This window comes from Pontibacter pamirensis, assembly GCF_010015475.1.
Taxonomy (GTDB): Bacteria; Bacteroidota; Bacteroidia; order Cytophagales; family Hymenobacteraceae; genus Pontibacter; species Pontibacter pamirensis.
Map to the genome: position 1 here is coordinate 115343 of NZ_SSNI01000005.1, position 57671 is coordinate 173013.

The 57671-nt window shown below is 47.4% G+C and carries 47 protein-coding genes (2 of these 47 running past the window's edge); 23 read left to right on the plus strand and 24 right to left on the minus strand.

Annotated features, from left to right (window positions below):
* From E1919_RS06715 to E1919_RS06765, 11 genes are all read left to right on the plus strand, one after another.
* Window positions 1-277: the 3' portion of a SixA phosphatase family protein gene (locus E1919_RS06715; protein WP_162052585.1), read on the plus strand. It extends 218 nt beyond the left edge of the window; the window shows 277 of its 495 coding nt (coding positions 219-495); its start codon lies beyond the left edge, outside the window; the stop codon is at window positions 275-277.
* Window positions 278-390: 113 nt separating this feature from the next.
* Window positions 391-1140: a ParA family protein gene (locus tag E1919_RS06720; protein ID WP_162052586.1), complete on the plus strand. Its 750-nt coding sequence runs from the start codon at window positions 391-393 to the stop codon at window positions 1138-1140.
* Between the two features lie 177 nt (window positions 1141-1317).
* Entirely contained in the window at window positions 1318-5595 is a 4278-nt protein-coding gene (locus E1919_RS06725) for a HAMP domain-containing protein (protein WP_237144065.1), read from the plus strand.
* A complete protein-coding gene (locus tag E1919_RS06730) occupies window positions 5595-6185 on the plus strand; it encodes a chemotaxis protein CheW (RefSeq protein WP_162052588.1) in 591 nt (196 codons plus the stop codon). The genes E1919_RS06725 and E1919_RS06730 overlap by 1 nt, the downstream gene beginning before the upstream one ends.
* 38 nt (window positions 6186-6223) lie before the next feature.
* Complete coding sequence (locus tag E1919_RS06735; protein ID WP_115566462.1) at window positions 6224-6589, plus strand: response regulator; 366 nt, start codon at window positions 6224-6226, stop codon at window positions 6587-6589.
* Window positions 6590-6774: 185 nt separating this feature from the next.
* Window positions 6775-8427, plus strand: coding sequence for a chemotaxis protein CheA (locus tag E1919_RS06740; protein WP_162052589.1), 1653 nt, complete (start codon window positions 6775-6777; stop codon window positions 8425-8427).
* Between the two features lie 78 nt (window positions 8428-8505).
* Entirely contained in the window at window positions 8506-9153 is a 648-nt protein-coding gene (locus tag E1919_RS06745) for a chemotaxis protein CheC (protein WP_237144066.1), read from the plus strand.
* Window positions 9154-9204: 51 nt separating this feature from the next.
* The gene (locus E1919_RS06750; protein ID WP_162052590.1) at window positions 9205-10020 is read left to right on the plus strand and encodes a putative phage abortive infection protein; all 816 of its coding nucleotides are present in this window, start codon (window positions 9205-9207) and stop codon (window positions 10018-10020) included.
* Window positions 10021-10391: 371 nt separating this feature from the next.
* On the plus strand, window positions 10392-11723 hold the full coding sequence (gene speE, locus E1919_RS06755) for a polyamine aminopropyltransferase (RefSeq protein WP_162052591.1): 1332 nt from the start codon (window positions 10392-10394) through the stop codon (window positions 11721-11723).
* Window positions 11716-12786 (plus strand): agmatinase family protein, encoded by a 1071-nt coding sequence (locus tag E1919_RS06760; RefSeq protein ID WP_162052592.1) that lies wholly within the window; start codon window positions 11716-11718, stop codon window positions 12784-12786. Before speE ends, E1919_RS06760 begins: the two co-directional genes overlap by 8 nt.
* Window positions 12787-13002: 216 nt before the next feature.
* Window positions 13003-13344 carry a phage holin family protein gene (locus E1919_RS06765; protein ID WP_162052593.1) on the plus strand — a complete coding sequence of 114 codons (342 nt, stop codon included), beginning with the start codon at window positions 13003-13005 and terminating at the stop codon, window positions 13342-13344.
* 78 nt (window positions 13345-13422) lie between these two features.
* Here the strand turns inward: E1919_RS06765 and E1919_RS06770 are convergent, their stop codons facing one another.
* The gene (locus tag E1919_RS06770; RefSeq protein WP_162052594.1) at window positions 13423-13758 is read right to left on the minus strand and encodes a four-helix bundle copper-binding protein; all 336 of its coding nucleotides are present in this window, start codon (window positions 13756-13758) and stop codon (window positions 13423-13425) included.
* A gap of 166 nt (window positions 13759-13924) precedes the next feature.
* Between E1919_RS06770 and recQ the strand changes: the two genes are divergently transcribed.
* Window positions 13925-16069: a DNA helicase RecQ gene (gene recQ / locus E1919_RS06775; RefSeq protein ID WP_162052595.1), complete on the plus strand. Its 2145-nt coding sequence runs from the start codon at window positions 13925-13927 to the stop codon at window positions 16067-16069.
* Between the two features lie 81 nt (window positions 16070-16150).
* Here the strand turns inward: recQ and E1919_RS06780 are convergent, their stop codons facing one another.
* The gene (locus E1919_RS06780; RefSeq protein ID WP_162052596.1) at window positions 16151-17560 is read right to left on the minus strand and encodes a S8 family serine peptidase; all 1410 of its coding nucleotides are present in this window, start codon (window positions 17558-17560) and stop codon (window positions 16151-16153) included.
* A gap of 537 nt (window positions 17561-18097) precedes the next feature.
* On the opposite strand from E1919_RS06780, the gene E1919_RS06785 reads away from it, so the two are divergent.
* The 3 genes from E1919_RS06785 to E1919_RS06795 all read left to right on the plus strand — a co-directional run bounded on the left by E1919_RS06785 (window position 18098) and on the right by E1919_RS06795 (window position 20700).
* Window positions 18098-18886 (plus strand): XRE family transcriptional regulator, encoded by a 789-nt coding sequence (locus E1919_RS06785; RefSeq protein ID WP_162052597.1) that lies wholly within the window; start codon window positions 18098-18100, stop codon window positions 18884-18886.
* 194 nt (window positions 18887-19080) lie between these two features.
* Window positions 19081-19800 carry a pirin family protein gene (locus E1919_RS06790; protein ID WP_162052598.1) on the plus strand — a complete coding sequence of 240 codons (720 nt, stop codon included), beginning with the start codon at window positions 19081-19083 and terminating at the stop codon, window positions 19798-19800.
* A gap of 123 nt (window positions 19801-19923) precedes the next feature.
* The gene (locus E1919_RS06795; protein ID WP_162052662.1) at window positions 19924-20700 is read left to right on the plus strand and encodes a TIGR02757 family protein; all 777 of its coding nucleotides are present in this window, start codon (window positions 19924-19926) and stop codon (window positions 20698-20700) included.
* A 209-nt stretch (window positions 20701-20909) separates the two neighbouring features.
* Here the strand turns inward: E1919_RS06795 and E1919_RS06800 are convergent, their stop codons facing one another.
* A complete protein-coding gene (locus E1919_RS06800; RefSeq protein WP_162052599.1) occupies window positions 20910-21389 on the minus strand; it encodes a VOC family protein in 480 nt (159 codons plus the stop codon).
* 244 nt (window positions 21390-21633) lie between these two features.
* Between E1919_RS06800 and E1919_RS06805 the strand changes: the two genes are divergently transcribed.
* Genes E1919_RS06805 through E1919_RS06815 form a run of 3 tightly spaced genes read left to right on the plus strand, consistent with a single transcriptional unit; the run spans window position 21634 to window position 24810 of the window.
* Window positions 21634-22098, plus strand: coding sequence for a DUF1569 domain-containing protein (locus tag E1919_RS06805; protein WP_162052600.1), 465 nt, complete (start codon window positions 21634-21636; stop codon window positions 22096-22098).
* Window positions 22095-24026: a tetratricopeptide repeat-containing sensor histidine kinase gene (locus E1919_RS06810; protein ID WP_162052601.1), complete on the plus strand. Its 1932-nt coding sequence runs from the start codon at window positions 22095-22097 to the stop codon at window positions 24024-24026. Before E1919_RS06805 ends, E1919_RS06810 begins: the two co-directional genes overlap by 4 nt.
* A 22-nt stretch (window positions 24027-24048) precedes the next feature.
* The gene (locus E1919_RS06815) at window positions 24049-24810 is read left to right on the plus strand and encodes a DUF4184 family protein (protein WP_162052602.1); all 762 of its coding nucleotides are present in this window, start codon (window positions 24049-24051) and stop codon (window positions 24808-24810) included.
* A gap of 42 nt (window positions 24811-24852) precedes the next feature.
* Here E1919_RS06815 and E1919_RS06820 read toward each other — a convergent pair whose 3' ends face one another.
* The 3 genes from E1919_RS06820 to E1919_RS27310 all read right to left on the minus strand — a co-directional run bounded on the left by E1919_RS06820 (window position 24853) and on the right by E1919_RS27310 (window position 30706).
* Window positions 24853-26304 (minus strand): amidohydrolase family protein, encoded by a 1452-nt coding sequence (locus E1919_RS06820; RefSeq protein ID WP_162052603.1) that lies wholly within the window; start codon window positions 26302-26304, stop codon window positions 24853-24855.
* A gap of 149 nt (window positions 26305-26453) precedes the next feature.
* Window positions 26454-27392 carry a ribokinase gene (locus tag E1919_RS06825; protein WP_162052604.1) on the minus strand — a complete coding sequence of 313 codons (939 nt, stop codon included), beginning with the start codon at window positions 27390-27392 and terminating at the stop codon, window positions 26454-26456.
* A 230-nt stretch (window positions 27393-27622) separates the two neighbouring features.
* Window positions 27623-30706, minus strand: coding sequence for an adenylate/guanylate cyclase domain-containing protein (locus E1919_RS27310; RefSeq protein WP_202915865.1), 3084 nt, complete (start codon window positions 30704-30706; stop codon window positions 27623-27625).
* Between the two features lie 136 nt (window positions 30707-30842).
* Here E1919_RS27310 and E1919_RS06835 point away from each other — a divergent pair, with 136 nt between their 5' ends.
* On the plus strand, window positions 30843-31253 hold the full coding sequence (locus E1919_RS06835; protein ID WP_162052605.1) for a hypothetical protein: 411 nt from the start codon (window positions 30843-30845) through the stop codon (window positions 31251-31253).
* A gap of 54 nt (window positions 31254-31307) precedes the next feature.
* On the opposite strand, the gene E1919_RS06840 is transcribed toward E1919_RS06835, so the two are convergent.
* On the minus strand, window positions 31308-32441 hold the full coding sequence (locus E1919_RS06840) for a hypothetical protein (RefSeq protein WP_162052606.1): 1134 nt from the start codon (window positions 32439-32441) through the stop codon (window positions 31308-31310).
* 774 nt (window positions 32442-33215) lie between these two features.
* Between E1919_RS06840 and hemA the strand changes: the two genes are divergently transcribed.
* Window positions 33216-34484 (plus strand): glutamyl-tRNA reductase, encoded by a 1269-nt coding sequence (gene hemA, locus E1919_RS06845; protein WP_162052607.1) that lies wholly within the window; start codon window positions 33216-33218, stop codon window positions 34482-34484.
* A 105-nt stretch (window positions 34485-34589) separates the two neighbouring features.
* Here hemA and E1919_RS06850 read toward each other — a convergent pair whose 3' ends face one another.
* Together E1919_RS06850 and E1919_RS06855 are read right to left on the minus strand one after the other, a co-directional pair.
* A complete protein-coding gene (locus tag E1919_RS06850; RefSeq protein ID WP_162052608.1) occupies window positions 34590-35591 on the minus strand; it encodes a nucleoside hydrolase in 1002 nt (333 codons plus the stop codon).
* A gap of 65 nt (window positions 35592-35656) precedes the next feature.
* Window positions 35657-36106 carry a NanQ anomerase/TabA/YiaL family protein gene (locus tag E1919_RS06855; protein ID WP_162052609.1) on the minus strand — a complete coding sequence of 150 codons (450 nt, stop codon included), beginning with the start codon at window positions 36104-36106 and terminating at the stop codon, window positions 35657-35659.
* Between the two features lie 191 nt (window positions 36107-36297).
* On the opposite strand from E1919_RS06855, the gene E1919_RS06860 reads away from it, so the two are divergent.
* Entirely contained in the window at window positions 36298-38694 is a 2397-nt protein-coding gene (locus tag E1919_RS06860) for an endonuclease MutS2 (RefSeq protein WP_162052610.1), read from the plus strand.
* A 355-nt stretch (window positions 38695-39049) separates the two neighbouring features.
* Here the strand turns inward: E1919_RS06860 and E1919_RS06865 are convergent, their stop codons facing one another.
* The 13 genes from E1919_RS06865 to E1919_RS06925 form a co-directional block, all read right to left on the minus strand.
* On the minus strand, window positions 39050-40324 hold the full coding sequence (locus tag E1919_RS06865) for a DUF4302 domain-containing protein (protein WP_162052611.1): 1275 nt from the start codon (window positions 40322-40324) through the stop codon (window positions 39050-39052).
* A gap of 34 nt (window positions 40325-40358) precedes the next feature.
* A complete protein-coding gene (locus tag E1919_RS06870) occupies window positions 40359-41198 on the minus strand; it encodes a zinc-binding metallopeptidase (RefSeq protein WP_237144068.1) in 840 nt (279 codons plus the stop codon).
* 16 nt (window positions 41199-41214) lie between these two features.
* Entirely contained in the window at window positions 41215-42669 is a 1455-nt protein-coding gene (locus E1919_RS06875; RefSeq protein ID WP_162052613.1) for a RagB/SusD family nutrient uptake outer membrane protein, read from the minus strand.
* Between the two features lie 4 nt (window positions 42670-42673).
* Window positions 42674-46069, minus strand: a complete 3396-nt coding sequence (locus tag E1919_RS06880) for a SusC/RagA family TonB-linked outer membrane protein (protein ID WP_162052614.1) — start codon at window positions 46067-46069, stop codon at window positions 42674-42676.
* Window positions 46070-46313: 244 nt separating this feature from the next.
* Window positions 46314-46937, minus strand: a complete 624-nt coding sequence (locus E1919_RS06885; protein ID WP_162052615.1) for a hypothetical protein — start codon at window positions 46935-46937, stop codon at window positions 46314-46316.
* Between the two features lie 428 nt (window positions 46938-47365).
* The gene (locus E1919_RS06890; RefSeq protein WP_162052616.1) at window positions 47366-47614 is read right to left on the minus strand and encodes a hypothetical protein; all 249 of its coding nucleotides are present in this window, start codon (window positions 47612-47614) and stop codon (window positions 47366-47368) included.
* Window positions 47615-48052: 438 nt separating this feature from the next.
* On the minus strand, window positions 48053-48544 hold the full coding sequence (locus E1919_RS06895; RefSeq protein WP_162052617.1) for a hypothetical protein: 492 nt from the start codon (window positions 48542-48544) through the stop codon (window positions 48053-48055).
* Between the two features lie 98 nt (window positions 48545-48642).
* Window positions 48643-49035, minus strand: coding sequence for a lipocalin-like domain-containing protein (locus E1919_RS06900; protein ID WP_162052618.1), 393 nt, complete (start codon window positions 49033-49035; stop codon window positions 48643-48645).
* 373 nt (window positions 49036-49408) lie between these two features.
* Window positions 49409-50425: a UDP-N-acetylmuramate dehydrogenase gene (gene murB / locus E1919_RS06905; RefSeq protein WP_162052619.1), complete on the minus strand. Its 1017-nt coding sequence runs from the start codon at window positions 50423-50425 to the stop codon at window positions 49409-49411.
* 265 nt (window positions 50426-50690) lie between these two features.
* Window positions 50691-51752 (minus strand): CNNM domain-containing protein, encoded by a 1062-nt coding sequence (locus tag E1919_RS06910; RefSeq protein WP_162052620.1) that lies wholly within the window; start codon window positions 51750-51752, stop codon window positions 50691-50693.
* A 77-nt stretch (window positions 51753-51829) separates the two neighbouring features.
* Window positions 51830-52225 carry a hypothetical protein gene (locus E1919_RS06915; RefSeq protein WP_162052621.1) on the minus strand — a complete coding sequence of 132 codons (396 nt, stop codon included), beginning with the start codon at window positions 52223-52225 and terminating at the stop codon, window positions 51830-51832.
* Window positions 52226-52370: 145 nt separating this feature from the next.
* A complete protein-coding gene (locus tag E1919_RS06920; protein WP_162052622.1) occupies window positions 52371-53798 on the minus strand; it encodes an aldehyde dehydrogenase in 1428 nt (475 codons plus the stop codon).
* A gap of 4 nt (window positions 53799-53802) precedes the next feature.
* Window positions 53803-54657, minus strand: coding sequence for an SDR family oxidoreductase (locus E1919_RS06925; protein ID WP_162052623.1), 855 nt, complete (start codon window positions 54655-54657; stop codon window positions 53803-53805).
* A 160-nt stretch (window positions 54658-54817) separates the two neighbouring features.
* On the opposite strand from E1919_RS06925, the gene E1919_RS06930 reads away from it, so the two are divergent.
* On the plus strand, window positions 54818-55663 hold the full coding sequence (locus E1919_RS06930; RefSeq protein ID WP_162052624.1) for a hydroxymethylglutaryl-CoA lyase: 846 nt from the start codon (window positions 54818-54820) through the stop codon (window positions 55661-55663).
* A gap of 2 nt (window positions 55664-55665) precedes the next feature.
* The gene (locus E1919_RS06935; protein WP_202915866.1) at window positions 55666-56409 is read left to right on the plus strand and encodes a (Fe-S)-binding protein; all 744 of its coding nucleotides are present in this window, start codon (window positions 55666-55668) and stop codon (window positions 56407-56409) included.
* Window positions 56410-56469: 60 nt separating this feature from the next.
* Here E1919_RS06935 and E1919_RS06940 read toward each other — a convergent pair whose 3' ends face one another.
* Together E1919_RS06940 and E1919_RS06945 are read right to left on the minus strand one after the other, a co-directional pair.
* Window positions 56470-57012 carry an SAM-dependent methyltransferase gene (locus tag E1919_RS06940; protein WP_162052625.1) on the minus strand — a complete coding sequence of 181 codons (543 nt, stop codon included), beginning with the start codon at window positions 57010-57012 and terminating at the stop codon, window positions 56470-56472.
* A gap of 292 nt (window positions 57013-57304) precedes the next feature.
* Window positions 57305-57671: the end of an APC family permease gene (locus tag E1919_RS06945; protein WP_162052626.1), read on the minus strand. It continues 1061 nt past the right edge of the window; 367 of the gene's 1428 nt are visible here — the last part of the coding sequence; its start codon lies beyond the right edge, outside the window — the gene reads right to left on this strand; it ends in the stop codon at window positions 57305-57307.

Sequence of the window (57671 nt, forward strand, 5' to 3'; positions counted from 1 at the left end):
CGACGAGGAAGATATCACTTATAATCCGGATTTGTACAATGCGCGGGAGTCACAGCTGCTGAAAAGTATAGGTGAGCTGCCCGAGCATGTGAAGCAGGTGCTGCTGGTAGGCCATAACCCCGGCCTCACAAAACTGATTCGCGACCTGGCCGGGCAGCAGGTTAATTACCTGGAACCTGCTAATGTAGTGGCTGTTGCCCTGCCGCTTGAGAAGTGGGAAGGCATCCATCTGCAGACTGGGGTACTGCTGAAGCACAACATGGAGCAGATGCTGTAGCTATGCTTCAGGTACACCGATCATTTACCTATTTCGGAGTTATAGAGAAAATTGATAGCTTAGAGGCATGGCATATGCTACATTTGCGGTATGTGCCCTACTAAACAAACTTCATGGCAAAAACAAAGGTAGTGGCCGTTATCAACCAGAAAGGCGGCACTGGTAAAACAACTACAACCATAAACCTGGGCAGCGCGCTGAGCAAATCAGGCAAGAAAGTGCTGTTGCTTGACCTCGACCCACAGAGTAACCTGTCGTATTCGCTGGCGGTGGCCAGCCCCGACGCCACACTCGCGGAGGTTTTCCTTGGTAACAAAAGCGTGAATGATGTTATTGTAGAGAAGGACGGCCTTTGGATAGTGCCTGGCTCTAACGAGCTTGTGGATATTGAGATATCCCTTGTGACGCAGCCGGAGCGGGAGAAGTTTCTGAAGAACATACTGGCAGAAGTGAAGGACTTTGATTATGTGCTGATAGACTGCCCGCCGTCACTTTCCGTTCTGACTCTGAACGCCCTCACAGCAGCACAGGAGGTGCTCATTCCTTTGCAAATGGAGGTGCTCACGCTGCAGGGCCTCGACCAGATAATGAATACGGTGGAGAAAGTGAGAAAAACGCTGAACCCGAAACTAAAAATAAGAGGCATTGTTGTGGTGATGTATGATATACGCCGTAAGCTAAGCCAGGAGGTGCTGGAGTACCTGCAGGAGAACGTAAAGGAGAAGATCTTTAAAAACCATATCCGCATGAACGTGAAGCTGGCAGAGGCGCCATCTTTTGGAAAGAGTGTTCTCAACTACGACGCATCCTCCAACGGGGCAAAAGACTACCATGCGCTGGCAGCAGAATTCATGGAAGAATAACGCGTAAATCAACAAAAGTACCTGATTTTATTCATCATCTTTTTTCGTTAAATTGCACTTCAATTTGGAGCTCCTCTGCATTAGAAGAACACAAGCTTTAGGCCTGAGGCCGGCTTGATGCAGAACGAGTGAAACGATACCCATTCCAATCAAACGAATATGGCCTTAGGTAAAAACTTGAAGTTGAGCAAAGAAAAGCTCATCAGTGATGTGGAAGCCAGAGAAGAGAAGAACCCTGCTCCAAAATCAAGTGTAGAAAATGGCAAACTCACCAAACCAGCGCCAGATGCACCGGCTAAACCTGCCGCTGCCCCTGCCAAAGCACAGGCAGCTGGCAAGCCTGCTACGGCTACAGTGCCGGGCAGTGTGAATCCTAATGGCATCAAAGGAGATAAAAACGGCGGAAAAGCAAAAGGAGATAGTTCGCAGCAGGCTAAGTTGGCAAAGCTGGCGAATAACCCCGAGTACATCAGCGAGCAACTGAACAATGTGCTCTATGCCCTCGATGCATTTAAGAAAGGAGATATTTCTGTTCGCCTGACCAAGCAGAACGACGACCTGTTCGCCGAAATCGCCGAAGCCTACAACTCCATGGTGGAGATGATTGGCGGGGTAGGTGGTGAAGTATCCCGTATCTCCAAAGTGGCCGGTGTGGAAGGAAACCTGAAGGCCCGTGCCTCTGCCGAGAACGCCTCCGGTTTCTGGAAAGACATGATAAACAACATCAACGGTCTGGTAGATTCCATCGCGGTGCCGGTACTGGAGGTAGGCAAGGTGTTGAAAAACATCTCCAGAGGTAATCTCGATGAGACATTCCAGATTCCTGTTTCCGGTGACTTCAAGGTGATGGCCGAAACCATCAACCGCACCATCGATAACCTGAACCTGTTTGCAGGGGAGGTGACCCGTGTAGCGCTCGAAGTGGGTACCGAGGGTAAACTGGGTGGACAGGCTTCTGTGCCAAACGTGGCCGGTATCTGGAAGGATTTAACGGACAATGTAAACGTAATGGCCTCGAACCTGACAGCACAGGTGCGGGATATTGCCAACGTGGCTACTGCCGTAGCGAAAGGAAACCTGACGCAAAAAGTGTCGGTGGATGTACGCGGAGAGTTTGCGCAGCTGAAGGACAATGTGAACCAGATGGTGGACTCGCTCAACGTGTTTGCTGACGAGGTAACCCGTGTGGCGCGCGAGGTAGGTACGGAAGGTAAGCTGGGCGGTCAGGCGAAAGTGCCGAACGTAGGCGGAACCTGGAAAGACCTGACGGACAACGTAAACACCATGGCCAGCAACCTGACCTCTCAGGTGCGGGATATTGCCAATGTGGCGACTGCGGTGGCCAAAGGCGACCTGACCCAGAAGGTAACGGTGAACGTGAAGGGCGAGATTGCCGATCTGAAGGATATTATCAATCAGATGGTGGAATCGCTGAACGTGTTTGCCGGGGAAGTAACCCGCGTGACCCGCGAAGTAGGTACCGAAGGTAAACTGGGCGGACAGGCCAACGTGCCGCGTGTGGGTGGGGTATGGAAGGAGTTGACGGACAACGTGAACACCATGACCAGCAACCTGACCTTCCAGATGCGCGATATTGCCAACGTAGCAACTGCGGTGGCAAAAGGCGATTTGAGCCAAAAGATTACGGTGGATGTGAAAGGCGAGATTGCGCAGCTGAAAGACATCTTAAATGAAATGGTAGACCAGCTGAACGTGTTTGGCGCGGAAGTAACCCGTGTGGCACGTGAAGTGGGTACTGAAGGTATATTAGGAGGCCAAGCCAATGTGCCGCGCGTAGCGGGTATCTGGAAAGACCTGGCTGACAACGTAAACACGATGGCCAGCAACCTAACCTCACAGGTGCGGGACATTGCCAATGTGGCGACTGCCGTAGCCAAAGGAGATTTGAGCCAGAAGATCACGGTAAACGTGAAAGGCGAGATGGCTGAGCTGAAGGTAAACGTGAACCAGATGGTAGACTCCCTGAACGTGTTTGCCGATGAGGTAACGCGTGTGGCCCGTGAGGTGGGTACCGAAGGTAAGCTAGGCGGCCAGGCCAATGTGCCAAGAGTAGGCGGCACCTGGAAAGACCTGACGGAGAATGTAAACACCATGGCCTCGAACCTTACTTCGCAGGTACGCGACATTGCGAATGTAGCGACTGCGGTGGCCAAAGGCGACCTGACCCAGAAGGTGTCAGTGGACGTAAAAGGGGAGCTTGGAGAGCTGAAAGAGAACATCAACCAAATGGTGGACTCCCTCAATATATTCGGTGACGAGGTAACGCGTGTGGCCCGAGAAGTGGGTACAGAGGGTAAACTCGGCGGCCAGGCCAACGTGCCGAACGTTGGTGGAACCTGGAAAGACCTGACAGACAACGTGAACTCTATGGCTTCAAACCTGACTTCTCAGGTGCGCGACATTGCCAAAGTAGCGACTGCGGTGGCGAAAGGTGACCTGACCCAGAAGGTATCCGTGGAAGCCCGTGGTGAGATCCTGGACCTGAAGGAGAACCTGAACCAGATGGTGGACTCGCTCAACGTGTTTGCTGACGAGGTAACGCGTGTGGCCCGTGAGGTGGGTACCGAAGGTAAACTGGGTGGCCAGGCCAATGTGCCGAAGGTACGAGGAACCTGGAAAGAACTAACAGACAATGTAAACACCATGGCCAGCAATCTGACTTCTCAGGTGCGCGACATCGCCAAAGTATCTACTGCTGTGGCGAAAGGTGACCTGACGCAGAAAGTGTCGGTGGATGTGAAGGGAGAGATGGCTGAGCTGAAGGAGAACATCAACCGAATGGTGGATTCCCTGAACATTTTTGCCGGGGAGGTAACGCGTGTGGCCCTGGAAGTGGGTACGGAGGGTAAACTAGGTGGCCAGGCCAACGTGCCAAACGTAGCCGGTGTCTGGAAAGACCTGACCGATAATGTAAACACCATGGCCAGCAACCTGACAACTCAAGTGCGCGGTATTGTGCAGGTAGTAACGGCCGTATCAAAAGGAGACCTGACCAGAAAGCTGACACTGGAAGCCAAAGGAGAGGTAGCCGATCTGGCAGAAACGATTAATACCATGGTGGTGGACCTGAACCGACTGGCCGGTGAGGTAAGCCGCGTGGCCAGGGTAGCCGGTGTGGAAGGAAAACTGACAGAACGCGCCACCCTACAAGGTGTGGGCGGTAGCTGGAAAGAACTCGTAGACACCGTAAACGACTTGCTGGAGTCCATTGTAACGCCTATGTTGGATGTATCTCGTGTGGTACGCGCTATCTCCGAAGGAGACCTGACGCAGAAAGTGGAGGCACACACAGCCGGTGACATTCTGGATACAGCCAATGCCCTGAACTTAGCAGTAGAAAACCTAAATACCCTGCTCGGCGAAATCAATGATTCGTCGCTGATAGTAGGAAGTTCTTCTGAGGAAATGGCTGGCAAAGGACTGGAAATGAACAAAGTAACGCTGGATGTGGCCCTTGCCATGCAACAAATGGCGGAAGGTGCCCAGAACCAAGCCCTCAAAACTGACCAGGCCTTCAAATTGATCGAAGAGATCATGAAAACGACCAAAGACACTGCCAATAGGGCAGAGGTTGTAAACAAGTCGGCCTTACTTGGTGAGGAAAATTCTCAAATTGGTTTGAAGACGGTGGCTGAAGTGGTGAAGAACATGGAAGAAATCTCCAGCTCTGCCGCCCTGACGGCCAAAACAATTGAAGTATTGAGCACCCGCTCCCAAGAAATATCAAAGTCACTTGGAGTCATCACAGACATTGCGGCGCAGACAAACCTACTCGCCCTGAATGCTGCCATTGAGGCGGCTCGGGCCGGCGATGCAGGCCGTGGGTTTGCCGTGGTAGCCGAAGAAATAAGGAAGCTGGCCGAAGGATCACGCAAATCTGCGAGTGAAATTGCCACGCTCGTAGAGGATGTGAAAAAAGACACGGCCTCGGCTGCTACCGCCATCTCTACTATGGAGGGTAGGGTGTCGAAAGGAAAGAACGCCACCTTCGAGGCGTCCGGCGCTTTCAAAAACATTGCTGCCTCTAGTGGCGAAACGCTGCGCACAGCCCAGGACATCTTAACGGCAACGGAAATACAGAAATCTTCTATCGGGGACGTGGTGAAGTATGTGGAGGAAGTGGTGGCCATCGCAGAACAAACAGCATCCGGCACACAGCAGGTAGCCAGCACAGCCAAACAACTGTCAGGCTCCATGCAGGAACTTACCTCATCTTCCCAGAACCTAAACGACATTGCCGCAGACCTTCAGATTAGTATCTCTGCCTTTAAGTTGATTGATGGTAACCTGGTATTTAACAGTGGCAAGGTCCGCCGCCTGACTTCTATACCTGTGCCGCAAAAAATTGAGAAGGCTACTACCGGCAATAACAGGCTGGCAATAGGTTCCAGAAGAAGCGGAGCTGGTAACTCGGGAGAAAAAAGAACGAAGTAATGGCGAAGCAAACCCAAACTGCTGATAAAACAGCGGAAAAGCCGGCAGAAAACGACAAAGCCGCTGCAATGGATGCGCCTGCTGCAGAAGGAAAGAAAGCAGCTGAGCCACAGCCCGTGAAGGAGGAAATGGTACACCTCATCGTGTTTAAACTTGGGGCGGAATATTACGCTATCAAGATTGAGCAGGTAAAAGAGGTGAACATTACACCAGCGACCACCCGAATGCCACGGACACCACACTTTGTGAAAGGAGTGGCGAACATTCGCGGGGATATTATCGCTATTATTGACCTGGAGGATCGCTTCAACATTAGGCCTGCTCCTTTGCTGGACGGTCTGAACCCTGACCTCACCTATACCCTCGTGATAGAGGCGAAAGGTTATAGTATAGGAGTAACAGTAAAAGAGATGCCACAGTCGTTGAACCTTCCGATATCGAAAATTGATAAGGCGCCTTCTTTTCTGCAGGATGTGAATATCAGCGAAAACTTTATAGAAGGGCTAGCCAGAACAGGTGATCGCCTGATCATAGTGCTGGACATGCATAAAATACTGACACAGGATGAAGTCAGGGAACTCCCCGGGTAAGGGAAGCATAAATTTTAAAACCTATACTTGAATTAAGTATGAAAAGAATATTAATAGTAGATGACTCCTTCTATATGCGCACCTTGTTAAAAAACATGCTGTCGGATGCGGGTTACGAGGTAGTGGGGGAGGCGCCGAATGGACAAACGGCGCTGGAACTGGCGAAGGAAACAAAACCTGACCTGATTACGCTGGATGTTATTCTGCCAGACAACACTGGCCTGGATGTGCTGAAAGGCATAAAAGCAGAGCAACCTGATATGAAAGTAATCATTGTGAGTGCTGTAGGACAGGAGGTAATCGTGAATGAGGCGATGGAGTATGGGGCAAAATCTTATATTGTGAAGCCGTTTTCAGAAGAAAAAGTGCTGGAAGTGGTGAGCAAGGTTTTGGCGGAAGACTAACAGCTTTATGTTAACCTCAGATTTGAAAAGAAAAGCCTTGAACGGAGATACCATATAAGGGCAAAGTTATTCTATACATCGCCTTTTGCCAGTAAGTGGCAAAAACACAGTGCCACCTGTTTTGGGTATAAGCCCGGGCAGGGATGTGGCAGACAGTATCAGGTCAGCGCAACTGACAGCGTAGCATGAAATCGAGAGAACAAGAGTATAAAGAAATATTTATTGCCGAGGCGCTGGAGTATTTCGATGCTCTGAACAGGCATATCAGTACCCTTGAAAAACAGCCGGACGACGAACAAACGCTGGCTGAAATATTCCGTCTGCTGCATAATATGAAAGCCAATTCCAAGGCGATCGGCTATCTTCAGATCTCTGATGTGTCGCATAAACTGGAGACAGCTTTCAGCCTGATCCGAAACAAAGAACTGGCATTTAGTGATGAAGTGGTCACGGTGCTTTTCGATGGGATCGACCTGTTGGGCGAACTCATCACAAACATCGACAGTAATCAGGAGGCAGAACCGGACCCTGTGCTGCTGCGCAACCTCGACATTATTGTCGAAAATCTGTCTGACAGTGCCATTGAACTGGCAAAAGTACAGAAGTACAACACGTCCAAGAATCTGTCGCTGTCGGACCTGGTGTACATCCAGATAAAGAAACTGGACCACCTGATGAACTTGGTGGGAGAGCTGATGATTGACCGTGACCGTATCCTCTCCATCAGCAAGGACATGGGCAATGAGGAGCTGAAAACAGTCAGTTCGCACCTGTACCGCATCACGGAAGACCTGCAGTACAGCGTGATGGATGCGCGGCTGGTAAACATCGGCTCGCTTTTTAACAAGTTTCCGCGCATTGTGCGCGACATTGCAGCAGCAGAGAAAAAAGAGGTGGATCTGGAATTGATTGGCCAGGATATACAGATTGATCGTAATATCCTGCAGATAATGACGGACTCGTTGCTGCACCTGGTCCGGAATGCGGTAACGCACGGGCTGGAGACACCGGCGGAACGCGAGAAGAAAGAGAAACCACGTATGGGGCACCTGACCCTGAGCGCAAAGAGCGATCGGGAAAACGTGCTGATTGAACTCGCTGACGACGGCAAAGGCATGGACTTTAAGCTGATTAAGCGCACTGCTGTGGAGCGGCACCTTATTACGGCCGATGCAGCCGAAGGACTAACGGAAGCAGAAGTACTGTCGTTCCTCTTTGAGCCGGGTTTTTCTACAGCCAAAGAAGTAACGGAGTTTTCAGGCCGCGGTGTGGGGCTGGATGTGGTAAAAAATGCGATAGACTCCATTGGTGGGCGGCTGATGGTAAAATCAGAAAAAGGAAAAGGCACTACCTTCTCCATGCAACTGCCAACATCCATTGCGGTGAAGGGAGCGCTGCTGTTCGAGGTAGATGAGATATTCTATGCCATTCCGCTCATACACACAGAGCAGGTAATTGCCCTGGACAAAGATGAGTTGCATGAGGTAGGCGATGTAATGATTGCTGACCTGAAAGGAGAGGCTATCACGGTGGTATACCTGCACGAGTTGCTGAATACTGATGAACACCAGATGCGTCTGGGTGATAAAAGCAGGTTGAAAGGGCAGGTGCAGAACATTGTGGTTGTTTCTTACAATAATAGGAAAATTGGTTTAATTGTAGATAAATTATACAGGCAGCAGGATATTGTGGTAAAGCCCATGAGCAAGCCACTCGACCGGATTGACTTGTATGGTGGAGTTACCCTGCTGGGAACAGGTAAAGTGTGCCTGGTGCTGGATGTGCCCGCCACCACACGCTATTTTATGAACAGGCGGCAGGCACAGGAGCATGTTTGAAATTATTTTCCGGGCTGCGAAGATTAAACTCTGAGCATGCTCAAAAGGCAGGGAAGCTAAAAATACTAAGGCGATAACATGATGACGGAACCTCATATAACAGAGTTAGAGAGAGACATAATCAAGGAGATCCTGAATATCGGGCTGGCCCGTGCCGCAGATTCTTTTGCAGCCATCGCTAAAGACAGGGTGCTGCTGAAGGTTCCTGATATCACGCTGATAGAGGTAAAGGAACTCCTGAACCTGGTGGCAAAGTATGAGGACACCCACATTATCATTCAGTCGGATGTAAAGGGGGAGTTCAACGGAGCCACCCTGATGCTCTTTTCAGATGACCACATTGTCCGGCTTTCCGAGATTTGCCTCAGTATGCTGGAGGTGCAGAAAGGGGAACTGACAGTGATGCAGGAGTCGCTGCTACTGGAGATAAGCAACATCATCACGGGCGCCCTTGTCACGCAGCTGGCCAACATCCTCAAAGCCAATATCTACGGGTCGCCGCCTAAAGCCCCTAAAAGCCACATCGCCGACTCACTCAAAGGCATACTGGTGCAGCACCCGCTGTTTCAGCCACTTGTTTTCACGGTGATTACACAATTTACCCATAACTCTAAAAGCGTGGAGTTGCCGCTGCTTTTGTTCTTTGATACCAACACACTGCTTAAAATGCTGGATACTATTCGCGCCTTCGAGCTTGGTAAAAACAATTTAACGGAAACCGATTAAGGGGATTAGCAGTAAGTGTAGCTAAAAATTAAGCTATACCTTACCCTTTGCATGCCAGAAAAAAAGCAGAATCTGAGCCGCTATGAGATTATCGGTTACATACTTATTACAGCTGGTGCCATCGTACTGATATGGGGAACCATCAAATTCAACCTTGTACATGAACTGTATGCCGAAACCGGCGAAAGGGAAGGGGGCACGTTTGGGGAGTATGGCGAGTTTATAGGTGGTATTGTCGGTTCACTATGGGCGCTGGCCGGGGTATTCCTTTTCTTTGCCACCCTCACCTATCAAAAGCGGGAGTTTGAACTGCAGCGCTTCGAGTTGCACAAGACTCAGAAGATATTCCAGCAGCAGAACTTCTCTACGCTCTACATTAGCTTCATTAACAAGCACAACGATATCATCGACTCCCTTACCGCTTATGACATCAACAAGAGCGAGCGGAGAGGCACCAACTTTTTCGTCTTCTTTCAGGAGAAGGTGCAGTCCTCATTCATACAGAAAGTACGGGACCTGCAGCCTCAGGATAGAACGGAGGAAGCGCTGTTAAGCATTTTCCGCGATTATTTCACCTACCACTTCTCCTTTTACCAGAACAGCCTGGACCCTTACCTCAAAAACCTAAGTGTGCTGTTTAAGCTCATTCAACGCTACCGTTCTGAAACGCATGACAAGGGTGAATACTATAGTTTTATCACCAAAGCGAGCTTTACGCAGTCGGAGCTGTTCCTGATTTACCACGTGGCGCAGTTTAACCTGCTGAAGGAGTTTAATGCCTTTGATGATGCCTTTGATGTTTTTGAGGACTTGGTGGAGGAGTATAAAGTTGACACCATCATTAAGAAAGAGCAGCACACGGCATAGTCGGGTCTGTAGTAGCACAGCAAGAGTGAGGTGCTAAAGCTATTACCTGACTTGTTTGGTACGTTTTCAGTCCCAGCGGGACGTTCTGTTGCTAGAAATCAATCCGGGTAATACTCAAGCTCCAGTAGAGCGATCTGTTTGGGATATTTTTATAGGTCGCTCTTTTGGAGCTAAAAGCATCCGGTACTATCAGCCTATCAGCAGGTCGCCCCGCCGGGGCTGTTGGAGGATAGCGGCTAATAAACAAGGTAAATAATTAACACATTGGCCCCCAATGCAGTATATGTTTGTACTGATGTTTCACTTTTGATACTAGCGGCAGATTTCGTTTTTTTGCCTTGATTTCAATATTCAACCTTTCATACCCATTGATGAACGCTTTAGGCAGACATATTTTAGTTGAGTTTTACGATTGCTCTCCTGAGCTGATGAACGATGTTATTCATATTGAGAACAGCATGGTAGCCGCTGCCGAAACAGCCGGAGCCACCGTCATCAACAGTACATTTCACCATTTCTCGCCCTATGGCGTTTCCGGGGTGGTGGTGATACAGGAAAGCCATCTGGCCATTCATACCTGGCCAGAGTATGGGTATGCCGCCGTAGACCTGTTCACCTGTGGCGACTCCGTTGACCCCTGGGTATCCTATAATTTTCTGAAAGATGCCTTCGAAGCAGGCCATGGCTCTTCAATGGAGCTGCGCCGCGGCCAACTAAGCCTGCTGAAGCGCAACGATTTTAACCTGGATAGCCTGCGCGATGTGGAGCCGAAGTCCATTGAGGCAGATGGCACCATTACCCGAGATGTATGGTTCACGGAGCGCGACGAGAACATTGCGCTGTCGCTGAAGCACTCTGGTAAGCAGCTCTACAAGAAAGACTCGCCTTACCAGCGCGTGGAAATATATGAAACATTGGCATACGGCAACATGCTCACGCTGGACGGCATGGTGATGTGCACGCAGAAAGACGAGTACGTGTACCATGAGATGATCACACACGTGCCGATGTTCAGCCATACCAAAGCAAAGCGTGCACTAGTAATAGGCGGTGGTGACGGTGGTACGGTGCGTGAACTGCTGCGCCACAAACAACTGGAAGAAGTGACGCTAGTGGAAATTGACGAACTGGTGATAGAAGCCTGCAAACTGCACCTGCCGGAAACAGCCATTGCATTTGATAACCCGCGCCTGAACCTGCTGGTGGAAGATGGCATAAAGTATATCAACGAGTGCGAAGACGGCCGTTACGACCTCATCATTGTGGACTCTGCAGACCCGGTTGGGCCGGGAGAGGGCTTGTTTACCGCTGAGTTCTACAGCCAGGTACACCGCTGCCTTACTTCGGATGGCGTGATGGTGACGCAGTCGGAGTCGCCGCGCTTTAACAGTGGCGTGTTCGTAGAAATTTACGATACTTACAAGCAGATTTTCGGGCAGGACAAGGTGCATTGTTACCTAGCAGCCATTCCTACCTATCCAACGGGCACTTGGAGCTTCTCCTATTCATCGAAAGGAGAGTCGCACCCGTTACGTTTCAATATGGAGGCAGCTGGCAGGTTTTCTCAGGAGCAAGGTCTGCAATACTATAATGAGGCCATTCATACCGCAGCCTTTGCGCTTCCAAATTTTGTAAAGGAGCTGCTGGTAAATAAATCAGACAATACAATTCAAGAATACTCTGCAGAACCAACAAATGAATAGCAAAGAGCAAAAAATAGCCAACTTCGATCCAAACGGTGTCGGTGATAGCAGCGGAGGTCTTTTTGGCCTGCCCTTCACAATAGAAGAATCTGAAGTAGTGATTATCCCCACACCCTGGGAAGTAACTGTTTCCTACAGTGCCGGTACCGCGCAGGGGCCGCAGGCTGTAAAAGATGCCTCGCCGCAGCTGGATTTGTATGAGCCGCACATCAAAGATGCCTGGAAACTGGGTATTGCCATGGAGGAAGTCTCTGAAGAATGGGCCGCCACCAGTGAGGTGCTGCGTGGTAAGGCAGAGGCTTACATCAACTGGCTGGAGGCCGGAAGTCCAGAGGTTGGCAGAGCGCAGTTCGAAAACCTGCCAGCTGAAGTAACACAGAAGGGAGAAGAGTTTTTGCAGTGGCTGAAACAAAAATCCCTGGACTACCTGGAGCAGGGCAAGCTGGTAGGCGTTTTGGGCGGTGACCATAGTACTCCGCTGGGCCTGATGCATGCGCTGGCAGAAAAACACGAAGATTATGGCATCCTGCAAATAGACGCGCACGCCGACTTGCGGGATGCTTACGAAGGATTTGAGTATTCTCATGCTTCCATCATGTTCAACGCCCTGAAGCTTCCGCAGGTAAAGAAACTGGTGCAAGTAGGCATACGGGACTTGGCGCAGTCTGAGGCGGAGATGGCCGAGCAGTCAAACGGACGCATCACCATCTTCTACGATGCTAAACTGAAGGAGAAACTATTTGAAGGCGACAGCTGGAAGAAAGAGTGCAAGAAAATCATCGCGCAGCTGCCGCAGAAAGTATACATCAGTTTTGATATTGATGGGCTTGATCCCAAACTGTGCCCCGGAACCGGTACGCCGGTGCCAGGTGGTTTGGAGTTTGAGCAGGCGATGTTCCTTGTAAAGCAGCTGGTGAAGTCAGGTCGTGAGATCATCGGGTTTGACCTTTGTGAAGTAGCACCCGGCGACAGCGAGTGGAACGGCAACGTGGGTGCCCGCGTGCTGCTGAAGCTATGCAACCTGATGGCCGCATCGCAGAAGCGCCTAGAAGCGCAGTTCTAGCAAGCAGAATAGCAGGACTGGTAACGGCTAAGATTGTGGTTATTGCATAGTAAGCCCAATCAAGAAGTAATAGCTATAAACCCTCTCAAAGCACTGTGCCTTGAGAGGGTTTTCTTTTTGTACATCACCGAAAGAATAAAACAGAAGCTATCTTTATGTGAATTGCACCGTAAGCAAAACACAGAATTAACAAAAAAACATATTTAATAAAGATCTATGGGATTGATAATAAAACTTTTAATTGTTGTGGCTGCAGCCTTGTTTTCATCTTACCTGTTGCCTGGCGTTCATATAACAGGCTTCTTATCGGCAGTACTGTTAGCCATTGTGCTTGCGGTGCTGAACACGATTGTGAAGCCAATACTGATATTCCTGACCATTCCGGTTACTATTTTAACCCTTGGCTTGTTTCTGCTGGTCATCAATGCACTGATTATTTTACTTGCTGGTGTTATTGTGCCGGGTTTCACCGTAGACGGGTTTTGGTGGGCGCTATTATTTAGCCTGGTGATGTCTATCACAGCCGCCGTAATGGATATGATATTTGCCCGCTCATAAGATTCGAAACACATTATAAAAGAAGCGGGGCCAGCATTTATGCTGGCCCCGCTTCTTTTATTTTATTATAAAATGAGTTTACTTCTTTTGCATCCACTCCTCACAAGCGTCAGCACATTCCTTGCAGGCGTCAGCGCACTTCTGGCAGTGGTCATGGTCATGCTTGCGGCACTCTGCTTCACATTGGCGGCAAATCTCAACGCACTCCCGCATCACATGTTTGGCATGTTCGGAGTTACGGGCCACAAAGCGGGCAGTTAAAAGACAGATGTCAGCACAGTCGCGGTCCAGCATAATACAACGGGCCATCATTTTCACGTTGTCTTCCTGCAGGCACAAAGTGGCGCAGGTTTCACAGGCTGTCATGCATTTTACAAGTACGTGCTCCAGGTTGTTTGTTATCTCTGATTTCATAGTTATAGGTTTATTTTTGTGTGTATTGTTGCTTTAAGATACGGGTGCAGGAGAGCATGGTTGTTTTATGGTATCCTGTTGAGCCGCTGAACCTGCAGATGCAGGAAATTATAATTATCTTTGTAATTTAGAGAGAAGCTGATGTAAGGCTTTAGGAGATAAACACATGGTAACGATAAGAGAGGCGAGGGAAGCCCTGAAACTATATTTTGGCTACGAGCAATTCCGGCCGATGCAGGAAAAGATCATCTCCGACTTGCTGCAGAAAAAGGACGTGGTGGTGCTAATGCCTACAGGTGGAGGAAAGTCAGTGTGTTACCAGGTGCCCGCCGTGGTGCAGCCGGGCATATGCGTGGTTATATCACCTTTAATAGCCCTGATGAAAGACCAGGTGGAGGCGCTGCTGGCAAACGGCATTCCTGCTGCTTACATCAACAGTTCCCAAAACGCTGATCAGCAGTATCAGATTGAAAACCAATGCTTAGAAGGCAAGCTGAAGCTGTTGTATGTGTCGCCTGAGAAACTCCTTTCTTCTGGTTTCCTGTCGTTTTTGAGCCGGGTAAAAGTATCGCTGTTTGCCGTAGACGAGGCGCACTGTATCTCCTCCTGGGGCCATGATTTCCGGCCAGAGTATACCCAGCTTAAAGCCCTGAAGCAGCAGTTCCCGGACATACCTGTAGTGGCACTGACAGCCACAGCCGACAGACTTACCCAAAAAGATATTCAGGAGCAGCTGTACCTGCAGGACCCGGAGGTATTTGTCGCCTCCTTCGACAGGCCGAACATTAACCTGATGGTGAAGCCCGGGCGGGACCGCTTTAATAAGATAACGGAGTTTATCAGTAACAGACCCAAGCAACCGGGCATTATCTACTGCCTTAGCCGGAAGGGGACAGAGTCGATGGCAAAAAAGCTGAAGCAGAATGGCTTTAACGCCACATTTTACCATGCCGGTTTGTCGGCACCACTGCGGGCGAAGGCACAGGAGGCTTTCCTGAAGGACGACGTGCAGATTGTATGCGCCACCGTAGCGTTTGGTATGGGTATCGACAAGTCGAATGTGCGGTGGGTGATTCATTATAACCTGCCAAAGAACATAGAAGGATATTACCAGGAGATTGGCCGTGCCGGGCGTGATGGCGCCAAAGCGGATGCCCTGCTGTTTTACTCTTTCGCGGATGTGATGAACATGCGCAACATGCTGCAGGAAAACGAAACGGACAAGAAGCAAACTGAGCTGCAGCTGGTGAAGCTGGAGCGTATGCAGCAGTTTGCTGAAGCCGCCGCCTGTCGCCGCCGCATCCTGCTGCAGTATTTCGGGGAGACGATGCAGAAAGACTGCGGCAACTGCGACATCTGCCGGAATCCGCCCACCACATTTGATGGAACGCAACTGGTGCAGAAAGCGCTCTCGGCCATTGCCCGCACCCAGGAGCGCGCCAATATGGGCCTGCTGGTAGATGTACTGCGCGGTGCACGCAACAGCCAGGTAATACAATCCGGCTTTGACAAAATTAAGACCTATGGTGCCGGCCGCGATGTAAACACGCTGGACTGGCACCGCTACCTGCACCAGATGCTGAATAGCGGGCTGGTGGAAATGGCCTATGACCAGGGTTATACCCTGAAGCTGACAGAGCAAAGCCGTGAAGTGCTCTTCGACGGAAAGCAGGTAAAGCTGGTGAAGTTTGAAGAGGTGAAGCAGGCAGAGGAAGCAGCAGCCGCCAAACCGCGTCCGAAGCGGGAGCTGATTAAAGATGCTCTTTTCGAGCGACTGCGTGCGCTAAGAAAGCGACTGGCAGATGAAATGGGTGTTCCGCCCTATGTTGTCTTTACCGATAATACCCTGCAGGAGATGGCAGCTGAAAGGCCAACCAATAGAATCTCGATGCTAGCCATTTCTGGGGTAGGAGCGCAAAAGTACGATCGGTTCGGAGACACTTTCATCACCGCAATCATCGACTTCATAAACGAGGAGCAGGCAAAGGGCACAAAGATGAAAGGTGCCACGCACCTCGCCACCTTTGAACTGTTGCAGCAGGGGAAAACAATAGAGCAGATTTCGAAGGAGCGCAGCCTGAACCCAGTAACCATTTATTCTCACCTGGCCACACTCTACGAGCAAGGGTATCATGTAAACGTGTCGAAGTATGTCACGAAGCCAGAATACCAGGCCATCGCTATCGCCATTGCCAAGCACGGCACAGAGGCGAAGCTAAAGGATTTGTATGAGGCGCTTGGCGAACAGTACGAGTACTATAAAATTAGGCTTGCCGTCTCTATTTACAAAAAACAGAATAGTTGGGCATAAAAGCAATTCTAAATATACCCACAAAAAACAGGAAAGGCTGCTCAACACTGGCAGCCTTTCCTGTTTAAGATAACACCTTACTTAGTTCACTGAGGCAATTGGATCGGGTGTGTTGTCTTTGTCTCCGGTGATAGTACCCTGTGCATAAACAGTGCCTCTTAGCAGGAGCACGCCCGCCACATGAGGAGCAGCCATGGAAGTGCCGAAGGCACCGCCGCCAATCCCTCCACCTTTTGTAGTGACAGTCACATTCACACCAGGGGCCGCGAAATCAACAGCGGCACCGTAGTTCGAACGGTCCCACAGACGTCTGTAGCTGTCCATGGCAGAAACTGTATAGACCCCTGGCGCATCTACACGGGCAGGAGAGCTTTCATAACAATCTACGGCACTGTTACCTGCTGCTATGGCAAACAAGATGCCTTTGGCTGCCGCTGTTTTCACCGCATTATCAAGTGTTGTAGACATGCCGCTTCCCAGGCTTAAGTTTACCACATCACCCGGCTTCCCATTGTTGCCCACATGGTTTACGGCGTTAATTGCCCGCGACAGTGTGCCTGCACCTGCATCATCAAAAACACGAAGTGCCACAATAGTAGCGTTGGCTGCTACCCCGATTATTCCGGACCCATTGTTTCTAGCCGCGATGATACCGGCAACAGAGGTGCCGTGGCCATAACCGTCCTCCACCGATGGATTCTTATAGATAAGGGACAAGCTTCTGTTCAGGTCCACGTTCAGGTCCGGGTGGTCCGTATCGATGCCTGAGTCAATCACCCAAACAGTTTTACCGGTGCCGTCGCCGTAGCCAACGAGTTCAATATTCCAGGGAACCTCCTCACCAACTAAAGGCGTGATAGTAGTATAGGCTGGCGCTGCCGGAGCTGATTCTTTTGGAGTCGTTGGTGCAGCAGGAGTTGGTTCTGATGGTGCAGGCACGGTAGGCTCTGGTTCTACCGGAGCAGGCTCGGCTGGCGTAGGAGTTGGCTCCTCGGGTGCAGTAGGCCTGTTCTTGCCATTGCCACTATTTTTTGGGTTGCCAAACTTCGTGAAGATAGCTTTAGAAGCTTTGCTAAGGAGTACATAACGGTCCTGTTCCACATAAGCTATTTCCGGGCGTTTGCGGATTGCTGCCAGTTGATCTTCGGTAAGGCGGGCTGCAAAACCTTTTATTACCCCCTCATACACCTGGCTTACATCGGCCGGTTCAATTCCGGAGGCATCATATAGCTTCTGACGTATCTTAAGTGCTGAGGTACGCACAGCAGAAAGCTCTCCTGCCTTGCTTTTAGAAGCAACAGTATCATTGTTTTTAAAAACGATGATATATTGGCCTTCAATAGGCTGACCTTGGGTGAGGTTGTCAGTAGCGACAGGTGAGGCGAACTGGTTTACCATGAGTTCCTCTTTCTGGCAACCAGTAGTAATGCCCAGAATAGCTGCCAGAGCAAAACAGGACAGAGATTTTCTAAGGGTGCATGTTAACAACATAGCATTTAGTAGTATAAGGGGTGTGTTTTCAGGGTGTGTGCTAAACTCGAAATAGCTATTCTTGACAAGGCAGGCCATCACGTTTTAGAAGTTTTTCTCCTGCTTTTGCGAAGAATTTGATTTTCATTTTTCAAAAACCTATAGACATACCACTCCCGTTATAGAAGTGAAGTTTCTTTGAATAGAAGAAAAACACCGCTAACAATAGGATTTAAGCGTGATATATTAGGAAAAGTTTATTTTGTATACTTATTGCATATCTCAAATAGTAGCGTTCTTTAATATTGTAAATGTAGTTGATTTACAAGCTTAAAACCAAGTAATTAGCTAGTGAGGTTACAATATAAAATAGCACTTTTAAAACTATTTTCATGAGGTATGGAGATTGAGTTGATTTGAAATCGGCAAAGGGAAGTGCAAATATAGAATTTTTAGCAAAAACTGCTAAAATGATTAGTATTTATGAGATGCGTTTAGTATTTTTACGGACGTGTGGTGAAGTAGCCACAAAGTTTATGAACTAAAGCTTAGGCTATTATGCAACTGGTAACTTCAAACATCAGGCATTTGCGCAAAGGCGCTGGATATACCCAGGCGCAGTTGGCAGAGAAATTAGATATAAAGCGCTCGTTGGTGGGTGCTTACGAGGAGGGAAGAGCGGAACCAAAACTGAGCACATTGGTCAATGTTGCTCAGCTTTTCGATGTTTCACTTGACGAACTGATAAGAGCAGACTTGACGAAAGAAGGAACCAGAGCAGGAACTGCTGATGGTGTAGGCAAAACTTCTGGCGGCAACATGCGTGTATTGGCCATAACAGTAAACAACGAAGAAAAGGAAAATATAGAGTTGGTGCCTTACAAAGCCAGTGCAGGTTACCTGAATGGGTATGCTGATGCTGAGTTTATAGAAGATCTGCCTCGCTTCCGTTTACCGATGCTCGGCAACACAGGCACCTTCCGGGCTTTTGAAATAAGCGGTGATTCTATGCTTCCTATTGCCTCAGGCACTGTTATTGTCGGGCGCTATGTAGAAGACTGGAACCAAATAAAAGATGGTACGCCATGTATTATTGTGAGTCAGAAAGAAGGAGTTGTCTTCAAAAGGGTATTTAATAAAATTAAAGACACGGCTGTGCTTCACCTGCACTCCGATAATCCTGTATACTCACCTTACGAGGTGCATGTAGAGGATGTGGTAGAGATATGGGAAGCGAAGTCCTATATCAGTTCTACCTTCCCTATAGCAGATCTCTCATTGGATAAGCTTTCGTCTATCGTGCTGGACCTTCAGAAAGAAGTGCAAAAGCTTAAGAAAGTAGACTAAAGCCTCTGAAAATAATTAAACAAGCTCTTTCGCCTGATACTGTATTTATGTGCAGTATCAGGCTTTTTTTATGCCTGTTACTGCTCTAATAGCCTATTTGCTAACAAGAAATAACAATATGCGTAAAGCCATAGCAGAGTCTAAAGCCAAAAGCACTTATTTTTAATTACAACGTATTACTCAGATACAAAACTATGATCACACTGATAACCGCCGACAAGCGCCACAATGCAGAAGTAGGAGACTGGTTAAAGTCACACTACCATCTCTCATTTGCCGATTATTACGATCCAGGCAATGTCGAATTTGGGCCTCTGCGCGTGTTTAATGAAGATGTTATACAGCCCCATTCCGGGTTTCCTTCACACCCGCATGCTGAAATGGAAATAGTGCATATTGTGCTGGACGGCGAGCTGACGCATAAAGATGACCTGGGGCATGAAGTAACTGTGAAAGCAGGGAACGTGCAACGCATAACGGCCGGTAAAGGTATCAACGTGACGGAGACAAATGAAACAGACAACCCGCTTCATGTTTTCCAATTGTGGTTCCTGCCAAATAAGCGTGGCTTGGCTCCTTCTTATGAGAACATGACCCTTGATTTTCTAGATACCAAAAACACGCTTAAGCCTTTGGTAACAGGTCAGAAAGTGTTAGAGAACGTAACTTACATGAATTCTAATTCAACTGTATACTACGGTAATCTGGGGCAGGGTGAGAACTATGACTTCAAAACTTTCAAAATACGAAAAACACTCGTTTATGTTATAGAAGGAAGTTTGCTCATCAACAATATGGAGGTAGGTAAGTATGACCAGGTGCGGTTGGAGTTTTTAGATGTGGTAAGCTTGCACGGTACAGGGGATGCCACCTTTCTACTGATTGATGTGCCCGCTGCCGAGGCTAATTATTAATAGTAACCTTATCTGTAAAAGCGACACCGGTATAGCTGACATCTTTTTCAGTTATGTACCTGATTTAGTAAAACAACTTTATTCCATAGCAGCCTGTGCAAACATGCTGCTATTTTTTTTATGATGTACAAAGACTTGCCATCCATCAAAGCCCTGCTTGATGATCGGGTTGAGAAGTATAACCAGCCTGCTTTTATTCCAAACGATCCTGTGTCCATTCCGCACCGCTTCTCTAAGAAACAGGACATCGAAATCAGCGGTTTTTTCGCGGCCATACTGGCCTGGGGGCAGCGCAAAACCATTATCAACAACTGCGTGAAGCTAATGGACTTTATGGACAATGCCCCGCATGATTTTATTTTGCACCACCAGGAGCAGGACCTGCAGCGTTTGCTAGGCTTCAAGCACCGTACCTTTAACGATACAGACCTGCTGTACCTGGTCTATTTCTTTCAGCAGTACTACCAGCAGCATGATACCCTGGAGACAGCCTTTACAGGTGAACAGAATGGATATGGAACCCAGAAAGAGAGGCTGGAGCATTTTCATAACCTGGTGTTCAATCTAGAGGATGCGCCACAGCGAACGAAAAAGCATATCGCTACACCAGCCCGTAAGTCTGCCTGCAAGCGCCTGAACATGTACCTGCGATGGATGGTGCGGAGAGACAATGCTGGCGTGGACTTTGGCTTGTGGGACACCATGAAAATGAGTGAACTGATCTGTCCCTGTGATGTGCATGTGGAGCGGGTGGCCCGCCGCCTCGGCCTTATCACGCGCAAAGGCATGGACTGGGAAACTGCCGCTGAGTTAACTGAACATCTGAAGGCCTTTGATCCGACTGATCCGGTAAAATATGATTATGCGCTCTTTGGGCTTGGGATAGAGGAGAAGTTTTAATTTGCCGCAAAGAGTCCCGGCGAGACGAACTGTTGACAGTATGAAGGGCAGTTAGCTTCCGTAATTTCAGAGTAGCGGCCTGTTGGTAGTCGCCAAACAGGCCGCTACTCTGGAGCTAAAAGAGTATTAGAGTCTTTTACTATTGACATGCCATCCCGCTTGGACTTAAGAAAGAACAAATATAGATTTGGGTAAAGGCGAAACTAAAACTATCGCAAAGAAGCATCGTCGTTTACTTCTATCCAATGGCCGTCCGGATCCTGGAAATAAACCTGCTTAACACCATCCACGCGAACCGTTGGTGCTTTGGCTGTACCAGGCCAGTTCGTATACTCAACCTTATGTTTGTTCAGGTTAGAGATGAAGTCTTCAATAGAGAGTACGCTAAAGCACATGTGGTCATTTTTGTTCCGCTTAATATGTTGCTCTGCCCCCTGAATCAGGTGTAACTGCCCAGCAGGTCCAAGCGTGAACCAAGTATGCAAGCCATCCTTGAATGGCTCCGGAATCTGCTTTAGCTGTAATACATTTTCATAGAAAGCAGTGCTCTTCTCCAGGTCGTGCACATACATGGCAATGTGGTTCAGCGCTACAGTAGGAACTCCACCCGTATCCTTGGATTGGGCTTTTAATGTATGCAACGAAAGGCTAAATATGGCTAGCAGTAATAGGCGAAAGGCGTTTTTCATAAAAGCTTTGGATTTCTACAGCATTCAAGATACGGATAATTTATGGGAATTTGAATACAGCTCTAAACAAAGGAGCATATACTATAACAGCAGTTTTTGTGCTGCAGGTACATGAATCGCTACTCTATAAATTTATATCATAATATGAAAAATAAATTTTATTTTAGGATTGTAAATGGCAGGAGATATGGCGTGATGTAGTTTCTGGTTAAAACGATTTTTAATCTATGAATATCTTTTTCAGATGAAGCACAGTATTTTCGAACCTGAGGTAAAGCCGCTGCTTTTTAAACGGGTAGATAAACTTAAAGCTGATACCAAGGGAAAGTGGGGCAAACTAAACGCAACACAAATGATCCGGCATCTTTCAGAGGCGAATCGCATGGCTTTTTCAGAAATACCAATGCCTGACAGGAGCAATCTGTTAACCCGCACCCTTATTAAATGGATGTTCCTGAACAACATCAAACCTCCGGGACGTGAGAAAGGGAAAATACATACTTTTCCGGAGGTGGATGTAGTTGGCTCAGGTATAGCTGTGGAGGATATTGAATCTGAAAAGAAAAGGTATAAGGCCACCGTAGACCGGCTGATCAACACTCCTGTGCTAAGTGAATCTCATACCGCCTTTGGAAAGATGAGCAGAGAGGACTGGGGCCATCTAGCTTACGCGCATGCTGATTATCACCTGACTCAGTTTGGTGTGTGAGTGCGACAAACGAAAAAATCCAACTCCTCGAAGAACAACTGCGAGGCTCCGGTGATACGGTTTCAAGAGTTGACCTGTTGAACCGCCTTGCCTATGAGCTAAGGCATATTGATACTTCTTTGTCTTTGCATAGAAGCAAAGAGGCTATTGTACTCGCAGAAGAAGCCTCTTATAAGAAAGGTTTGGCTGAAGCCTACCTGAACCAGGGTTTTGTTGAAATGGTGCTGGCTAACTATAGTGTGGCGTTACAGATAATCAGCAAAGCTTCTAGTATTTTTGATGATTTAAAGGACAAACAGGGGCTGGGGCGTTCGCTGTACAACTTAGGAACTATATTCAGAAGTATCGGCGATTATAACCAGGCACTGGAGTCGTTCCAGCAAAGCCTTAGATTGCGGCAGTCAGTAGGTGATAAGGAAGGCGAAGCGAGGTGTTTCATGCAACTGGGCTATATCAGTATTCAGTTTGGGAATTATAATGAAGCCACTACTTACTATTACAGGAGCTTAGTTATCAGTAGGCAACTGAATGACCTGGAGGGAATTGCTGCTGTTTTAGGAGGCATTGCCATTATAGAACATAAACTGCAGCAGTACGAGCAGGCAGAAGCTCATTTTCTTGAAAGCCTGGCCATACGGAAAGAGATAGGAGAAGTACACGGTTGGCTTGTGTCGATGAATTATCTCGGCGATTTGTATTTCGCAATGAACAGGTTCAGCGAGGCAGAAATAATCTTGTCAGAGGCATTAGTACAGGCAAAGCAGCATTCTAATCCCTTTCCGGCTAACTACTGCCGTTTATGCACCAGCATGGCAAAGGTTTATATGGCTAGCGAAAGGTTTGCAGAGGCAATTGATTACCTGGAGCAATCTCTCTCCACCGCTAAAGATGCAAATCTGAAGTATCTGATTCATGACATTTATTTTGCCTTATCAGAAGTCTACAAGCGAACAGGAGACTATGTGCAAGCGCTAAGCTGTTATGAGCAGTTCCACCGCTACAAGGAAGAAGTTATCAACCTGTCAGCGAGTGCCAAACTCAAAAACCTGGAGCTTTCCAGCCAGATAGAAGCTGAAAAGAAAGCGGCAGAAATACACCGGCTACGCCATATAGAGCTGAAGAAAACCTACGATCGGCTACGGGAAACACAGCAGCAGTTAATTCAATCTGAAAAAATGGCTTCGCTGGGGGAATTGACTGCCGGTGTGGCGCATGAGATACAGAACCCATTGAACTTCGTGAATAACTTTTCGGAGGTAAGTATAGAGTTAATAGAAGAGCTCAGGGAAGAGAGGCGAAAAGAAGTCCGGGATGCTGGTCTCGAAGCTGAAATTATAATGATTCTGGAGCAGAACCTAGCTAAGATCCACTATCATGGAAAAAGAGCTGATAGCATTGTAAAAGACATGCTGGAACATTCAAGGGCTTCAGGAGGCGAAAAGCAACTGGTTGATTTGAATGCTTTGGCGGATGAATACCTGCGTTTGTCGTACCACGGGTTCCGGGCCAAAGACAAGAACTTTGCAGCTAAACTCATTACACAGTTCGACACGCATTTAGGTAATGTGAAAGTGGTGCCCCAGGACATAGGGCGTGTGCTGCTCAACCTCTACAACAATGCTTTTTACGCTACTCAAAAAAAGCTCAGAAAAGTTGATAACGATTATCAGCCGGAACTGAAAGTGAGTACGCATCACCAGGAGGACAAATTCGAAATTAAAATAAGGGATAATGGTATAGGTATTCCCAATAAAATAAAGCATAAAATATTTCAGCCCTTTTTTACCACCAAGCCAACAGGGCAGGGCACCGGCCTGGGCCTCTCCATCAGTTACGACATCATCACCAAAGGCCATGGAGGAGAATTGACTGTAGCGTCTGAGGAAGGGGAGTTTACTGAATTCACGCTGCTGCTACCCTTGATGTAATACATCTCGTATAGTGTCCTACATGCCATTTACTTTTTCTCATCCTGCTATTGTTCTTCCTTTTAAGGCCATAAAGCCAGCGTGGTTCTCCACTACTGGGCTAGTGGTGGGTAGTATAGCGCCAGACTTGGTGTATTTTCTAAAAATGGGAGGCAGCGCTGACTTTGGCCATACACTAGCCGGCGTCATCATACTTGATCTTCCTCTTTCTTTTTTGCTTGCCATCGCTTTTCATCTTTGGGTTAGGAATATCCTAATTCTGCACCTTCCGGCTCCTCTGGATAAGAAGCACAGTGATTATTTAAATTTTGATTTTCTGCTGTATTTAAAAAAGCATTGGCTTCTGTTTTTTTTGTCTGTTGCTATAGGAGTTTTCTCACACTTGTTCTGGGATGACTTTTCAAAGCCAGATGGGTTTGTTTACTATTTTGCGCCCGCTTTCTTCTCACAAAAAATTCATGTAGGCCCCCTGGATATGCAGCTTTACACCCTGATTGAAAGAACTGGATCTGCCGTGGGGTTGGCTTTTCTTGTTTGGGTTGTATGCAGGAAAAGACTGGCTTCTTCAACGATCAACCCGCATTCGTTTAAGCGCAAGTTCGTTTACTGGCTATGTATTTTCATGGTTATGGCTATTGCTGCGGCTGTAAAACTGCTCTTTGACAAAGAAGGTGATTCTGTTAGTTATTATGTGGTTGTGCTAACAAGTGCAGGCGTACTCTCTTTTGTCTTTGTCACTGTACTTGCTCTTTTGCTCGACAAGAAAGTAAAGCAAACTGAATAAGCCTCAGAGGTGTAAGCAGTGTAGCGGTGGGTGAGCAGCTCGTTACCAGCCACTCTTTTTCATCAAATGCTGGAATTCTGCTTTAGCATCTTTTATAATTTCTTCCTTGTCCAGGTGTGTGAGCTCGTAGTTTCTCTTTAATATTCTTCCGTCTATCAGCACGGTGTGCACATTGGCTGGTTGTGCGGCTTCCACTACAATGGAAGAGGGATCTGTCACATATCCCAAGTTTAGGGCGTTGGTAGATAGCATAACCAAGTCGGCACGTTTACCCGGGGTGAGTGAACCGGTGCGGTTGGCGATTCCTAAAGAGCGAGCGCCTTCGATGGTTCCTTTTTCCAGTGCTCTCTTCGCGGTCAGGTAAAACTCACTTCTGTCCAGGGCGTTCGCCAGGTTAAGGAAAACCTTCATAACAGCGAAAAGATCGGCGTTGCCTGATAGGGTAGTTGTGTCTGCAGACAAACCAATTGTGGCGCCTGCATCTAATAGCTCTTTTATAGGTGGAATGCCATACCCGATGCGCAATTCTGAGAACGGAGAAAGGCTCACGACAGCACCGGCCTGCACAATACTTTTAATTTCAGCCGGTGTAGCGTCTTTGCAATGAATGATCTGCATCCCTTCCGCTAACAAGCCTGCTTTTGCCAGCCCGCTGATAACGCCTGCGGAACTGGCATGAACGGAAACGGGAATACCCAACTGCCGGGCAATGTTTACTTCTTTTGTCCCTGTTTCGAGCCTGTCAGTAATGCCTTCCCAAGCCAGGCCCAGGTGCAGCAAATCGTTTGCGTAAGCAGGCCATCTGCTATGCAGCTTCTCAAGTAGTTGCAGGTCTACTGGTTTCGCATCTTGTCCTGCAGGCATACCGAGAGAGTACCGCCCTCTTATGCCTGCCTCTCTGAGCGCGCGCAGGCTCGCTTCGGCAAACTCCCTATTTCGCACATTGTGGCTCCAGTCATGCACCGTCGTAATACCAGAGTTTATAGCTTCTGCAAGGGCGAGTTTAGTGGCAACATACATACTTTCTGCTGTATAATGCTGCCCTACGTCTCTGGTAACGGCAAAATACCCACGTCCTTTTACATTGCCTGCCATGCTGCGTAGCAGCGACGTCCACATATGCCAGTGCGTTTCTACCAAACCTGGCATGACAATTTTGCCTTCACCATCCAACACCTCTGCACCGGTTGAACTAAGATTCTGGCCAACCTGCTTTATTTCACCGTCGCGTATAAGTACATCCGCAGATTTAAATTCACCCTGAGCAGGGTCCATCGTAAGCACATAGGCGTTTTTAATCAGGTAATGGCCCTGCGCCGGGAGGTTTCTGCTTGCTTGTGGAGTTGATGGCTTGGCAGCCTGAGCGAAGGCACCTGTATAACCTGCAAAACCTGCAGCACCAAGAGCCAGTGAACTACCCAGAAACTTACGGCGGCTTATGCTACTTATGCTGTACTTTTTCGGATTAGAATGTTTATCAGATTGTGGGCTCACGGTTATGCTTTTGATGAAGAATTATAGTTTACCTGCTGCTTCAGACCTTTAGTCTCTTTACTGCAGACAATGGCTTGTTATGTTTTACTTCCGGAATAGCTTTACGTTGATTTCTCTAAGTGTGCCTTGTAACTCAAGCGAAGTTTATTCTATAGGTTAAACGCTGCCATTTTATTCTCTATGGTGGCTCGGTCGGGATATGCTGGTTGTGAACCATACGTTTCTGTAGCCAGGGACGAGGCTGTTACGGCAAACCGTAAGGCACTTATGGCATCCTGCTTCTCCCAAATTGCAAAAGCAAGTGCCCCGGCAAAAGCATCGCCTGCACCTGTGGTGTCGGTTACCTGTACATCCGGCGCCGGAACGAAATGCTGCTCATTGTCTGAAAGCATCACATAACCGTCTTTCCCCAATTTTATGATTACGTTGCGTGCACCTTTCTCCTGTATAGCCTCACATGCATGGAACCCATCATCCTTGTTTTTGATTTCAAAACCAACTATACTTTCAGCCTCCGACTTATTTGGTGTCAGAAAGTCGGCTAATTCAAAATATTCGGCCTTGAGGGCATGGGTGGGCGAAGGATCCAGGACTACCTGAATGTTCTTTTTTTTAGCTGTTTGCATTGCTTTGCCTGCCACAGCAGCGGGTATTTCCAGATCTATGGCAAGCACAGAACCCTTAGGAGCCTCTGAAATAACCTGCTCTACCAGGTCGGGCCCTTCCTGCTCCCAGTTTTGGTTTGCGTTTGCGGAGAGGATAATGGTTTTCTTGCCGTCAGCGCGTACAACTACCATGGAAAGGCCTGTGCGCTGGCCCTGCAATTGTTTTACATGCTCCAGGTTTACGCCCGTCTCCTTCAGTGGTTGAAGTGCTTCTTTGGCTTCCTGGTCATCTCCTGTTCTTGCCAGCAAGAGCGAGGGAGCTCCTAATTGGCGAACCAGGTAAGCTCGGTTGGCGGCTTTTCCGCCTCCCAGCGTCATATAATCCTCGGCTAAAAGCGTTTCTCCTGGTTCAGGCCAGCGCTCTGTTCTTACTTGTATGTCCTTGTTTATACTTCCTAATGATATGATGAGAGCTTGTTTCATGCACTACTGATTTTATTTGATTCCTTTTCAAGATAAATCTTTATACTCCTGATACGGAAACATGGCTTTATCTGGTGAGCCAAGCAGAATTGATGGATGACAAAGCATGCGTTCATTCATCTAGCTGGGAAGAGGGAGTTCCTTGGCGGTAATTTGTGACACCGGAGAGGAGAAGCAGCCTATAGGAGGAACTATCTCCCTAAGGTGGTGCCGAAGAGGTCTATAAAGCTTTATATCAATACTGGTGCAGGAACAACTGCTTCCACAAAATACATGTCGATTTCGCCTTTGTTTTTTGCGTCAATTTTACCGCGATAAGAACAAATAAACGCATCTTTCACGAGCTCGTACGTTGCTCCCGAAATGTTCACTTTCCCTTCCTGGCAGCTGGACTCCATACGGGCTGCTGTGTTCACGGTGTCACCCCAGATGTCATATGCGAATTTTTGTGTGCCTACTATGCCGGCTACCACAGGCCCGGTATGTATGCCGATTCTAATTTCAAACTTATGTTTTTTTGGCCGGTTCTCCGGATTTAGGCCTTCTACAAAGGCTAAGATCTCCAGCCCGGCCTTCACCACATCGGCTGGTGTGTTTGCATTTGGGTCCGGTATGCCTCCCGCACACATATAAGCATCTCCAATCGTTTTTATCTTCTCTATATTATATTTCGCTATAATGCGGTCGAAGGCACAAAAGTAGAAGTCAATGACAGCTACTAATTCTTCCGGCGACAGGTCTTCACTGATCTTAGTGAAGTCTTTGAAGTCGGTGAATAAGACGGTCACCGTTTCATAGCTCCGGGCGATGGTGCGGCCATTGGCTTTCAGTTCCTCGGCGGTTGCAGCAGGTAGAATGTTAAGCAGCAGGTCATCGGACTTTTTCTTTTCAGCCTCTAACTGCGCCGTCCGCTCATGCACCAGTTTTTCCAGGCTTCTTTTAGATTCTATCAGGTTCTGGTGCTTTACTTTGATGATACCCCAGACGATTAGACCCCAGAGTATTATATAGAGACTGTAGGCCCACCAGGTCCGGTAAAAAGGAGGCAGGGAAGAAAACTCGAACGTTGAAACCGGGCTAACAGCACCGTATACATTCTTCGACTTCACTTTAAACACATAATCCCCTTCATCCAGTCCGGTGAATTCCTTTTTCGTTTCTGAAGTCCAGTGCGACCACTTTTCGTCTTCGCCCTCCAGCATATAGCTGTATACATTTTGGCCGGGAGCATCAAAAGAAGTAGCTGCATATTCAAAGCTGATAGATCGGATGGCATGAGGCAAATTAAATTTATACCTGGGCGACTGTTTGACTGTAACAGCACCACTATCAGCAAAGGCACCGAAGAAGACCGTTGAGTCACCTGCCAGCTTTATTTTCCTGAGAACGGTGTGCTGCCGCATTTTATAGTCTTTGGGAACATCCGGATTATACCGGAAGATGCCTTCGGTAGTGCCCAGCCATACTACACCTTCTGCATCCGTGTAAATCGTCCAGACATCCACACGGGGCATCCGGCTTAAAGGTATCGTATCCCACACGTAAGCTTTGTCCTGGAGTTTGCGGAGTCGTCCGGTGCGGAACTCTGAAGTTAGCCATATATGCCCTTTTATGTCTTCGGTCAGGTTTATAGCCTCGCGCGAACCGTTTGCGAAATGTGCGCCGTAAGTAGCATCCGGGGTTAGCTGGAAACGCTCTCCTTGTTTCTCAAAGCTGTAGATGCCTTTGCTGGTACAGAAGTGTATATTCCCGTTTATGGTACATGCCTGGAACCTGCGCAGGTCTTTTGCCAAGTTAGTTGCAGGTTTCAGGTTTCGTACAGGAGGTTGTAAGCCATATTCTTCGGAATCCTCAATAGCGGATATGTTATTGTCACAGGAAGCCCAAAGCACATTTTCTTTGTCCGCTGCCAGCCAGATAACATCGTGGTTCACGCCCTCAACTTTCCCTTCCCATTTCCACTTCCCTCTGTTATAAGTGAGAACAGACAGTCCATTAGAGGACCCTATGTAAAATTTGTCTTTGTTGCGGTTTGATTGATAAACAGTTTTGAAAATAATGTCATCTGTTGGAGGAGGAGATACCCTTTTCAGATCATTACCATTCAAGATATAAACGCCCGACGTACTTACTACCAAAAGGGAATTGCCCAGATCAAGCATTTTCCATACCTCGTTCTGTAGCTGTGGCAGCTTACGAAAAGCTGGTTGCACATCCTTTTCATCTAAGACAAATAAACCAGAAGACGTACCTGCATATAGTAGTTCTTTTTTCTTTAGTACTTCCAGCACTATCCCATCCAGTCCAGCAGTTTCGTTCAGGTAGGTGACCGGCGATGGATAGGCGATGCGGCTAATGCCTTTGTTTAAAGTAGCCCAAAGCCCACCTTCCTTATCTGTATAAAGACTTAAAACAGTATTGTCACTTAAGCCGTTTTGCTTGTCTATTATCTTTCTTACCTGCCCTTCATGGTCTACAATCACTATGCCTTTAGATATAGTTGCCAGCGCAATAGTACCATCCAATAAGGTAAGTCCGTGCATGAAATATTCCTGATCCAAGACTCCGGCAGGTTTGGTCTCCAGTTTATTCAGTTTCTGATCGTTGAGAACGTACAAGCCTTCATCAAAAGTGGCTACAAAGAAGTTTTGCTTTGCAGTTGTAGTATCATGGTAGGGCAGGAGGGCAATCACGTTTAATTCTTTTAAACTCTCACCACCTGGTAGGGCGCTCAACCGATCATCTTGCAGCACACATAATCCCTTTTCCTTGTCTATGATGTAGAGTTGGTTCTGGCTGGCGAATATTCGTGTGAAGCCCGCTCTGCTGTGCCACACCTTAAAGTGCTTGCCAGACCAGCGGAATATGTTGTTTTTGGTATTGAAATACACACCCTGTCCAATGGCTGCTATGTTGGTCACACGTATCTCCGGGTATTTTCCTTTCAGGTAAGGCAGTAAAGAAACAAAATGCATCTTACCGATCGTGTCAGGAGCCAGATAGCCCAGATCGCTGTTGCTGCCTATAAATATTCTTCCTTCGCTGTTTTTAGCAAACTGAAACCGGCCCTGATACGCTGTTCCGTGCACTAACTGCCAGGTAACGCCGTCATACTCTAATACTCCACTCGTGTTACTGACATACATTATGCCTCTGTCGTCCTGTATAATTCCCCAGTTCTGGGGGCTTGAAACATACCCATCGCTTTGATATGCCGAGGGCGGGAATGTTTGTATAAATGGATCCCCCACCTGCGCCATTAATCTGAAACTACCTATCAGAAATAACACGGTAATTAAGAGATATTTAAACATGGTAATATGTTTTGATGTAATAAAACTAATTATATATACGATGTGTATCAATTTAGATAAAAATTAGTATTTTTATTTGAGTGGGGTACTCTTCAAAGCTGATAACCAAATAGTAAACCTTTTAAATGTTTGCATTATGCCTCAAGGAACAGTCATTGCCGTAAAGCCAACTAGTTTTGCTTTCACTTCTGAGATAAGGAGTGCTGGTTCAACAGAAACAGCCAATTACTCTACGCGTAGCGCAGAGGAGTTTCATTCGGCAGCAAAGCTGCTTTATATAAAGGTTTATGAAGATAGATTTAGAAGCAGAGCACTTAGGAAAGCCAAGTCAGTGGTCTGGTATGAAGACACAAGAGGTGAGTTTAGCGTTGGAGATTATGTTGAATTTGACATCAACAAAAAAAAAACAAAGCCTATTGATGCTGCGGAAAACGTAAGAAAGATTAAAAGCGGTGGCACACTTTTGCACGGAAGCCTGCTTTCTACGGTAGCACTGTTTGCTTCTTCATTACTGATCTTTGCAGTTATTTTTGATAAGAGAAGGTAACAGCAGGAGCCATTTGACTATAGGTGTATTTTGAAATGATAGAGGGAGGCTGTCCTACAACCGGTACTTCACCACTGAAGCAGGCGTAGGCTGCCTGATTGTCTGCATGGTTTTGGCGTTCAGCAGTTCTATCTTTCCTGCTTTACGTAACTGCTCAAATGCCGCGACATAATTTTCTCTGGTGTAGTTGGTGCCGCAGCTATCAAGCTCATATATCTTCTCAATGGACTTATACTTATAAAAGCCCGCTTGGTTTACCAGACAATCCACCAGGTTCGGAATAGTGTAGGTCGGACGCTGCTCGAAGAGGGAAAACTGCGCCCGGACAAAATCATTGGCAATAAAAACAGGTACATCATCCTCCTGAAAGGTGCAATAAGGCAGGATAGCCTCCTTAAAGCTCCTGTACGCTTGGCCGTCAGGGGAGGAGAAAAGCAGATACTGGTAAGGCTGTTCCACCCCGGGTTGATTCACCTTGAACAGCAGTGTGAAGTACTCTTTCTCCTGGAGCACACCGATCAGGTGGTCCAGAATAAACTCCTGGCGTTTATACTTATCTTTCTCCTTTCTGCAATAGTTGCTTATTACCTGAAGCCTATCTCCAAATAACTTTACCAGATGCTGGCTGGCCTTTCGTCCAGCCACGGCCTTAGTTATACTCTCCGGATCAAGCAGCATAAACAAATCGGAGTGCCATTTATGGATAGCTTGTACTAGCGTTTGCTGTTGATAACCACTAATAAAAGGATTGATAAAAGCCAAAGACGGACAGCCTGCCTCTAAAAGCTCTTCCATCTTTGCCTTATTTTCTGAACTGCTCAGCGGGACAGGCGGGTGAATCAATTCCCCGTAAAATGAAAGCGCTTTCATGCCTTCGCTTACACGCTCCAGCATAATTTTGCTCTTGTCATAAAAGAAAGTTCTCACTAATTCATTCAGCAGAGGGCTTTTTATAATACTTTTTAAAAGATACTCTTTGGATGTAGCAGGCAATTCAGCACTTCCTTCCTTGTCTTGTAGGTTCCCGGCTTGCAGGTCAATATATAGCATTGCTTCCCTCGCCTCAGCATTTACTATAGCCAACTGGATGTTGCACCACGTGTTGAAGTATAAAACAAGAACCTCTTGTTTTATCTCCATAAAGCTGCGCCTCACTTGAAAGAAATCTTTGGGTTCTGTTGCAGACATAGGTAAAAATGCGTGGCTAAAAAACCACAGATTGCTTATGAGGTTATAGGTAGATACATGAGATGAGAGAAGCACAAGAAAACTACCATACTAAGTATGCTTCATTCAGAAATGCCGCTGTTATACATTCTCACCAACAGCTTTTTGGCCACAAGAAACAGCAAAGGCAGGTTAATATAAGGGCATTGATGAACTGAAGTTTTGTAAACTAAAATAACCATGTACATTATTAAACAGTCGCTAATTTACTTAGTTTGTGATTGTGTAAAGCTAATGTAGTTAGCTTTATTTTTGCACACAATTATCCACGAACTTTGTACCTTAACGTAATGCCTGAGAGTCAGTTTATTGTATAGAATTATCTAAGTCTTTTATTAACAGGCAACAGTTTTGTAAGATGATAGAGCTACTGCTTTAACCTTAGAAAACAAGTGTTATGCAGCTATCAACTTATACAAGAGTGGCAGGTGTCGAAGGCTGATATTCCTGTTCTAAAAATCATTTCGTCGGGGCGGGCCTGCTGCATAAATGCGCTCGCTGTGTCTGTGGCTAACTGCTGGAGCCGCTGCTTTACAGCCATACAGACTTCTCCTTTGACTTAATTGTGATGCCTTTCTTGACAAACCAGTTGCTTAATTTCTGGTGCTTTTGAGGGCGATACAGATATGTCACGGATTTAGTCAGCTTGCTTAATATCATTAGCGGGAATGACATTTGTCATGTTTTTCGTTTTCCGTTTTTCGGAAGTTTGCAATGTTAACCGAGTTAGATAATATGCAAAGCCAGTTCAAAGTACTTACGTTATCTTACAAGTATGCACCTATCGCTGTGCGCGAGGCAGTTTCATTAAATGAAATAGGCTGTAGAAATCTGCTCGATAAAGTAAGGGAGTTTACAGGAGCAAATGACGTGCTGGTACTTTCAACCTGCAACCGCACAGAGATATACTACTCCTCAGACGTTGATTACTCCCGTGAAATCATTAAGCTGCTGGCTATCGAGAAGGGGTTTATTGCCACCAAGACTGTGCAACCCTACTTCAAACACATTACCTGCCATAAAGAAGCAGTGCAGCATCTGTTTTATGTGGCGCTGGGGCTGGAGTCGCAGGTAGTGGGCGATATGCAGATTATGAACCAGGTGAAGTATGCCTACCAATGGGCAACGGATGCCGGTACGGCAGGTCCATTTCTGCACCGCCTTATGCACACCATCTTTTACTCCAGTAAAAGAGTAGCGAACGAAACCTGCTTCCGCAATGGGGCGGCGTCTGTTTCGTATGCAACAGTAGAACTGGTGGAGGACCTCACAAAGGCAATGGAGAACCCGCGGGTGCTTATGATAGGAATGGGGGAGATTGGCGCAGACGTTTGTGATAATTTCCAGAAGTCGGCTATCAACAACGTTGTGGTGGTAAACCGCACACACTATAAAGCGCTGGACCTGGTTCAGAAATGCAACGTAAAAGCTGCTTATTGGGAAAATGTGTGGGATGAGATAAAATTGGCAGATGTGATTTTTTCTTCTGTACCTGGTGATTGCTTCTATATAAGTAAGCATGATTTTGACAAGCATGCACAAGAGGCCCCAAAGTTTTTCATAGACCTTTCGATGCCGCGCAGCATCAGCAGCGATTTGCAAAGCCTGCCTGGTACCCGCGTGTACAACATCGATAATATCCGCAACCGTACCACAAAAGCACTGGAAAAGCGCCTGACAGCCATTCCGCAGGTGCAGCAGATTGTAGCTGAGGCTGTCTCGGAATTTGAGACTTGGATGCAGGAAATAGGTATGTCACCGGCCATTCAGAATTTCAAGAATCGTTTGGAGGAGATTCGACAGCAGGAGCTGAACCGTTACCTCAAAAAGCTGAGTGCGGAAGAGAAAGAGCTGGTGGAGGCCTTAACCAAAAACATACTCAACAAGATAGTAAAGCTGCCCGCGCTTGAACTGAAGGCAGCCTGCCAGCGTGGCGAGTCAGATGCCTTGTTACAAAGTTTTAGTGCGCTTTTCAATCTCGAAAAAGAGGTAGTGAAAGATTAGGCATCAGCATATTAGAGAAATACGAGTAGTAAAAAATATACCTTACTTAATCTGAAAACTGCTTAATAAAAAGAAGAGCCAGACCATTTAGTCTGGCTCTTCTTTTTATTTGTTTAGTGAGGCAAAGTAATCAGCTATAATTTTTTCCTTGTCGAAGTTCTGCCATACAACTATCTGGCGCTGATTGCCCGGCTGCTCCACCCATTTATTTTCCTGTTCCTGTAGAACAGGGCTCGGAATGGTAATGGCCTCAGCCCAATCCGGATTCTTTACAATGGCAACAGCCGCCATATCAAACAAGGCACGGGAGGGAGGGTTCCCGTGTAGTGTAATGTTGTTAAAGAGGTTTACAGAGTAGTCACCGAATGTATAGAATTCGCCTCCGTGTCGGCCGGTTACCGGCTCTGATGTTCTGGGGCCTTTACCTGCTGCTTTACTTTCAACTTCTTCCGAGGTAACTCTAACCGCATCTGTGCCGCTAGGCTTGCCATACCGGACAGTTACCATCTCAAATGGCACATCCGTGCTTAAGACATAGTTCATAGAAGGGATGTCATTGTCCTGATTGTACTCTCCCGGCTCGGGGTAATTGGAGCCTAACCACACTATCCTCAGTTTATTTGCAATAGATGGATCTTTCTTCAAAGCCAGGGCAACATTGGTCAATTTACCAACCGCAATCACTGTTAAGGTTTCCTGTGCCTGCTTTGCGTTTTCAATAATAAAATTAACTCCTTCAGCACCATCAAAACTGTTGTTGGCAGTATGCTCCTTAATTGCTGTGAAGGAACCATTGGCTCCTTTTAGTAACGGAATTTCATCTTCCATCTTCAGGAGTTTTAGAACGCGTTCAGCTTCTGCGTACTGCTCCTCTATGTCTCCTCCGTTTTTAGTGGCATTTACTGTGATGCCTTTTACGTCGAACGTGTCGTTATTCAGCAGTAAATACGCCAACGCATGTTGGTCGTCCAGTTCATTATTCGCGTCTGTGTCGAAAATTACCGGTATTTTTGTGTCTGCTTGGACACTACTTTCTGCCCTGTTGGTGCAGCCGTAAATCAGCAGGACATATGCTGACGCGAGGACTAATCTTGAAAGCTTTTTCATGGTGCTTATTTGTTAGATAAAAAAGGTTTGCTCTTCGGAAGGTAGCATATTAGAGCATTGTAGGTTTAACGCACTGCTATTTTCAGCACCACTTTACGTACTGTTTCCTCCGTAATCATGGCGGCATGGGCATCATCCGGGTAAAATATGGTGAAGTAGCCGGCAGGCACGTCAAACCAATTGCCAGTTTTGTCGGGGAAAAAGGCTGCGTCGCGTTCTTCAATATACGGAATATCAGGCTGCTCACAAAACGCCAGGCTTTTCCAGCCCATGTGGTCTGTGCCGGAGATCACGTACTGTAAATCAATGTACTTGCGGTGCACTTCCAGCTTTGCTTCTTTCTCGGTTGTGCCTGTGCCTTCAGAGATGATAGCAAATAAGTTGCGGCCCTCAATGGCCTGCTGCCCCTGGGAAAGTGCCAGTAAATCTGTCTCCTGTAAAAAGCGGAAAGCCTGCTCAAAAAGCGGGTGCAGGGTATAATAGCGGTTTGCGTTTTGTAGTGAGTCTAAAACCATTTGGAAAAGTTAGAAAGTTAAAGAGTTTGGGAGTTTAGGAGTTAGAGATTTTAAATATACCTGTAGTAGTAAAAAGACATGTGTCTTGACACGTGTTACCTGATACGAAATACGCGAAAGCAAATCGAACAAAACAGCCCTGCTTAGTTGTTATAGATATTGCTAATTTTGCATAAATTAAGAGATAAGAATTGATCTACCCAGAGAATTTTGAAATAAAAATAGGATTTGCACAGGTGCGCGAGATGCTGTTAGAGCTCTGCCTTAGCCCACTGGGCCGCCATTTTGTAAACCGCATGACTTTCCTGAACCGGCACGACCTGGTGCAGCGACTGCTAGAACAAACACATGAGTTTAAACAACTGCTGGAGTCTGACGCCGAGATTCCGCTGCAGCACTATTTCGACGTAACGGCCAGCTTAGACCGCGCTGCTATACAGGGTACTTACCTGGATGTACAGGATTTCTTTGAAATAAAGATGTCGCTGCGTACCATCCGCGATTCTTTGCGCTTTATATCTTCCGCTGAGGAAGGCAAGTATGAGTCGCTGAAAGCCTTGGGTGCCAGCGTAACCGTAGAGCGAAGCCTGATTGCGGCACTGGACAAAGTGGTAGACGATGCCGGAGCAGTGCGTGACGATGCCACACCTGAATTGCAGCGCCTGAAGCGCGACCTGATTGCACAGCAGGCGGTGCTCCGTAAGTCTATTTCCTCCATCATTAAACACGCCAAAAGCGAAGGTTGGACACCCGCTGATGTGGAGCCAACTATCCGGGGAGGCCGCCTGGTTATCCCGGTGCTGGCGGAGCATAAGCGCCGTGTAAAAGGTTTGATACACGATGAGTCGAACACGGGGCAAACGGTTTATATTGAGCCGGAAGCTATTTTCGGGCTCAACAATGATATCAAAGACCTGACGAACGCGTACCACCGGGAGCTGATACGTATCCTGGTGGGGCTGACGAATACGCTGCGCAGCCATATACCGGAGCTGCGGAAGGCCTACCAGTACCTGGGCCTGCTGGACTTTATCCGGGCAAAAGCGGCTTTTTCGCGACGTGTGGAAGCCACTATGCCGAAGCTGCACAAGTACCCGCACATTAAGTGGAACGAGGCCATACACCCGCTGCTGTACATGGCGCACAAGCAGCTGGGCAGGCCAACTGTTCCCATGAGCCTGGAGCTGACGCAGGAGCAACGCATCCTGTTGATTTCCGGACCCAACGCGGGTGGTAAATCGGTGAGTCTGAAAACGGTAGGACTGATACAGTACATGCTGCAGTGCGGTATGCTGATACCCACGGCTGATAACTCAGAGGCAGGTATCTTCCATGATATTTTTATTGATATCGGGGATGAGCAGTCAATTGAAAATGACCTGAGTACCTATAGCTCGCACCTCACCAACATGAAGAAGTTTGTGACGGTGGCGGATAAAAAGAGCCTGGTGCTGATAGATGAGTTTGGTACTGGTACAGAGCCTATATTGGGCGGTGCCATCGCAGAGGCGGTGCTGCAGAACCTGAACGACAGCAAAGTGTATGGGGTGATTACGACACACTATACCAACCTGAAGAATTTCGCAGAACGAAACCCCGGTGTCATCAACGGTGCCATGCGTTACGATCATAAGAACCTGCAGCCACTCTACCAGCTTGAAATTGGTAAGCCAGGTTCCTCGTTTGCCATTGAAATTGCCCGTAAAATAGGCTTGCCTAAGCACATCGTAGACAAGGCCAGCAGCCTGGTTGGTAAAGATAAAATCCGTTATGACCGCCTGCTGGAGGAACTGGAGACAGAAAAGCAGGAACTGGAAAAGAAGCTGCGCGAAGCGACCAAACTGGAGGAGAAGCTGAAGCGGAACGTGAAGGAGTACCAGGACCTGAAGAACTACCTCGAAGACAGCAAGCAGGACGTTATGCGAGAGGCCAAAGGCAAAGCAAAACTCTTGCTGAAGGATGCAAACCAGAAAATCGAGTCCACGATTCAGCAGATCAAGCAGAGCCAGGCAGAGAAAGAGCAGACGAAGCAGGCCCGGCAGCAACTGGAAAGCTTTGCCACTGAAGTGCGCAAGGAGGAGCCGCGCCCCGCACACAAACGCGTGAGCAATGGCGCTATAAAAGAAGGTGACTATGTGGCGCTGGTAGGGCAGGACTCATCCGGGCAGGTGGTGAGTATAAAGGGGAAAACAGCTGAAGTACTTTTTGGAGGGCTGAAGACCATCGTGAAAGTAGACAACCTGGAGAAGTTAGACCGGCAGGTAGCCACGAAGCCGAAGAAAGAAAAAGCAGGAACAGCAGAAGGTTATACCCGCGGCATAAACATTACCCAGCGCATGGCCGACTTTGCCTCGACCATTGATATCAGGGGAGAGTATGCCGAAGATGCTTTAACTAAGCTGATGAACTTTACAGATGAAGCCATTATGCTGGGTATCCCGGAGATTAAAATTATCCATGGCCGGGGCAACGGCGTATTGCGGCAGGTAGTGCGCGATTACCTGTACTCGGTGCAGGAAGTGGCAAGTGTAGGTAACGAAGTCTCCGAACGCGGTGGCGACGGTGCCACCCTGGCGGTGCTGAAGTAATATGTACACAAACAACAGTAAAGGCTCCTGGTGAGGGAGCCTTTACTGTTGTTTGTTTTAATTCACATGCCCCCCCTTTCATAAAGCTCACGCATTTCTTCTCCTTCTGCACGAAGTGAGACTGTTTCCAGTCTTTGGGTTGAGCGCCTTGTAAATTTCCGGTGCCACGTTAGTGGCAGCCGTAAGGCAGGAAATATACACAGCGCGATGCCCGAAGACGAGGCCTCTCGGCCTAGAGAGCACAGACTAAAGCTATAGAACATTGGGTGAGATTCCGCTGGATGAACTGAATCTACGGCAGCTTAGGCAGACTATTATATTACCCAACACAGCTCGCGAGAAACAATCAAAGTGTCTACTGAAAACTGATCCACGTTTTTCCGTCTTTAGCACTAACCAGGTCATATGTATTGGGGCCGGTTCTGATAACATAATATCCCTCAGGTATTGTTAACTGTTCACGTGTGGCATTTACCATAGGGGCCGCCTGCTCAGGTGTAGTGCCAAATTCTCCACCATAGGTAAAGACGATTCTGCCATCGTCCGTAAACCGGGAACGTAAGGCTGGTCCGAAGAATTTTCCATCTGTAGTCCAGAAAATCAACCCATCATAGGGAGGGGAGGCTTGTATATATAAAGTAATGAGTTCTAAATTTGCGATAGAGCCTACATTGAAGGTATCCACTACGCCTTCTACTGTAAATCCATTTACTGTTCGCCAGTATGCGCCGTTTGGAGGATTATTGTAAAAGGTTCTGGCTACCTGAGGATCTACGTAGGCAGGTGAACTAGTCTCTTGTATACTGGCTTCAGTTCCATTCACTGTCAGATTTATCCTGTTTCGGAATGCACTATACTGCATTTCGTTCAGACTGGTGATTACTAAACCCCCAACGTTTAAAGGCTGCAGCAGCCTAAGGCCCTCCGGCGTAAAATAATAGCTTGTTGTAAATGTTCGCACGCCACTTCCTTCATCATAGGTGAACGTAATGGTGCGGAGGTCGGTATTGACAACGATATCAATAGATTGGTTTCCTACTTCTAGCTGCTTAAAATAAGAGGTAAAGTTGTTGATGTTCTCGAACGTCTGGGCATTTTCATTTACCCTGCTGATGTAATTTGAAGCCTCATCTGCCGTCGCTCTGACTAATATCAGTCTGCTGTCATTGTAGTTACCGGTTAGTATAATGGAGTCAGGTGAGACGCTGTCAAACGAAAATTCATAATCTGAAACCCGGCCTTCGCCCCACTCGCCCCCGCTCTTAGTGGCATCCGGATCAGCCAGAATGTGGAGGTACGTATAAGTATCAAAAAGTAAAGAAGGGAGCTGTGCTGCCTTTAAACGATACGTGCTCTCCAGGGGAGCTGCTGTGCCGGCGTTTATATCGCTGCGTGTAATAACCCGGTCATTTTCTGAAAAATCGAACAGAAAGCTATATCCAGCTCCTCCCTCGGGGAACAGAGTAGCCTTCCAGCCATATTCCGCATTTACCAACTGGGACTTATACTCGCTTAGTACCTGGTTCAGTCGCTCGTCCGGTCTTTCACCGGGAGCCACCTCATTGTCATCTTTGTCGCAGGCCGATAGCATGGAGACTATCAGGAGGCCTAGTAGCCATATCTTTCTCATACTGATTTTTAATGTACGGTGCCTGGGGGCGAAATTACAGGGCATCAATAGCTGTTTGAGATCTTGCCTGCAGACTATAAAAATCGATGTTCCAGGCTTCTTTAAAATAGCGAACCACTAGCTGTTCCTTCTGCCTGAAGGCAGTTTGTGCTGATTCCGGGGCACTGTTTACAATAGCGTCAAAGCCTTCTTTGCCTTCTATCAGCATGATAGATATCATTTCTACAAAATCTTCGTCAGGGCTGCTTCTGGCATACTGTGTAATATAGCCCCGTGACCGGGCATCAACCAGTGAAAAGTCGTTCCAGCTGGCGGTATAGCCTGTTGTAATCCGCTTGTACTCTTCGGGGTACATGACCGTCTGGTGCAAAATATGCGCGAACTCGTGATGAATGGTATGCAGCATTTGCTTTACTTCAGACTCCAGCTTTGGGTCAAAGTCATTTACCACGAACAGCACTATTTTACGTCCGCCTTCTGCTGTTCCGAGGGTGATCGTGCCGTTTGTATTATATTCGGCGCTGCCAACCAATACAAACTGCTTCGGTGCCAGGCTCTTGATAAATGTTGCACCGGCTTCCTGTTCATAAGGCTCAATCCACGTCTTCTTTATCGTTTCCATCACCGGGATTACCTTGTCTTCCCTGGCGGGTACTAATACTCTGTTCAAGGCAACTTCATACCTGTCGAAGCGATACTTTACCTCGATGTTATATGGCGTAACAAAATTTTGATAAAGCCAAGTATCTAATGGTCCCTGTACCCAGGTTTCGCCTCCAAGATTGGGAAGCGGTGTGTCAGGATCGTCGTCTTCAGAGCAAGATGAAATAAAACTTACTGAGAAGAGCAGCAGGAATAATCTGATGTATTTCATGTTCATGTCTTTTTCTTTAGCGTGGATTTTGGGCTACGCCTGCCAGTTCAGCCTCCTGGGGTATTTGCAGTACCCTGCGCGGATCGCCCGGCGCTGATACAATCACCTGCCCGTCGGCAGTTGGATGCTCCACCGTAATATTATGCCGCAGAATATCAAACCAACGCATGCCTTCCTGCACAAACTCTGCCGCTTTAAAGTCAAGTAAAGCGGCCATCAATCCTTCTTTCACATCTCTGGTCCCATAGAAGGCTCTTAGCTTCATATCAGAAATGTTGTGGGTAGTGGCATTGTAGTTCTCTATGCGGGTACTGGCAAACGTGTTGAGATCGTCTCTGGCAGCCTCAGTATATCCTAACTCCAGATAAGCTTCGGCTCTGTTGAACAACACTTCTTCCGCTGTCAGCAGTGGGTAGATAGTATAAGGAAAACCTATATCCGCGTTCACATCGGCGCGCACAAAGTGCTCCCGGAATTTCAGGACAAGCCAGTTCTCGGTCCCTTGGGTATACAAGGGGTAAATCCATGTGGCACCGGTCACATTTTCACTTCTGAACAGCTCGTTTACAATAGGCGTGGCCAGGCCATACCGGTAACGCCCGTAATTACGCGCCCACAAAGAGGGAGCCTCCACTAAAAGCAAGTTTGAGCTCTCAGTAGCCTGTGTATACCTTGCCAGTCCTTCATTCGCTGTGAGGGTGCTATACATGCTTACCCACGGCCTTAGGTTAGGACCAATGTTGCCACCCGGAAAGACCTGGTTGGCATGATCTATCACCTTCTGATAGTCTCTTTTGAACAGGTAGAACCTGGTAGCAAAAGCATGCGCAGCGGCGGTGTTAAAATGGTATTTAGGTACGCGGTAGGAATTATTGTCTATCAGCGGCAAGCCTTCAGTTAAATCACGCTCAATTTGCTCATACACGTAAGCCACTGTTCTGCGATCATACTGCTGCATTACTACCTTTTCCGGTTCCGTTACATACGGCACCCCCGGATCGGAAGCGGCCGTAGCAGGATCGTAGACTTTGGCAAAAAGCGTTACCAACATAAAATGAGCATAGGCGCGGGCCACCAAAGCTTCGCCTTTCTGGGCATTGTAAACTGTTGGATCAGGTGCACGCTCTATCGCTTCCAGGGCATGGTTTGCCGCAGCAATGGCGGCGTAGGAGGCGTTCCAGTAATAATCCGGAGAATCCTGATTCCTGTCCTCTATATCGCGGAAAAGGTAAGCGTTCTCGTTAATTTCGTTCACCACTACCGTTCCGGTACCTTTATCCAGTACCAGGTCCGACATCGCCTCCGTAAAAGTGGTATAGCCAGCCTGTGGATATGCTGTAGCTAACAACTCACTGATGTTTTGCTCCGTTTCCAGCTGCGTCCGCTGATCAACGGCCTGCTCCAGGTAGTCTTCGCAGCCAGTGGCCGCAACCAAAGTGGCAAGGCAAGTATATAGAATTATCTTTTTCATACTATTAAAGACCTGCTTTGAGTGATAAAGTGAACTGACGCGGAACAGGCATGGCCACACCACCAGCACCAAAGAACTCCGGGTCCTGTCCGTTCAGCCTTTCGTCTGCATATAGCAGCCACAGGTTATTAGCCACCAAACTTAACGAGAGGCTATTAAAACCAATGGATTTTACCCGGTTAGCTGGCAGGTTATAGCTAAGGGATAATTGCTTCAGGCGTACAAAGTCGCCATCCACTACACGGGCAGTCGAGTAATTATAGTTGTTGTAAGGATAAGTGCCTCCTAATTCTGCTGCTTCCACACGGTCCAGAATAGAAGGAATGTTAGTAATGTTTTCATCTCCTGCCAGGACCCAGCGATTCAGGAAGTCGTAAGGCATGGCATCAAGGTCAGTATAACTGTTTTTAAAAGCAGGGTTAAGCCTGATTTTATGGCCTCCGCTATACGTTACCAGCGCCGAAAGGCTAAAGTCTTTGTACCCTAGCGAGTTAAACCAGCCACCGTTCACAATTGGGTCCACAGGGCCTTCATACTTCAGGTATTGGGTTTCGTCGCTCTGCAAGTATACATTACCGATTCTTTCCCCGTTTTCGTTCATAAAAAGAGGAGAGCCGTTGTCTGGATCAAGTCCGTCGAAACGGATGGAGAACAGGCCACGGTATGGATAGCCTTCTTTGGGCCCACCCTCCGGCGTTACCAGCGACCAGATGTCCGGGTTGTTTTTCAGATTAGTGATTTCACCTTCGTTGTAGCCGAACGTGAACTGCGATTTCAGTTTCCAGTTCTGGCTTTCAACAACGCCACCACCCAGCGTTACTTCTAAACCATGGGATCTCATATCAGCATAGTTGGCAATCTTCAAGCCCTCTCCACCTATACCAGACGTTCTGATCAGGCCAATCAGGTCAAATGCATTTCGGATATAGCCATCTACCGTTAATTGCAGTCGCTCATTAAATAAACCGGCATCCACGCCCACGTTAGTTTCATATTGCTTTTCCCAAGTCAGCTCCGAGTTTTCCAGGTTCTGAATATAAATCATAGACTCTACTTCTGATAGGTAAGGCCTTCTGGTACTGCCGCTCTGCAACACCAGGCTGGAGTTTGTGGCATTGCCCATGCTGGCTGTGAGGCCGTAGGTGGCACGCAGGGTCAGCCGGTTTATCATGTCCTGCTGCTGCATAAATGGCTCGGTGTCTATATTCCAGGAGCCGCTGACGTTCCAGGTAGGCAGCCAGCGTGACGTGCGGGACTCGCCCAGCAGGTTAGAACCATCGTAGCGCACTGTACCGTTCAAATTATACTTCCCATTGTAGGAATAGGCAGCATTTGCCATATAAGCCAGGAACCGGTCGTAGCGCAGGCTCATGCCATAGTAATTGAAGTTTCCTTCTACCCCTTGTTTGATGATATTAGGATCGATGTAAGGCACGCCCCCTTTATTATACTGGTAACCGTATCCGTTGAAGAATTTATTCTGACGGTCAGCATAACGCAGCTCCTGCGATGCGAACACGCGGACGGTATGGATGTCAAACGTCTTATCCCAGTCCAGTGTATTGCGGAGGTAATAGCTGACCAGGTTATCATCATTTGTGTTATAGAAACCACCATAGGGTAGTACCACCACCGGCTGTGCCTCTGGGTTGTCAGGGTCGCGGTACAGGAATCTGTTTCTTTCCTGAACCGTTGCATCGCCGGCAGCGCGATAAGCCTCGGCCATGTTGGCGTCTTCCCGCACCTTGTGCTCCCGGTTGGTATTGGCATAGCGCAAAGCTCCTGAGAAGTTATAGTTGAGGTTACTGAATATCTTATAATTGAGGTCTGCCTGCAGTTTCAGGTCCAGCACTGAAAGGTCCAGTGTGTTATTCTCCAGTTCGTTCAGGATGTTGAAAGGAGCAAAGTTTCTCCTAAAATACTCCGGGTTCCCGTTCTCATCAAAGGCTGTTAGTGTACGGCTTGTGTTAAGGGCATAGCTGAAAGGGTTAATATCAAAGTCGCGGCTAAACTCGCCGCTTACCGGGTTGCTGATGCGGCCAATCGTGCCGGGTGCCTGCTGATCCCGGATAGATCCCTGTGTGATCAGGCCAAGCGATAACTTATCTGAGAAGTTGAAGTTTGCCCGCGCATTGCCTGTAAAGCGTTTCACTTCGTCGGCTACGGACCATCCTTCATCCTTTAGAAAGCTGGTAGAAAAATAGAGCTGTGTTTTTTCGGTACCGGAGGATATACTCACTGAATGCTCCTGCATAAAGGAGTTGTTGAACAGCACGTCAAACCAATCAGTATTGGCTCTGGCATAGCGCTCCAGAAATGCCGCTCTTGCTTCCGGCGTGTTTTGTAGCCCGAATGTACCGGATGCTGGGTCATATCTATTAATCAGGTCATACATTTGGGTATACACACCTCCGTTCTGTCTTCGGGAGGCGTCGGAATGGTTGAGCCAGCCTTTGCGCTCCAGTTCCGCATATACCGACATCTGGTCAGCGGAGTTCATGATGTCGAAGGAGCTGTAGGTGGGCTTCAGGTAGGTGGAGAAGTTCCCGGTATAAGACACCAGCGGCTTTCCTACGCGGCCTTTTTTTGTTGTGATTACCACCACACCATTCATGGCCCGTGCACCATACATGGCAGTGGCGGAGGCATCTTTCAGTATCTGGAAGCTTTCAATATCATCGGGGTTCAGGCCGGCAACAGAGGAGCCAATGAGCGTGGCAGGATCGCCGGTAGAAAGCTGCTCATTCGATACATTCACCACGTCCTCCAGAATGATACCATCTACTACCCACAAAGGTTTGTTGTCTCCGGTAATAGAGGTAGCTCCCCGTACTCTTATTTTGGGTGCGGCCCCAAAGGTACCGGACACGTTTTGCACAGAAACTCCGGCCACGCGTCCTTCCAGCATGCGGCTTACATCTGTAATGCCTTCTCTTTTTGCATCTTCGCCGGTTAACAAGGCAGCTGAACCGGTAAACATTTTACGGTCAATGGTCTGGTAGCCAGTCACCACCACCTCTTTCAAGGTATTATCACTTTCTTCCAGCGTTATATCTATGGCTGTTCTGCCGTCTATATCTACAGCTTGTGTTGTATAGCCTACCATGGAAAACAATAAGACAGCATCTGGCTTTACCTGTATCTGGAAATTACCGTTCACATCGGTGGCTGTTCCATTCGTTGTACCCTGTTCCAGGACTGTTACACCTGGCAAAGTTATAGCAGATTCTCCACTACTTGGCTGTAATCTTACAGTGCCTCTCACCGTCACAAGGTCCTGTGGCGCCTGAATTGGCGCGATAACATTGGCTTGAGTAGGGTAAACCGTTATTGCCTGTACAAGGGCTATCAGCAGCAACGAAGGAAACCAAGGCTTTAAATTTTGTAAGTTATGATTCATGATGACGTAGCTATGTTCATTTAGTAATGAATAACATAGTGGAACATTGGGTTTGCACTAAATCTCTGGTACTACTCACATCTGTTGATTCATAAAACCAACCTTTCAATTCTGGTAATAGCTTTAGGAGTGGCAGTAGCAGCTATGTAATTGTACACTGCATGCCTGCCGTTGATATTTTCTGGTATTGTAACTCTAATTAGGAATGAATGAGCCGCCGAATATGGCAGCTCATTCACCTGTTTTATTTTATCTTGATTTTTCTTACAACGCTGTCATCTATGTTATAGTATTTTATAACTTCTTCATAATTGGTCAGGTCTACTGCTGGTTTAGCTTTTCTTCCATTCAAAAGATCGCCCGGAACAACCACTAACCTGAAAACCTGATCATCAGTTAAACCTGGAAAATCAGCCAGGTTAGCCCCTGATTGTAGGAACAGAAGTAAAAACAATCTGGAATAAGCATAATTATATGTTGCAGTTCCTCCACCTTCCAGATTGTACGTCTGAGGTAGTGGACTCCAGAAGATAATGCTATTTTCAGGATCCTCTGGATCATCAATCGCTCCTGCTAGTGCATACACTAGCACCACATCAGAATCTAATATTGTTAAGTCAAAATTTTCTGTTTCAGCGAAACTAATTCCTGTAGAGTAGTTGCCGTCGTCATCAGCCTCAAAGTTCACTGAAAAGTCTAATACTCGCGCTGCACCTGACTCACCAGGCTGACCTTGTGGTCCTGCTGGTCCTTGTGCTCCTGCGGTTCCTGCTGGTCCTGCTGGTCCTGGAGGTCCTTCATCACCTTCACATGCTGTGTGGCCCAGTGCTATTGCCAGAACCATGAACAATTGTAAGATTTTTTTCATAATGTAAAATTTGTGGGTTAAAAATGTAAGAGTTGTTAGCTAAAAAGAAGAATTGGTTAATATACGCATTATTTAAAAAAGATATTAAATTCATACTAAAATACTTGCCATAGCGCATGCTTTAGGACTTAAACAAGAGAAAGGAAAAGCTCTATAGTGAATGCTGGTAAGGTTGGCATGAGACTGTGTCGTGGAAATGGCAAGTGTGGTAGATAAGCCTCTGAATATATCGTCGAGAGTGCTTCTCATCTGTAATGAAATAAGAGGTATCAGCCCTAAAAGATCAAAGGCTCCTTTACAGGGAGCCTTTGATCTTTTATAGTAAAGCAATCATCCCATAGATGACTGAATTATACATCAGCTTAAAAACTTACTGCAGTGCATTGAGAATAAAATAGCTCAGACCAATATGAAGCCTTTTTTGGTTGTTAAGGTCGTGAAAATCTTATTTCTAATGGTGGGCTTTGGGAGCCAAACCACTTGTTGCTCTCCAAGTGAAGTTCTGTGGGAGTTAACGCAATGATAGTTGCCCGTGATTCGTAGGTTTCTCCTCTGTCAAAAATAATTGCCTCAGGGTCTGTGCCTGCAAGTTCCCAGGTGCCAAGTATGGTAGGAATAGGATCGTATATCTGGCGGTATTCGCTGTTGTCATCAAACCTATAGGAAAGTTCATTCACTTCGAAATCCACTTCGAAGTGAATGAACTGAGTGAAGTCTGCTCGTTAATATAAACCGAAGCACCCTATTATTCTCCTGCTGTAAGTAAAGCCTGTTGAGATGGCTATGCGTCATCATCATTATCGCAGCTTGTTAAAGGAAATCAGGCATAAAGTGGCAACGAAAAAGTATAGTAGTCTGAGTTTGTTGCTTTTTAGAATTGTAGAGTTCGGAACGGGGTGTACTATCAATACTTGCAGTTGTCAATTTAAGTTGTGAAACAGGCGCGTTCCCATGAACCTGCAGTTGGGTATAGTACTGGAACGGCTGCTTGAAGAGAATGGATAAATTATTACGTTGTGTTCCTACACAACAAGAGCGGCTCCCTTCAAAGGAGCCGCTCTTGTTGTGCAATAATTTAAAACCTGAGTATGTTTTCTTCTGGGAAAAAATGAAGTTTATTTTACCAGGCGCAGCTGTACTGTGCTGAAATTACCATAATCAGACAAATCATAACCCAATTCTTGTACATCGATTTCCAGGTTAAAATTGGATGCGGTTAGTTGCACGATATCGAAAGTTACTTCATTGGCGTTGCCACCCGTAAGCGTCAGGTTATCTCCGGAGATGATGATGCTTTCTTCATTATTGGTAAACCTCCAGGTTCCGGTTTCTGTTACGCCGTCTTTTGTTGCCTCGAAAGTTCCATCCCTTTCAAAATCAAAGGTGGTGGTCTTGATATTTAAGGCTTCGGCTAACTCTGTTTCGCCAGCAAATTGAAGAAGCGTGGTTACAGGGAACGTACCTGCATAAATTCCATCTCCCCTCCATTCCCCATCGGTTAACAGGCTTGTTCTAGGTGAAACATTCTCGTCATCATCCTTACAACCTGTAAGGGAGAAAGTGCACAGTGTTACTAAAAGCAGGGCAATCAGGTGTAACTTTTTCATGGTTCATTTTAAAATGATTCTATACGTAATAAGCTGTATAAAGGCTTTAAATAAACGCCAAAACTTTGAAGGGTCAAAATTTTTTGAATTCAGACGAATCAGGGTTTCACAAACCGTAATTCCGTTTCAAACTCCGTTCCATCCGGAAACTTATTGATGAGTCTCAAGTCAGTGCTCAGCATCTGTGCCAGCAGGGTAAGCTGGCTTTTAGAGATAGCCGTACTAAGGTTTAAATTATCACTCGTTAGCTTCTTTACATCAAATTCTCCAAAACCTAAAAAATCAAAATAAATTTTTGTCTCCTCCTCATTAAAACGCCAGTCTCCTTCAAAAATCTGCCCATTACTGCTTGTGGCAACATAGGTGTTGTCGCTGTTAAACGTTAATGTTATGGTCTGGATGTTCGGAATGTCGTTCTGTATCGCGCCAATTTCTGATACGCTCATTCCCATCATCAACATATTGTCTCCTTTCCATTCGTGCGCAACCAAAAGCTGTTTATTAGAGGGCGCTACATGTTCTTTGTCCTCTTTACAGGCAGTAAAAAAGGGTAGGGCGAGTGCGATTAAACATAGCAATTGAAGGTGCTTGCGTATCATTTTTGTTTGATTTATGATAATGTTTTGAATGAATATTGAGGAAACGATATTTTTAAAGAAAAAGATGCTTCATTCTTATTTTATCATAAAATATACTTCAGAGCATGTTTAAAATTCATCCTTTGCGCTGCAAACCGCCCCTAAAGGAACCTGACTTCACAGTTTACTCGCTCCATAGCGCTGCTATGAAGCTCTAAAACCGTTTCGCCAGAACCCTTTATGGTCAGTTTGCGCTTACAGAAACAAAATTTAAACATGCTCTCAGCTACAGGATGTTCACCTCCGGGTGTAGCCGAATGCCGAACTTCTGATTCACGGAGGCAATGATCCCGTAAGCCAATTGCCGCACCTGTTCGCCTTTGGCTCCACCATAGTTTACCAATACAAGTGCCTGGTTTTTATGCACACCGTAGTTTCCCAAAACTTTGCCCTTCCAGCCACACTGCTCTATCAGCCAGCCAGCAGGCACCTTTACAGTGCTGTCTGAAACAGGGTAGGAGGGGATAGTAGCATACTGTTTTTGTAGCTGCTTGTAGTGCTCCAGCGGTATCTCGGGATTTTTAAAGAAGCTGCCGGCGTTCCCGATTTGCTTTGGGTCCGGGAGCTTGCTCTGGCGGATGTGGCAAACGGCTGCGCTTATATCCTGTATGCTTGGCTGTTGCACCTGCATCTCCTCCAGGGTGGTTGTGATAGCGCCATAGGAGGTGTTAAGGGTGTGTTTCTTGTCTAGCCTGAAGACGACGGAAGTTACCACATACTGCCCCTTCATCTTGTTTTTAAAGATACTCTCGCGGTAACCGAATTTGCAGGAGGCATTATCGAAGGTACGTAGTTCTCCTGTCTCTAAATGCACGGCTTCCAGTTCATGAAAATTGTCCTTAAGCTCTACGCCATATGCCCCGATATTTTGCAGGGGGGCAGCTCCCACCGTGCCTGGTATAAGCGAGAGGTTCTCCACACCTCCATAATTCTGCTGCAGGGCATACAGCACAAAGTCGTGCCATACTTCACCGCCTCCTGCTTTGATGAATACATGCTCCTCATCTTCATGTATCACCTCTATTCCTTTTATGCCGTTCTGCAGCACCACACCGTCAAAGTCTTTAGTAAAAAGTAGGTTGCTGCCGCCTCCCAAAATCAGCTTTTCCTCCTCTCGTAGCTCCGGCATCTGTAAGAGCGTCTGCAGCTCCTGCACACTTTCAAAGCGGGCGAAAATTTTGGCTTTGGCTTCAATGCCAAAGGTATTGTAAGGTTTAAGCGAAAAATCAGACTGCAGTTTCATAAGGGTATGTTTTTACAAAGGTAGCTTTGTGCTGGAAGAGATAAAAGGATGCCACGCAAAAGGAGGTATCAGACTAATATGTGGAAATGCATTTACTTGAACTGCGGCCAAAATAAGCAGAATAGTAATTTTGCCTTCAGCTGATGTAGAAAATTCAATCCGTCAAACTGGCAGAAGGCCTTCTGGCTCTGACCGCTTTTTTCATACGCTGCCACCAGGAGCAGCAAAGGAATAATTGGGCATTCGTTGAACTACAAGAAATGCTTTACGCTTCTTCTTCTCCAGGTCTGAAGCCCAGGCGCCTGGAGCGCTTTTCCCAATTGCTGCGTGCCCACTTTTGCAAGTCAGCTATCTGGTCCATTTCATCAATAATTTCCATGCCAAGCAAGGTCTCAATAATGTCTTCTATGCTTATCAGCCCTGCTGTGCCACCGTACTCATCTACCACTAATGCCACCTGGTCCTGCTGCTCCATCAACCGGTTGAAAAGAGTAGGAATGGGCATATGCTCCGGTACCACCTGAATTTTTCTGGAGATGGACTTCAGTGGTTTATCTCCTTCGTTCTGGATGAGTTTATACATCACCTCATCTTTCAGGACATAGCCGCTAACATCATCCAGACTCTCTTTGTAGATAGGAATGCGGGAGAAGCGCAGGTCCGGGAAACTTCTGAAAAAATCGACGATGGACATATCTTCCCGGGCACTCACCACAACGGTGCGGGGAGTCATGACGTGGCGCACCATAATTTTGTTGAATCGCAGGATATTCCGGATAATCTGCGATTCTCCTTTTTTGAATATTCCTTCCTTTATGCCTATTTCCGCCATAGCCGTAAAATCAGCTCTGCTAAGCACACTCCGGTTTTTTTCATTCTTAAGCCTCCTTGTTATAAACTGAGATAGGATGATGACAGGATAGAGTGGTGAGTAGATCATGACCTTCAGCGTACGGATGGTGAAGGGAGCCAACTGCCTCCAATGGTTGGCTCCAATGGTTTTAGGGATAATTTCGGAGAAGATGAGAATGATGATGGTTAGAACGGCAGAGGTGACAGAGAGATAAGCATCTCCCCACAATTTTTGTGCCTGCGCACCAACACCGGCTGCACCAATGGTGTGGGCGAATGTGTTAAGCGTTAGGATGGCGGCCAGCGGCCTGTCTACATTGTCTTTGAACTTCTCCAGGTTTTTACCTAACTCAGGGTCTTCCTGGGAAGCTATACTGATGTAAGAGGGGGTAATACTTAGCAGAACGGCTTCGAGTACGGAGCATAAAAATGAGAAAAACAGCGCAATTAATAAGTATAGTAAAAGTAAACCCATTGGTTTAACTACGTGGTATGGTATGAAGCGGATAGTGATTTTTAAGACAGAGGCAACCGCACGAGCGGCTACATGAATTAATGCACTATGCGGAGGGCCGGTTCAGGCAACGGTTGGTGTGTTTCCGGGTCTAGAGTAAAATAGCCTACCATGGTTGGTCCATACCCCAGGTTCAGTTCGAACAGCTTGTTTGTTTCGGGCAGCATGTTTATTACTTCCTGCCGCAGTACTTTATGGTAGTCCACCAGCTCTGCAAGCCGCTTCTCCTTGTCATTCAGTTTCCTGCTAAGATTTCCGGCTGATGCACTCTGCTCCGCATACGGGCTGTCAGGGGAAAAGTCCGGCCTGATGCTTTGCAGCGATAGCAGTTCAACCTCTAGCAGGCGAATGCCATGCTCCACGTCAAGGTAGACTTTTATCTTCTCCTCCAGTGGCACCAGCGATTCATCAAGGTACTCTACAAGATTTTCCATTTCGTTCTGAGTTCTGTTATGTATAAAGGTGATGTGTGTGGTGTCTGAGATAATTCAGGTACCGGTATTTCATCTTAAAAACGTTGCTATATGCTGCTAGGTTTGCCGGAGAAGCTCAAAAGAGATAGAAGATGCTGACTATCAGTTACAGCCATTTGAAAAGCTTGCGGAGCAGGGGCAAGCGGTGCTGGTAAGGTGGGTAGCGCAGGGGCAGGTCGAGCCAGGTGCCGCGGTGCAGTACGCTTTTCTGATGCGAGAAAACATCAAAACTGCTCTTGCCGTGGTAGCTACCTACGCCGCTTCCTCCAACGCCACCAAAGGGCAGGTTGGGGTTAGCAAGGTGTGAAACAGTATCATTGATGCATCCGCCCCCAAACTGCGTACAACGCAGCACCGTCTGCTGCTTTTTCCTGCTGGAAGAGAAGAAGTACAGCGCCAGCGGATTTTCGCCTCTGTTCACAAGCTCTATGGCTTCTGCCAGGTTACTGTAAGACAGCACTGGCAGTATAGGGCCGAAAATTTCCTCCTGCATCACCGGGTGCTCCCAGCCAACCTGGTCCAGCAGGGTAGGAGCTATGTAGCGTTGCTCCGCATCTGTTTGCCCACCAGTGCGTATGGTGCCCTGCCGCAGAAGGCCCCTCAGCCTTTCATAGTGATTGTCGTTTATTATACGGGCAAAGTCAGGGCTTTTATCCGGAGCGTCGCCGTAGAAATCAGTGATGCACTGCGTGATAAGTTGTACCAGTTCTTCTTTTACCTGTTCATGTACCAGCAGATAATCTGGCGCTACACAGGTTTGCCCCGCATTCAGAAACTTTCCCCAGGTAATGCGCCGCGCCGCCAGTTCCAGGTCGGCATCCTCGGCTACAATGGCAGGGCTCTTCCCACCCAGTTCCAGTGTAACCGGTGTCAGATGTTCTGCAGCGGCTTTCATAATGATTTGACCTACCCGTGTGCTGCCGGTAAAAAAGATGTGGTCGAAGCGCTGTGCCAGCAGGTGCTGTGTTGTTTCTACGCCACCCTCTATGGCGGCCACATATTCCTCATCAAACGTTTCCCGTATCATTTTTGCAATAACGGCAGAGGTGCTGGCTGCCATCTCAGAGGGCTTGAGTATGATACAGTTGCCAGCGGCCATGGCTCCGAGGAGCGGCGTAATCAGGAGATTAAAAGGATAGTTCCATGGGCCGATGATGAGGTTAATCCCGTAAGGGGAGGAGTAAATGTAGCTGCGGGACGGGAAATTCAGAAGCGCCTCCTTCACCGGCTTGGGCTTTGCCCAGCTTTCTATGTTTTTCAGGGTAATTTTCAGCTCTAGTTCCACGAAGCCGACCTCGGATATGAAAGATTCAAAATCAGGTTTGCGGAAGTCGGCATACATGGCGTCGAACAACTCCTGCTCGTATTTCCTGATAGCCAGCTGCAGCTGTAGGAGCTGCTGTTTCCGGAAATCTAGCTCCTTTGTCTTTCCGGTAGCGAAAAAGACACGTTGCTTCTGTACCAGTTGCTGTATGCGCTGCTGGTCGTTTCCCGAAGGCAGGACTGTGGTAGGAGCAGTATATCTGACTGACATGAGTTTAAACCTTTAAGGATGAATTATAGCGTGGAGCTGCCTTGTCAGTTGGGCGTCCGACAAAATCTTCCATTGTTGAATAGGCTTTGAAGCCACGTCCTACCACTAGGTCGAAGAGGCGGGTGGGCAGCAGGCCACGCAGCAGCGGTATCAGGTGCACGATGAACGGCTTGCGCAGCATGATTTTGTTTTTCTCCACAGCCTTCAGTATGGCGTCAGCCACTTCTTCGGGTTGTAGTACAGGTGTCAGCAGCGGGGCTTTTGCACCGGCAAACATCCCCGTGTCAATGTAGCTTGGTGTCACGGTGGTGACGTGCAGGTCCAGTTTCAGGGCCTCCAGTTCAAGGCGTAAACTCTCTGACCAGCCCAGCACAGCCCATTTGCTGGCAGCGTACACACTCATGCGCGGGTTAGGAATCAGGCTCGCTGCTGAGCCAATATTTACCACGTGGCCGGAGCCTTTTTCTATGATGTCCGGTAGGAAGGCGCGTGTTACCGCCATCACTCCCAATACATTAACATTTAAAGTGTTTGCTATTTCAGTATAACTGTGGGCGGCAAAAACTTTTCCTACTACTATCCCCGCGTTGTTGATAAGTATATCAGGTGGCCCCGTTTCCTGCAGTACATGTTTTGCCGCCGCCTCTACAGCGGCATTGTCGGCTACATCTACCTCGTAAGGAAAAACACGATACCCCAAGCCCTGCAGATCAGTTGTAACCTCTTGCAGGTTTTGCCGGTTAATGTCCCAGATGATAAGCTGTTTTGCGCCCCTTTGCAAGCTTAAAATGCCCATGATTCTGCCAATGCCGGAGGCGCCGCCCGTAATGAGTATGGTACTGTTTCGTAGCTGAGTCATGGGAGACAATGTTAGGATGCAACACGTGAATCAATAAATTAATGTATGTAAATTATATGATATCAGAAAGTTTGGGTATGTATATTTTACACAGTATGCTCCCTAAATTTGTATATTTGGGAAAGGCCATAAGCCGGTTTTTGAGACGTTAATCAACACTATGAAAATAATTGAGTGCCCCCGCGATGCTATGCAAGGCATGAAAGCTTTTGTGCCGACAGAACAGAAAATAGCCTACATCAACCAGCTTCTGAAGGTTGGCTTCGACACCATTGATTTCGGTAGTTTTGTGTCTCCTAAAGCCATTCCGCAGATGAGTGACACGGCCGGGGTGCTGGCGAATCTTGAACTGGAGGAGACTTCCTCTAAACTGTTAGCAATCATTGCCAACGTGCGAGGGGCTGAGGAGGCTGCCCAACACCAGCAGATAGCCTATCTCGGCTTTCCGCTGTCAGTGTCAGAGACGTTTCAGCAGCGCAACACGAACAAAAGTATAGCAGAGGCTATGCAGCAGCTGGCACAGATGCAGGACATCTGCCACAAACACGGCAAAACCTTGGTAACGTACATCTCCATGGGTTTCGGCAACCCCTACAACGACCCCTGGGATGCAGAGACAGTGATTCAATTTGTGGAGGAGTTAAACCAGCTCCAGGTAAAAATTATCTCTTTGTCTGATACCATAGGAGTGTCCGAACCGGGTAGTATCACGTACCTGTTTCAGCATCTTATCCCCACATTTCAGGATATAGAGTTCGGGGCGCACCTGCATACAAACCCTGTTGCCTGGCAGGAGAAAGTAGAGGCGGCTTACAAGTCCGGTTGCCGTCGTTTTGATGGAGCTTTGCGTGGCTATGGCGGCTGCCCTATGGCAAAAGACGAATTGGTGGGAAACATGCCCACTGAGAATTTAATCGCTTACTTCGAAAATATTGGTTTAAATTTGAACCTGAACAAAGCAGCGTTTGCATCCGCAATGGCTCAGTCTGGCGCTGTGTTTTCTTAACTATGGCAAGAAGAATAATTGTAGATATATTTATTCCCTGTTTCGTAGACCAGCTTTTCCCGGAGACAGGTATGAATATGGTGAAAGTGCTGGAGAAGGTTGGCTGTGAAGTTAATTACAACCAAAATCAAACCTGTTGCGGGCAGCCCGCCTTCAATGCCGGTTTCTTTGACGAAGCCCGGGAGGTAGCCAACAAATTTCTGGATGACTTTTCCAGCGAGACATCCCATTATATTGTAGCTCCATCGGCATCCTGCGTGGGCATGGTGCGAAACGCTTACCAGGATATTTTCGTGAAGTCATCTAAACTGGTGAAATACCGTGCCATGCAGAAGAAAGTGTATGAACTGACGGAGTTCCTGACTGATGTGCTGGGAGTGACAGATATTCCAGGAGCTGCTTTGCCAGGAAAGTTCACCTACCACGATTCCTGCAGCGCCCTGCGTGAGTGCGGCATCAAAGAAGGTCCCCGCGCCCTGCTTAGTAAAGTGCAGGGGCTCGAGCTCGTGGAGATGGAGGACAATGAAACCTGCTGTGGCTTTGGCGGTACCTTCGCCGTAAAGTTCGAGGCAATTTCCACGGCCATGGCCGAGCAGAAAGTAGAGAATGCCATCGCTACAGGCGCAGATTATATTGTGTCTACGGACAGCAGCTGCCTGATGCATTTAGAGGCTTATATCCAGAGACAGAACAAGCCCATCAAAACCATGCATATTGCTGATGTGCTGGCGAGTGGGTGGTCTTAAAGTTTTATGAGTGTTCTGGAAAACAGCTTTGCTTCGCCGCTGTCGCACACTGAGTTATTTTTACCGTTCCGGTACAGTCCAGAAGTGAATGGTGGAGCCGTCTACTTGAATGGTTTGGTCTGGTTCCCAGTCGCCCATATCGAAAGCATGTGAAACAATGCGGGTACCCGGTTTTAGCTGCAGCAGCTTCGGGCGAAGTTGCATGTTGACTTTGGGTAGCAAGTAAAGAGTCACGACGGTGGCTTCGCTGAGATCCATCTCGAATAGATTACCTTCCACGAATCTCACCTTATCGGTCACGTTTGCTTCTCTTGCATTGGCGTTCGCTTCAGCAATGCGCTCAGGATCTATATCCACGCCAGTGCCTGTTGCGCCGCGCTCTTTGGCAGCAGTTACCACTATGCGGCCATCCCCACACCCCAGATCATACAAAACATCATTTTCCGAAACTTTGGCAATGTCCAGCATAGCATCTACTACCACCTGCCGGGTGGGCACATAGGGCACATCTAAGTTTTGAGCCATCATTTCCTGTGCCGCCATAAGAACTGTAGCACAGACAGCCATGAATAATGTGGAGAGTGAATTTTTGATTGCTTTCATAGTTTTTTGTTTAAGTTCTCAACGTAATGCACTGACTATAGTCAAGTGTCGCCGTCTGCAACACATAAATTAAAAACAACGCATCCATAAGGCTTTTCTATGCCATACCCTATAACCTCTGGCATTATTTGGGCTAGCAGGGCTCCTGATAAATAACCCTTTTAAGTACGCACTATATTGTTATTCAGTTGTTTAGGTTTTAGTTAAAGCAAATGATATGTGCGTCTTTTTCTGGGAGTATAAATCTGATGGCAGATATAGAAAGGGCATCACCTCGGACAGGAGCTTTTGATCAGGAGTTGGCTTTGTTAATGGTTGGCTTTACGGAAAGCTTCTTATCTAGCTTTGGCAGGGCAAGCAGTAGCAGGGCACCTACAAGCAGAACAGCTACTCCTACCAGGGCTCCCAACCCAGTATATACCAGACTGGAATAAAACAGGTAGGCACTGGTAAGGCAGAAGATGATAGGTGTGATTGGGTATAGAGGCACAGAAAACGGGCGTTCCAATTGAGGGTTCTTTCTCCGCAGAACAAAGAGCGCGATACCGATCAGGAATAGAAACAGCCAGAATACCGGTGCGGTGTATTCTACAATCGTTTCGAAGCCGTTCCGCGTAAAGATTCCCAAACCTATCAGCGCCAGTGCTATGCCACCCTGC

Excerpts from the sequence above, each read along its gene's own strand:
- E1919_RS06720 (WP_162052586.1), top strand. The coding sequence starts at position 391 with ATGGCAAAAACAAAGGTAGTGGCCGTTATCAACCAGAAAGGCGGCACT.
- E1919_RS06730 (WP_162052588.1), top strand. The coding sequence starts at position 5,595 with ATGGCGAAGCAAACCCAAACTGCTGATAAAACAGCGGAAAAGCCGGCA.
- E1919_RS06735 (WP_115566462.1), top strand. The coding sequence starts at position 6,224 with ATGAAAAGAATATTAATAGTAGATGACTCCTTCTATATGCGCACCTTG.
- E1919_RS06740 (WP_162052589.1), top strand. The coding sequence starts at position 6,775 with ATGAAATCGAGAGAACAAGAGTATAAAGAAATATTTATTGCCGAGGCG.
- E1919_RS06745 (WP_237144066.1), top strand. The coding sequence starts at position 8,506 with ATGATGACGGAACCTCATATAACAGAGTTAGAGAGAGACATAATCAAG.
- E1919_RS06750 (WP_162052590.1), top strand. The coding sequence starts at position 9,205 with ATGCCAGAAAAAAAGCAGAATCTGAGCCGCTATGAGATTATCGGTTAC.
- speE (WP_162052591.1), top strand. The coding sequence starts at position 10,392 with ATGAACGCTTTAGGCAGACATATTTTAGTTGAGTTTTACGATTGCTCT.
- E1919_RS06760 (WP_162052592.1), top strand. The coding sequence starts at position 11,716 with ATGAATAGCAAAGAGCAAAAAATAGCCAACTTCGATCCAAACGGTGTC.
- E1919_RS06765 (WP_162052593.1), top strand. The coding sequence starts at position 13,003 with ATGGGATTGATAATAAAACTTTTAATTGTTGTGGCTGCAGCCTTGTTT.
- E1919_RS06770 (WP_162052594.1), bottom strand. The coding sequence starts at position 13,758 with ATGAAATCAGAGATAACAAACAACCTGGAGCACGTACTTGTAAAATGC.
- recQ (WP_162052595.1), top strand. The coding sequence starts at position 13,925 with ATGGTAACGATAAGAGAGGCGAGGGAAGCCCTGAAACTATATTTTGGC.
- E1919_RS06780 (WP_162052596.1), bottom strand. The coding sequence starts at position 17,560 with ATGTTGTTAACATGCACCCTTAGAAAATCTCTGTCCTGTTTTGCTCTG.
- E1919_RS06785 (WP_162052597.1), top strand. The coding sequence starts at position 18,098 with ATGCAACTGGTAACTTCAAACATCAGGCATTTGCGCAAAGGCGCTGGA.
- E1919_RS06790 (WP_162052598.1), top strand. The coding sequence starts at position 19,081 with ATGATCACACTGATAACCGCCGACAAGCGCCACAATGCAGAAGTAGGA.
- E1919_RS06795 (WP_162052662.1), top strand. The coding sequence starts at position 19,924 with ATGTACAAAGACTTGCCATCCATCAAAGCCCTGCTTGATGATCGGGTT.
- E1919_RS06800 (WP_162052599.1), bottom strand. The coding sequence starts at position 21,389 with ATGAAAAACGCCTTTCGCCTATTACTGCTAGCCATATTTAGCCTTTCG.
- E1919_RS06805 (WP_162052600.1), top strand. The coding sequence starts at position 21,634 with ATGAAGCACAGTATTTTCGAACCTGAGGTAAAGCCGCTGCTTTTTAAA.
- E1919_RS06815 (WP_162052602.1), top strand. The coding sequence starts at position 24,049 with ATGCCATTTACTTTTTCTCATCCTGCTATTGTTCTTCCTTTTAAGGCC.
- E1919_RS06825 (WP_162052604.1), bottom strand. The coding sequence starts at position 27,392 with ATGAAACAAGCTCTCATCATATCATTAGGAAGTATAAACAAGGACATA.
- E1919_RS27310 (WP_202915865.1), bottom strand. The coding sequence starts at position 30,706 with ATGTTTAAATATCTCTTAATTACCGTGTTATTTCTGATAGGTAGTTTC.
- E1919_RS06835 (WP_162052605.1), top strand. The coding sequence starts at position 30,843 with ATGCCTCAAGGAACAGTCATTGCCGTAAAGCCAACTAGTTTTGCTTTC.
- E1919_RS06840 (WP_162052606.1), bottom strand. The coding sequence starts at position 32,441 with ATGTCTGCAACAGAACCCAAAGATTTCTTTCAAGTGAGGCGCAGCTTT.
- hemA (WP_162052607.1), top strand. The coding sequence starts at position 33,216 with ATGCAAAGCCAGTTCAAAGTACTTACGTTATCTTACAAGTATGCACCT.
- E1919_RS06850 (WP_162052608.1), bottom strand. The coding sequence starts at position 35,591 with ATGAAAAAGCTTTCAAGATTAGTCCTCGCGTCAGCATATGTCCTGCTG.
- E1919_RS06855 (WP_162052609.1), bottom strand. The coding sequence starts at position 36,106 with ATGGTTTTAGACTCACTACAAAACGCAAACCGCTATTATACCCTGCAC.
- E1919_RS06865 (WP_162052611.1), bottom strand. The coding sequence starts at position 40,324 with ATGAGAAAGATATGGCTACTAGGCCTCCTGATAGTCTCCATGCTATCG.
- E1919_RS06870 (WP_237144068.1), bottom strand. The coding sequence starts at position 41,198 with ATGAAATACATCAGATTATTCCTGCTGCTCTTCTCAGTAAGTTTTATT.
- E1919_RS06875 (WP_162052613.1), bottom strand. The coding sequence starts at position 42,669 with ATGAAAAAGATAATTCTATATACTTGCCTTGCCACTTTGGTTGCGGCC.
- E1919_RS06880 (WP_162052614.1), bottom strand. The coding sequence starts at position 46,069 with ATGAATCATAACTTACAAAATTTAAAGCCTTGGTTTCCTTCGTTGCTG.
- E1919_RS06885 (WP_162052615.1), bottom strand. The coding sequence starts at position 46,937 with ATGAAAAAAATCTTACAATTGTTCATGGTTCTGGCAATAGCACTGGGC.
- E1919_RS06895 (WP_162052617.1), bottom strand. The coding sequence starts at position 48,544 with ATGAAAAAGTTACACCTGATTGCCCTGCTTTTAGTAACACTGTGCACT.
- murB (WP_162052619.1), bottom strand. The coding sequence starts at position 50,425 with ATGAAACTGCAGTCTGATTTTTCGCTTAAACCTTACAATACCTTTGGC.
- E1919_RS06910 (WP_162052620.1), bottom strand. The coding sequence starts at position 51,752 with ATGGGTTTACTTTTACTATACTTATTAATTGCGCTGTTTTTCTCATTT.
- E1919_RS06915 (WP_162052621.1), bottom strand. The coding sequence starts at position 52,225 with ATGGAAAATCTTGTAGAGTACCTTGATGAATCGCTGGTGCCACTGGAG.
- E1919_RS06920 (WP_162052622.1), bottom strand. The coding sequence starts at position 53,798 with ATGTCAGTCAGATATACTGCTCCTACCACAGTCCTGCCTTCGGGAAAC.
- E1919_RS06925 (WP_162052623.1), bottom strand. The coding sequence starts at position 54,657 with ATGACTCAGCTACGAAACAGTACCATACTCATTACGGGCGGCGCCTCC.
- E1919_RS06930 (WP_162052624.1), top strand. The coding sequence starts at position 54,818 with ATGAAAATAATTGAGTGCCCCCGCGATGCTATGCAAGGCATGAAAGCT.
- E1919_RS06935 (WP_202915866.1), top strand. The coding sequence starts at position 55,666 with ATGGCAAGAAGAATAATTGTAGATATATTTATTCCCTGTTTCGTAGAC.
- E1919_RS06940 (WP_162052625.1), bottom strand. The coding sequence starts at position 57,012 with ATGAAAGCAATCAAAAATTCACTCTCCACATTATTCATGGCTGTCTGT.